Source organism: Polaromonas sp. P3_A5, assembly GCF_056403055.1.
In genome coordinates this window covers 283616-335000 of record NZ_JBFUGF010000002.1, presented here as the reverse complement: position 1 = coordinate 335000, position 51385 = coordinate 283616, and the positions used below count along the sequence as shown (strand labels likewise).

Annotated in this window: 43 protein-coding genes and 2 rRNA genes (2 of these 45 cut by a window edge); 33 read left to right on the top strand and 12 right to left on the bottom strand. The window is 60.6% G+C overall.

Annotated elements, in window-relative coordinates; genetic code table 11:
* A 23S ribosomal RNA gene (locus AC1DU8_RS19035) occupies positions 1-2855 on the top strand; it begins 25 nt to the left of the window's first position.
* A gap of 143 nt (positions 2856-2998) precedes the next feature.
* Positions 2999-3111: ribosomal RNA gene (gene rrf / locus AC1DU8_RS19030) — 5S ribosomal RNA — on the top strand.
* A 226-nt stretch (positions 3112-3337) separates the two neighbouring features.
* Here the strand turns inward: rrf and AC1DU8_RS19025 are convergent.
* The 3 genes from AC1DU8_RS19025 to AC1DU8_RS19015 form a co-directional block, all read right to left on the bottom strand.
* Entirely contained in the window at positions 3338-4258 is a 921-nt protein-coding gene (locus AC1DU8_RS19025) for an MBL fold metallo-hydrolase (protein ID WP_477707221.1), read from the bottom strand.
* Between the two features lie 26 nt (positions 4259-4284).
* Complete coding sequence (locus tag AC1DU8_RS19020; RefSeq protein WP_457282797.1) at positions 4285-5970, bottom strand: AMP-binding protein; 1686 nt, start codon at positions 5968-5970, stop codon at positions 4285-4287.
* Between the two features lie 75 nt (positions 5971-6045).
* On the bottom strand, positions 6046-6786 hold the full coding sequence (locus AC1DU8_RS19015) for a DUF8198 family protein (protein WP_457282798.1): 741 nt from the start codon (positions 6784-6786) through the stop codon (positions 6046-6048).
* Positions 6787-6853: 67 nt separating this feature from the next.
* Between AC1DU8_RS19015 and AC1DU8_RS19010 the strand changes: the two genes are divergently transcribed.
* From AC1DU8_RS19010 to AC1DU8_RS18990, 5 genes are all read left to right on the top strand, one after another.
* The gene (locus AC1DU8_RS19010) at positions 6854-7360 is read left to right on the top strand and encodes a hypothetical protein (protein WP_457282799.1); all 507 of its coding nucleotides are present in this window, start codon (positions 6854-6856) and stop codon (positions 7358-7360) included.
* A gap of 16 nt (positions 7361-7376) precedes the next feature.
* Entirely contained in the window at positions 7377-9002 is a 1626-nt protein-coding gene (locus AC1DU8_RS19005) for a GMC family oxidoreductase (RefSeq protein WP_477727154.1), read from the top strand.
* Between the two features lie 34 nt (positions 9003-9036).
* The gene (locus AC1DU8_RS19000; RefSeq protein WP_457282801.1) at positions 9037-9945 is read left to right on the top strand and encodes an esterase/lipase family protein; all 909 of its coding nucleotides are present in this window, start codon (positions 9037-9039) and stop codon (positions 9943-9945) included.
* Between the two features lie 108 nt (positions 9946-10053).
* A complete protein-coding gene (locus AC1DU8_RS18995) occupies positions 10054-10773 on the top strand; it encodes a helix-turn-helix transcriptional regulator (protein ID WP_457282802.1) in 720 nt (239 codons plus the stop codon).
* A gap of 45 nt (positions 10774-10818) precedes the next feature.
* Positions 10819-11481: a Crp/Fnr family transcriptional regulator gene (locus AC1DU8_RS18990; protein ID WP_457282803.1), complete on the top strand. Its 663-nt coding sequence runs from the start codon at positions 10819-10821 to the stop codon at positions 11479-11481.
* 15 nt (positions 11482-11496) lie between these two features.
* Here AC1DU8_RS18990 and AC1DU8_RS18985 read toward each other — a convergent pair whose 3' ends face one another.
* The 6 genes from AC1DU8_RS18985 to hppD form a co-directional block, all read right to left on the bottom strand.
* The gene (locus AC1DU8_RS18985) at positions 11497-13467 is read right to left on the bottom strand and encodes a S8/S53 family peptidase (protein WP_477702732.1); all 1971 of its coding nucleotides are present in this window, start codon (positions 13465-13467) and stop codon (positions 11497-11499) included.
* Between the two features lie 7 nt (positions 13468-13474).
* Positions 13475-14596: a phosphatase PAP2 family protein gene (locus AC1DU8_RS18980; RefSeq protein WP_457282805.1), complete on the bottom strand. Its 1122-nt coding sequence runs from the start codon at positions 14594-14596 to the stop codon at positions 13475-13477.
* Between the two features lie 24 nt (positions 14597-14620).
* Positions 14621-16372 carry a tetratricopeptide repeat protein gene (locus tag AC1DU8_RS18975; RefSeq protein WP_457306947.1) on the bottom strand — a complete coding sequence of 584 codons (1752 nt, stop codon included), beginning with the start codon at positions 16370-16372 and terminating at the stop codon, positions 14621-14623.
* A 446-nt stretch (positions 16373-16818) separates the two neighbouring features.
* Positions 16819-17733, bottom strand: a complete 915-nt coding sequence (gene phhA, locus AC1DU8_RS18970; RefSeq protein WP_457282807.1) for a phenylalanine 4-monooxygenase — start codon at positions 17731-17733, stop codon at positions 16819-16821.
* Entirely contained in the window at positions 17721-18536 is an 816-nt protein-coding gene (locus tag AC1DU8_RS18965) for a transporter substrate-binding domain-containing protein (RefSeq protein WP_457282808.1), read from the bottom strand. The genes phhA and AC1DU8_RS18965 overlap by 13 nt, the downstream gene beginning before the upstream one ends.
* A 34-nt stretch (positions 18537-18570) precedes the next feature.
* Positions 18571-19722, bottom strand: coding sequence for a 4-hydroxyphenylpyruvate dioxygenase (gene hppD / locus AC1DU8_RS18960; RefSeq protein ID WP_457282809.1), 1152 nt, complete (start codon positions 19720-19722; stop codon positions 18571-18573).
* Between the two features lie 117 nt (positions 19723-19839).
* Here hppD and AC1DU8_RS18955 point away from each other — a divergent pair, with 117 nt between their 5' ends.
* The 4 genes from AC1DU8_RS18955 (at position 19840) to lnt (ending at position 24095) form a co-directional block, all read left to right on the top strand.
* The gene (locus AC1DU8_RS18955; protein WP_457282810.1) at positions 19840-20313 is read left to right on the top strand and encodes an Lrp/AsnC family transcriptional regulator; all 474 of its coding nucleotides are present in this window, start codon (positions 19840-19842) and stop codon (positions 20311-20313) included.
* 262 nt (positions 20314-20575) lie between these two features.
* Positions 20576-21313, top strand: a complete 738-nt coding sequence (locus AC1DU8_RS18950; RefSeq protein WP_457282811.1) for a GNAT family N-acetyltransferase — start codon at positions 20576-20578, stop codon at positions 21311-21313.
* Between the two features lie 333 nt (positions 21314-21646).
* On the top strand, positions 21647-22429 hold the full coding sequence (locus tag AC1DU8_RS18945) for an HlyC/CorC family transporter (RefSeq protein ID WP_254806495.1): 783 nt from the start codon (positions 21647-21649) through the stop codon (positions 22427-22429).
* Between the two features lie 58 nt (positions 22430-22487).
* Positions 22488-24095, top strand: coding sequence for an apolipoprotein N-acyltransferase (gene lnt, locus AC1DU8_RS18940; RefSeq protein ID WP_477727153.1), 1608 nt, complete (start codon positions 22488-22490; stop codon positions 24093-24095).
* A gap of 133 nt (positions 24096-24228) precedes the next feature.
* Here lnt and AC1DU8_RS18935 read toward each other — a convergent pair whose 3' ends face one another.
* Positions 24229-25137 carry a LysR family transcriptional regulator gene (locus tag AC1DU8_RS18935; RefSeq protein WP_457282813.1) on the bottom strand — a complete coding sequence of 303 codons (909 nt, stop codon included), beginning with the start codon at positions 25135-25137 and terminating at the stop codon, positions 24229-24231.
* Positions 25138-25402: 265 nt separating this feature from the next.
* Between AC1DU8_RS18935 and AC1DU8_RS18930 the strand changes: the two genes are divergently transcribed.
* The gene (locus AC1DU8_RS18930) at positions 25403-26458 is read left to right on the top strand and encodes an asparaginase (RefSeq protein ID WP_457282876.1); all 1056 of its coding nucleotides are present in this window, start codon (positions 25403-25405) and stop codon (positions 26456-26458) included.
* 85 nt (positions 26459-26543) lie between these two features.
* Here AC1DU8_RS18930 and AC1DU8_RS18925 read toward each other — a convergent pair whose 3' ends face one another.
* Positions 26544-27317, bottom strand: coding sequence for an SDR family oxidoreductase (locus AC1DU8_RS18925; RefSeq protein ID WP_457282814.1), 774 nt, complete (start codon positions 27315-27317; stop codon positions 26544-26546).
* Between the two features lie 146 nt (positions 27318-27463).
* On the opposite strand from AC1DU8_RS18925, the gene AC1DU8_RS18920 reads away from it, so the two are divergent.
* The 12 genes from AC1DU8_RS18920 to AC1DU8_RS18865 all read left to right on the top strand — a co-directional run bounded on the left by AC1DU8_RS18920 (position 27464) and on the right by AC1DU8_RS18865 (position 41153).
* Positions 27464-28444, top strand: a complete 981-nt coding sequence (locus AC1DU8_RS18920) for a LysR family transcriptional regulator (protein ID WP_477727168.1) — start codon at positions 27464-27466, stop codon at positions 28442-28444.
* Positions 28445-28525: 81 nt separating this feature from the next.
* Complete coding sequence (gene glyQ / locus AC1DU8_RS18915; protein WP_348049382.1) at positions 28526-29446, top strand: glycine--tRNA ligase subunit alpha; 921 nt, start codon at positions 28526-28528, stop codon at positions 29444-29446.
* Positions 29446-29745 (top strand): antibiotic biosynthesis monooxygenase family protein, encoded by a 300-nt coding sequence (locus tag AC1DU8_RS18910; protein WP_477727152.1) that lies wholly within the window; start codon positions 29446-29448, stop codon positions 29743-29745. The genes glyQ and AC1DU8_RS18910 overlap by 1 nt, the downstream gene beginning before the upstream one ends.
* A gap of 11 nt (positions 29746-29756) precedes the next feature.
* Positions 29757-30290, top strand: coding sequence for a metal-dependent hydrolase (locus AC1DU8_RS18905; RefSeq protein WP_477727151.1), 534 nt, complete (start codon positions 29757-29759; stop codon positions 30288-30290).
* Positions 30287-32392, top strand: a complete 2106-nt coding sequence (glyS, locus tag AC1DU8_RS18900) for a glycine--tRNA ligase subunit beta (protein ID WP_477727150.1) — start codon at positions 30287-30289, stop codon at positions 32390-32392. The genes AC1DU8_RS18905 and glyS overlap by 4 nt, the downstream gene beginning before the upstream one ends.
* Before the next feature lie 5 nt (positions 32393-32397).
* Positions 32398-32850 (top strand): hypothetical protein, encoded by a 453-nt coding sequence (locus AC1DU8_RS18895; RefSeq protein ID WP_457282819.1) that lies wholly within the window; start codon positions 32398-32400, stop codon positions 32848-32850.
* 53 nt (positions 32851-32903) lie between these two features.
* Positions 32904-33476, top strand: coding sequence for a D-glycero-beta-D-manno-heptose 1,7-bisphosphate 7-phosphatase (gene gmhB, locus AC1DU8_RS18890; protein ID WP_457282820.1), 573 nt, complete (start codon positions 32904-32906; stop codon positions 33474-33476).
* 118 nt (positions 33477-33594) lie between these two features.
* A complete protein-coding gene (locus AC1DU8_RS18885) occupies positions 33595-34374 on the top strand; it encodes a lysophospholipid acyltransferase family protein (protein ID WP_477666838.1) in 780 nt (259 codons plus the stop codon).
* Positions 34375-34413: 39 nt separating this feature from the next.
* Entirely contained in the window at positions 34414-35439 is a 1026-nt protein-coding gene (locus tag AC1DU8_RS18880) for a M48 family metallopeptidase (protein WP_477702434.1), read from the top strand.
* A 147-nt stretch (positions 35440-35586) separates the two neighbouring features.
* Positions 35587-36027, top strand: coding sequence for a response regulator (locus tag AC1DU8_RS18875; protein WP_348049366.1), 441 nt, complete (start codon positions 35587-35589; stop codon positions 36025-36027).
* Positions 36028-36088: 61 nt separating this feature from the next.
* Entirely contained in the window at positions 36089-40393 is a 4305-nt protein-coding gene (locus AC1DU8_RS18870; RefSeq protein ID WP_477702433.1) for a PAS domain S-box protein, read from the top strand.
* Between the two features lie 115 nt (positions 40394-40508).
* The gene (locus tag AC1DU8_RS18865) at positions 40509-41153 is read left to right on the top strand and encodes a response regulator (RefSeq protein ID WP_457282824.1); all 645 of its coding nucleotides are present in this window, start codon (positions 40509-40511) and stop codon (positions 41151-41153) included.
* Positions 41154-41404: 251 nt separating this feature from the next.
* Here the strand turns inward: AC1DU8_RS18865 and AC1DU8_RS18860 are convergent, their stop codons facing one another.
* Entirely contained in the window at positions 41405-42502 is a 1098-nt protein-coding gene (locus AC1DU8_RS18860) for an MBL fold metallo-hydrolase (protein WP_477727149.1), read from the bottom strand.
* Between the two features lie 126 nt (positions 42503-42628).
* Here AC1DU8_RS18860 and AC1DU8_RS18855 point away from each other — a divergent pair, with 126 nt between their 5' ends.
* From AC1DU8_RS18855 to AC1DU8_RS18815, 9 genes are all read left to right on the top strand, one after another.
* Complete coding sequence (locus AC1DU8_RS18855) at positions 42629-43033, top strand: MerR family transcriptional regulator (RefSeq protein WP_457282826.1); 405 nt, start codon at positions 42629-42631, stop codon at positions 43031-43033.
* A gap of 26 nt (positions 43034-43059) precedes the next feature.
* Positions 43060-44253, top strand: coding sequence for a serine hydrolase domain-containing protein (locus AC1DU8_RS18850; RefSeq protein ID WP_477727148.1), 1194 nt, complete (start codon positions 43060-43062; stop codon positions 44251-44253).
* 59 nt (positions 44254-44312) lie between these two features.
* A complete protein-coding gene (locus tag AC1DU8_RS18845; RefSeq protein WP_457282828.1) occupies positions 44313-44756 on the top strand; it encodes a PaaI family thioesterase in 444 nt (147 codons plus the stop codon).
* Positions 44757-44790: 34 nt separating this feature from the next.
* Positions 44791-45972, top strand: coding sequence for an isovaleryl-CoA dehydrogenase (locus AC1DU8_RS18840; RefSeq protein ID WP_477727147.1), 1182 nt, complete (start codon positions 44791-44793; stop codon positions 45970-45972).
* A gap of 110 nt (positions 45973-46082) precedes the next feature.
* Positions 46083-46796 (top strand): hypothetical protein, encoded by a 714-nt coding sequence (locus AC1DU8_RS18835; RefSeq protein ID WP_477689823.1) that lies wholly within the window; start codon positions 46083-46085, stop codon positions 46794-46796.
* Between the two features lie 51 nt (positions 46797-46847).
* Positions 46848-47540 carry a carbonate dehydratase gene (gene can / locus AC1DU8_RS18830; RefSeq protein ID WP_457282831.1) on the top strand — a complete coding sequence of 231 codons (693 nt, stop codon included), beginning with the start codon at positions 46848-46850 and terminating at the stop codon, positions 47538-47540.
* Between the two features lie 17 nt (positions 47541-47557).
* Positions 47558-49435, top strand: a complete 1878-nt coding sequence (aceK, locus tag AC1DU8_RS18825) for a bifunctional isocitrate dehydrogenase kinase/phosphatase (RefSeq protein WP_457282832.1) — start codon at positions 47558-47560, stop codon at positions 49433-49435.
* Between the two features lie 69 nt (positions 49436-49504).
* Positions 49505-51094: a serine hydrolase gene (locus AC1DU8_RS18820; protein ID WP_477689824.1), complete on the top strand. Its 1590-nt coding sequence runs from the start codon at positions 49505-49507 to the stop codon at positions 51092-51094.
* Between the two features lie 56 nt (positions 51095-51150).
* On the top strand, positions 51151-51385 hold the beginning of the coding sequence (locus AC1DU8_RS18815; RefSeq protein WP_477649773.1) for an acetyl-CoA C-acyltransferase. The gene runs 947 nt beyond the window's last position; 235 of the gene's 1182 nt are visible here — the first part of the coding sequence; it begins with the start codon at positions 51151-51153; its stop codon lies off the right edge, out of view.

Below are 51385 nucleotides of genomic sequence, written 5' to 3'. Positions count from 1 at the left end.
GGATGCCTTGGCAATGATAGGCGACGAAAGACGTGATAGCCTGCGATAAGCTTCGGGGAGCTGGCAAATTAGCTTTGATCCGGAGATTTCTGAATGGGGAAACCCACCCTTCGGGGTATCGCATACTGAATACATAGGTATGCGAAGCGAACCGGGTGAACTGAAACATCTCAGTAGCTCGAGGAAAATACATCAACCGAGATTCCGAAAGTAGTGGCGAGCGAAATCGGAGAAGCCTGTTAGTGATAGCAAGACTCTTAGCAGAACAGCCTGGAAAGGTTGGCCATAGCGGGTGATAGCCCCGTATGTAAAAAGAGACTTGTGATACTGAGCTAACGAAAAGTAGGGCGGGACACGAGAAATCCTGTCTGAATATGGGGGGACCATCCTCCAAGGCTAAATACTCATCATTGACCGATAGTGAACTAGTACCGTGAGGGAAAGGCGAAAAGAACCCCGGGAGGGGAGTGAAATAGATCCTGAAACCGTGTGCTTACAAAAAGTAGGAGCCTCGTAAGGGGTGACTGCGTACCTTTTGTATAATGGGTCAGCGACTTACATTCAGTGGCAAGGTTAACCGAATAGGGTAGCCGTAGAGAAATCGAGTCCGAATAGGGCGATCAGTCGCTGGGTGTAGACCCGAAACCAAGTGAGCTATCCATGGCCAGGATGAAGGTGCGGTAACACGCACTGGAGGTCCGAACCGACTAGTGTTGCAAAACTAGCGGATGAGCTGTGGATAGGGGTGAAAGGCTAAACAAACTTGGAAATAGCTGGTTCTCTCCGAAAACTATTTAGGTAGTGCCTCAAGTATTACCATCGGGGGTAGAGCACTGTTTTGGCTAGGGGGTCATGGCGACTTACCAAACCAATGCAAACTCCGAATACCGATGAGTACAGCTTGGGAGACAGAGCACCGGGTGCTAACGTCCGGACTCAAGAGGGAAACAACCCAGACCGCCAGCTAAGGTCCCTAAAATTGGCTAAGTGGGAAACGAAGTGGGAAGGCTATAACAGTCAGGATGTTGGCTTAGAAGCAGCCATCATTTAAAGAAAGCGTAATAGCTCACTGATCGAGTCGTCCTGCGCGGAAGATGTAACGGGGCTAAGCCAGTTACCGAAGCTGCGGATTTGCAATTTATTGCAAGTGGTAGGAGAGCGTTCTGTAAGCCTGTGAAGGTGGTGGTGTAAACCCTGCTGGAGGTATCAGAAGTGCGAATGCTGACATGAGTAGCGTTAAAGGGGGTGAAAAGCCCCCTCGCCGTAAGCGCAAGGTTTTCTACGCAACGTTCATCGGCGTAGAGTGAGTCGGCCCCTAAGGCGAGGCAGAGATGCGTAGCTGATGGGAAACAGGTCAATATTCCTGTACCGATGTGTAGTGCGATGTGGGGACGGAGAAGGTTAACTCAGCCAACTGTTGGATATGTTGGTTCAAGCCTGTAGTCGTGCCTGGTAGGTAAATCCGCCGGGCTTAGATGAGGGGTGATAACGAGTCTGCTTGCAGACGAAGTGAGTGATACCCTGCTTCCAGGAAAAGCCACTAAGCTTCAGCTACACACGACCGTACCGCAAACCGACACTGGTGCGCGAGATGAGTATTCTAAGGCGCTTGAGAGAACTCAGGAGAAGGAACTCGGCAAATTGACACCGTAACTTCGGAAGAAGGTGTGCCTTTAGTAGGTGAACCATTTACTTGGGGAGCCCAATGAGGCTGCAAAAAATCGGTGGCTGCAACTGTTTATTAAAAACACAGCACTCTGCTAAGACGAAAGTCGACGTATAGGGTGTGACGCCTGCCCGGTGCTGGAAGATTAAATGATGGGGTGCAAGCTCTTGATTGAAGTCCCAGTAAACGGCGGCCGTAACTATAACGGTCCTAAGGTAGCGAAATTCCTTGTCGGGTAAGTTCCGACCTGCACGAATGGCGTAATGATGGCCACACTGTCTCCTCCTGAGACTCAGCGAAGTTGAAATGTTTGTGATGATGCAATCTCCCCGCGGAAAGACGGAAAGACCCCATGAACCTTTACTGTAGCTTTGTATTGGACTTTGAACAGATCTGTGTAGGATAGGTGGGAGGCTTTGAAGTGTGGTCGCTAGATCGCATGGAGCCAACGTTGAAATACCACCCTGGTGTGTTTGAGGTTCTAACCTAGGTCCATTATCTGGATCGGGGACAGTGCATGGTAGGCAGTTTGACTGGGGCGGTCTCCTCCCAAAGTGTAACGGAGGAGTTCGAAGGTACGCTAGTTACGGTCGGACATCGTGATAATAGTGCAATGGCATAAGCGTGCTTAACTGCGAGACTGACAAGTCGAGCAGATGCGAAAGCAGGACATAGTGATCCGGTGGTTCTGTATGGAAGGGCCATCGCTCAACGGATAAAAGGTACTCTGGGGATAACAGGCTGATACCGCCCAAGAGTTCATATCGACGGCGGTGTTTGGCACCTCGATGTCGGCTCATCTCATCCTGGGGCTGTAGCCGGTCCCAAGGGTATGGCTGTTCGCCATTTAAAGAGGTACGTGAGCTGGGTTTAAAACGTCGTGAGACAGTTTGGTCCCTATCTTCCGTGGGCGCTGCAGATTTGAGGAAGCCTGCTCCTAGTACGAGAGGACCGGAGTGGACGAACCTCTGGTGTATCGGTTGTCACGCCAGTGGCATTGCCGAGTAGCTAAGTTCGGAAGAGATAACCGCTGAAAGCATCTAAGCGGGAAACTCGTTTCAAGATTAGATCTGCCGGGGCCTTGAGCCCCCTAAAGAGTCGTTCAAGACCAGGACGTTGATAGGTCAGGTGTGGAAGCGCAGTAATGCGTTAAGCTAACTGATACTAATTGCTCGTGCGGCTTGACCCTATAACTTTGATTAATTCGAAGTTGTTATGCCAAGTTGACGCATTCAAAAAGCACAGCTCAGCAGCTGTGCGAATCTAAATACAAGCTGATTTACTCTATGAATTCGATGGATTGTTCTTTGGACAATCTGTCAACAAGTTATGCCTGATGACCATAGCAAGTTGGTACCACTCCTTCCCATCCCGAACAGGACAGTGAAACGACTTAGCGCCGATGATAGTGCGGATTCCCGTGTGAAAGTAGGACATCGTCAGGCTCTTACAGCAAGGAATGCCCGGTTGATTTTTGATCAACCGGGCGTTTTCTTTTGTGCGCTTGGTATTGACCAGGCCACAGAGTTTAAAAAGCCCGCATGAATTCATGCGGGCTTTTGTTTTTGTATTTGTGCAAAGTGCTTAAAGCAGGCGTCTAGGTGCTCGCCAAGAGGCCATCGACACAGCAGCGATAAAAATGAATGTCAAAACTCGCTGGCCCGCAGTGATTCAGGCATTCACGATATGCATACCGTCTCTGTTGGCCACGCCGGCAGTCACCAGTTCGTTGCTTAATTGCTCAATCCACGCGCGGGCAGGGATGTCCGCGAAAAATTTGGCTTTGATTTGCATGAAATAAGGCGTTTCCAGGGCCCATTTTGCGAAGTCGTTGAAATTCTGGCGTTGAATTTCGAGCAATTTGAACTTCAGCAGAACCTTGGCAGCATGGTGCGCATGTCTGGGCGGATTGTTGACAAATGAATTCAGCCGCTGACGTGCTAGCGCTAGCACCTCTGGTGTGTATGCAAAGACACGGCCGTGCCCGGGAACGACGGTCTTGGGCTTCAACTGCTCAATTACGTCCAAAGTCGCGGCGACATCCGTGAATGCATTGGCACCTTCCAGCTCGGGAAACACCACACCGAAGCCGTTTTCCCACAAAGCATCGGCTGAAATAAGTACACGACTATTGGGGTGGAAAAAAATCAGCGAATGCGGGTCATGCCCAGGCGCCGCATGAATCTGCCACATCTCGGACCCGAACTGCATGGAACCTCCCGGCTTCATCGCATCAGTGAAGGTGAACCGTGGGCACAGCTGACCGGTCGGAAAATAAGTCAGCGCCACGGGATCCCAGTCGGCTACTTGTTGCGCATGGCCAGGAGGAATAAGGGTATGCAGATCGGGATAACGCGCCTGCAAAGCAGCATTGCCGCCACAGTGATCGCTGTGCAGGTGCGTGTTGACGAGAATATCGAGAGGGCGGGACCCAAGGACGGACTCAATCAACGACCGCGTTTGCGGCGCGTGCGTGCAATAACCACTATCAACCAGCAAGGTTTTTTCACCGTCGGTGAAAAGAATATTGTTTGCAGAGAGCCAGCCGCGCTCAAAAACCTGCATTCCCGGGGGTAAATCAGGCTTGGCCATCAGAAGCTACCGAGCCCTGCAGCGCTTCAGGTCGCCGTTCGCAGTTCACGCCTGAGGATTTTTCCAACGTTGGTTTTGGGCAAGTCATCGCGAAATTCAATATATTTGGGTCGTTTGTATCCGGTAAGGTGCTGTTTGCAATAGGCGCTCACATCGTCTTCGGTCAGTGTAGGGTCATTTTTCACCACAAAAACCTTGATAGCTTCGCCCTGTTTTTCGTCGGCAATGCCAATGGCTGCGCACTCAACAACGCCTGGGCACAGGGAAATGACGTTCTCAAGTTCATTGGGGAACACATTGAATCCCGAAACGATGATCATGTCCTTCTTGCGATCGATGATTTTGGTGTAGCCGCGCTCGTCCATGATGCCAATATCACCGGTGCGCATGAAGCCATCGGAGGTGAACGCCTTTTTGTTCTCTTCAGGCTGCTGGTAATAGCCCGTCATGACTTGCGGACCTTTGATACAGATCTCGCCGGATTCGCCAAGTGCGAGCGATAGGCCATCGTCATCCTTGATGGCGATTTCGATGCTGGGCAACGGCAGGCCGATGGTGCCGGTGAACTCCTTGTTCATCACCGGATTGTTGGTGCCGATGGCGCAAGTCTCGCTCATGCCCCAGCCTTCAATCATGGGGCAACCTGTGACCTGCAACCAGTGTTTCGCCGTACCTTCGGACGCGGCCATGCCACCCGCCTGCGAAACACAAAGGGCCGAGAAATCTACCGTCTTGAACTGAGGGTGCTGAAGCAGCGCATTAAAAAGCGTGTTGACGGCCGGCAACATGTGAAACGGACGCTTCTTGAGCACCTCGATGAATTTACCGAAGTCACGCGGATTCGGAATGAGTGTTAGATGAGCTCCCCAACGAATCGAAAGCAGGCATAGCGTCAACGCGAAGATGTGATACAGCGGCAACGCTGCGATATTGTTTGTCTTGCTGACATCGCCTATCCGCTCTAGAGCCGGCGTGAACCATTCTTCGGCCTGCAGAATGGCCGCAACGATATTGCGATGCGTGAGCACGGCGCCTTTTGACAATCCGGTTGTCCCGCCGGTGTATTGCAAAAAGGCGATTGAATCCAGTGTGGTCTGCGCAGGCCTGAGGGGCAGGCGGCTACCTTCTGCGATCGTGCGATTGAAGGCTGTCACGATGCGCCCGTTTGCAAGCGGCAATTTGTAGGCGGGCACCAGCTTGGCCAGGTGGCGGACTGCGAAGGTGATCCATTGGCCATACCAGAAGCCCAGCAAATCACCCATGGACGCCATGACGACGTTCTTCACTGGTGTGCGCTCAATCACTTCGGCCAGTGTCGCAGCGAAGTTCTCCAGAATGACGATGGTAGTGGCCCCGGAGTCGCATAACTGGTGCTCCAGTTCACGGGCGGTGTACAGCGGATTGACGTTGACGCAGGTATAGCCTGCCCGCAGGATGGCCGCCATGGTGACTGCAAACTGCGGAACATTTGGCAGCATAATCGCAACCCGCGCCCCGCTCTCAAGACCCAGGCTTTGCAGCCAGGCGCCTAAAGCCGACGACAGTTCATCGAGCTGTCCGTACGTCATCCAGCGATCCATGCAAACCGAAAAAGGTTTGGCCGCGTTTTTCTTGAACGAGTCTTCCAGCAGATGATTCAACGAGCGGAACTGCTCGGTGTCGATCTCGTGTGAAACGCCTGCGGGATAACTGTTGAGCCAATGCTTGTTCATACACACTCCTTGCGGCCCATTGTGAAAGCCGTGCTGTGGAATCCGTATGGGGCTTGTCCTAATGCCGACGTGACATTACGGCCCCGCGGCCAGCAAATGGCCCAATCTGGTCTCGCAGGTGACAGCTTCGTCAGTGAACAGGGTATGAATCCAGGCCGTCTCGCGGTCCTTGATCAAGCGCAGGAACTCGTCGGCTCCACGCATGTTGGCAAAGGCGTCAAAGCCGGTTTCCAGAAAGTGCTGCAGGGAGTTCAACCCCGCCGCGGCAGCCGGCCCTCTCATCATCTTGAGCAGCGTGCGAAGGCCGAATGTCCGCGTCAGGCGGTTGAGTTCGTCCCCAAGGTGCAGGACAACTTCAAGTTGCCGGGTGCGTGCGGCTACATCCCCGACCCGTCGCCAGCACCGGATGTATCTCCCGCAATCGCTGCTTTCCGGGATGGCTGCAGAGTCCGCCAGCCATTCCCGCGCCATCAGGTCGTCGAGTTTTTCCGTCAACGCGTGCACTTCCGCCAGCGCGGCAGCCGTGCTGACAACAGGTTGCGGGAAGAGTTTGGCGATGGTGCTTGCGATACGCGCAAACTGCTGGTCGCGTTCGGCGTAGTCTTTGTCGCTGTACAGCTCCTGCAGGAAGAAGGTGGCGGCAGTTTTATAGCGCGGGCTGTGCAGCAGGTCCGAGTAAGTGGCCTGAAAACGGCGCGCCTGAAACCGCTTGACCTCCGCGCTCGCCCTGGCCAGCGGTGGGTCTGCCGCGTGCTGCTGCCGAAGCTGCGCAACGGTTTGCAGTGCGTGATGAATTTGTTGTGCGGATGCGTCCATACAAACCCGGAGTTTATCTAGGTACGGCCCCCTATAGAAACCTAAATGCGCATGAGAAACTTCCCGGATGCAAAGAAGAACGCTTCTCAAGCTCGGTGCCGCGTCAGCGGCCGTGCTGGTTGTCGCTGGCGGCGCTGCTGCTTTGCTGCAGCCTGGCCTGACCAGTGGGGTCTTGACTCACTCGGGACGTGAAGTCTTTTCCGCTGTAGGCCGCGCTGTTCTGGATACCACTTTGCCCGCAGACGCCGGCCCGCGCGAGATTGCGCTGCAAGGCTTGCTCAGCCGGGTCGATATCCTGGTGCAATCCCTTCCGCCTCATGCGCAAGGCGAGTTGTCACAACTGCTGGCGTTGCTGGCCAGTGCTGCCGGTCGGCACGCGCTGGCCCGCTTGAGCCGGCCTTGGCCCGAAGCCTCTGTTGCGGAGATCCAGCAGGCGCTTCAGGATATGCGTCTGTCAAGCCTCGCGCTGCGCCAGCAGGCTTATGCCGCCCTACACGACATCACGGCCGGCGCGTATTTTTCCGAACCGTCCAGCTGGGCGATGTTGGGCTATCCCGGCCCCGTCAAAATCTGAAGACACCGAAAGCAGCATGAGTCAATTGAAAGACCCGATCCGCGAAGGCATTGCGCGCGGCTGGAAAGTCATGGGTGGCGCGCTCGGCCCGGTGCCTGAAAAAATCACCTGTGACGTCGCCATCATAGGCAGCGGCGCAGGCGCCGGAGTCACGGCCGAGCTGCTGGCCAAGGCCGGCTTGCAGGTGGTGATCATTGAAGAAGGCCCGCTTAGAAGCAGCTCGGATTTCAACCAGAAAGAGTCAGAGGCCTATCCTTCGCTCTACCAGGAAAGCGCCGCCCGCAAAACAGCAGACAAAGCCATCAACATCCTGCAGGGGCGCTGCGTGGGTGGCTCCACCACGGTGAACTGGACCAGCTCTTTCCGTACACCCGCTTCCACGCTTCAATTCTGGCAGGACAGGTTTGGCCTGGGTGGCTACACCGTGGGAGCGCTTGCACCGTATTTTGCGCAGGCCGAGCAGCGGCTGAACATCACCCCCTGGCTGGTCCCGCCGAACGAGAACAACGACCTGTTGCGCAGAGGCGCCGCCAAACTGGGCATTCCCGCTTCGGCCATCTCCCGCAACGTCAAGGGTTGCTGGAACCTGGGCTCGTGCGGGTTGGGTTGCCCCACCAATGCCAAGCAGTCCATGCTGGTCACCACCATTCCTGCCGCGCTCGAGCGTGGAGCGCAACTGCTCACTGAAACCCGCGCAGAAAGCCTTGAGCTGGCCAATGGCCGGGTCACCGCGCTGATATGCCGGGGTGTAGGGCCAAATGGGGCTTCAGCCCAATCAGAACTTGCGCAATCAGCTATCAAAATAAGAGCAAAACACTATGTGCTGGCTGGCGGTGCCATCAACTCGCCGGCTGTCCTGTTGCGCTCTGGAGCGCCTGATCCGCATAGTGTGATGGGTGCCCGGACATTCCTGCACCCGGTCGTGATGTCGTCCAGTGTGTTTGACCAGAAGGTGGAGGCCTGGAACGGTGCGCCGCAAACCATTTACTCCGATCATTTCCTGGAAACCCAGGCGATTGACGGGCCGATTGGCTACAAGCTGGAAGCGCCGCCCCTGCACCCGATCATCTTTGCGTCGACCGTCCCTGGCTTCGGCCAGGGTCAGCACGACCTGCTCAAGTCTTTTCCCTACAACCACACGCTGCTGGCCTTGCTCCGTGACGGCTTTCATGACGAGTCGCCAGGCGGCCAGGTGAAGCTGCGCAGCGACAACTCCGCCGTGCTGGACTATCCGCTGACGGACTACGTCATGGAGGGCGGGCGCAGGGCTCTGCTGTCGATGATGGAAATCCAGTTTGCAGCGGGTGCCAAACAGGTTTTGCCGCTGCACGAAATGGCCAGGCCTTATACCTCTTGGGCTGAGGCGCGAACTGCGGTCAGTGCCTTGCCCATGAAGCCGATGCTCACGCGGGTTGTGAGCGCCCATGTCATGGGCGGCTGCAGTCTTGCGGGCGCTGAACGACAGGGCGTTACCCGGCCCGACGGTGTGCACTGGCAACTCGAAAATCTTTCGATTCACGATGGGTCGCTTTTCCCCACCAGCATTGGCGCCAACCCGCAACTGTCCATCTACGGCGCCGTGAATCGCCTGGCGCAAGGCCTCGCCAAAAAACTGTCGGGCAAGGATGTCACACTGGCCTGAGATACTGCGGGTTTGATCTCGCGCCGACCCATTCATGCTGGCTCAACTGCAAAGATTCATCACCCTGACCTTGGTCGCCGCGGCTTTCGGCTGGCTGTTCTGGTTCCGCAGCAGCTCTCCCGCGCTGGCCGTCACCGGCTTCCTGCTGATTGCACTGGGGTACACCGGTTTCCTCGCGCTTGAGTTTTTACTCCTTCGGTACATCAACAAGGCAGATCCGGCGCCCCAGCCCACCTGGACAGAACTTCTGCGCGCATGGCTGGGTGAGACATTGACGGCTCCCCGCGTGTTCTGCTGGCGCCAGCCCTTTCGTTCCAATGCGGTCCCGGACAGGGTCCTGCCGGCCGAGACAGCCCGAGGTCGCCGCGGCGTGGTGTTTGTGCATGGGTTCTTCTGCAATCGTGGCCTGTGGACCCCCTGGCTCAAGCGGGTTCGAGGCAGTGGACGCGCCTTTGTCGCTGTCAATCTCGAACCCCTGTTCGGCTCCATAGACGGCTACGCCCCCCAAATTGACGACGCAGTGGTGCGGGTCACCCAAGCCACAGGCCTTGCCCCCTTGCTGGTATGCCACAGCATGGGTGGGTTGGCCGCCAGGGCCTGGCTCAAGCGTATGAAGGCCGAAGCCCGGGTACATCATGTCGTCACCATCGGCACACCGCACCGCGGAACCTGGCTGGCCCGGTTCGGGCATGGCCACAATGGGCGCCAGATGCGCCTCCTGTCCGACTGGCAGGCCCAGCTGGACCATGAGATGCCCGCCCATCGGCATACGCTGTTTACCTGCTGGTACTCCAACTGCGACAACATCGTGTTTCCGACCTCCACGGCCACCTTGCCTGGCGCCGACAATCGCCTGGTTCGCGGCGCGGCCCATGTGCAGATGGCATTTTTGCCGGGCGTCATGAACGCTACCCTGGCCATGCTGGACAGTGATCCGGCTTGAACCGGCGTAATCGACGCTTGCCGTCAGCCCTTAAGCCTTCCCAGTCCGCAACCGGCGTTATCGATGTGAATTTCTCACAAAAAAGACCCGGCATATTCACTATCTACATTGAGCTGGGCTTTTTATGCTCATCTATTTGTAGGATGGAGCAAGCCCTTGACACTCTATGCAATGCCCAATACCAGCCTGTTGGAGGCTGTCCGACCGCTGCCGCCCCTGCTGGAACCCGAGTCTGATTCCACGCCTGCGCTGCTGGCCCTGCTGGTTGATGAGCTGGCGCACGGGGTGTTCGTTGTCAGCGCCCAAGGGCGGATTTTGCACGCGAATCAAATCGCGCGGCGCGAACTTGAGCGCTCTGTTGTTTTGGGGGTGGACAGGGGAGAGTTGAAGGTCCTCATGCAGGCAGATGCCAAGGCCTTCCAGATTGCCATGGGCAAAGCAGTTGCCGGAAAACGCAGCCTGATCAGGCTGGTGGCCGACGGCGTGGACTTTACCCTGGCTGTGGTGCCACTGCATCGCAATGCGGGCAGTCCCTGTGAGCGCATTGCCCTCTTTTTGTCTCGAGTGGGCGTGAGCGAGTCGGGTGTTTTTGGCTCCTTTGCCCGCAGTCACGGTCTCACGCATACGGAGGAGCAGGTGCTGGTTTTCCTGTGCCGCTGCTTGAGCACGCCGGAAATCGCCCTCCAGATGAAAGTTGCGGTTTCCACTGTGCGCAGCCATGTGCGCAGCCTTTGCGCCAAGACCGCATCCAGCGGCGTTCGTGAACTGGTCAATCGCGTGGCGATCTTGCCGCCTATTGCCCCCCTGCCACTCGGACAAATCCACTGATAGATGCCCCGTACGTCCCGGCGACGTGCTAGATTACGGGTGATCATGAGTTCACCACCACCTTCCGATGAGGGGCTGTATGCCCATTTGATTCCCGAATTGCGCACGCTCGCCCTGCGAGGCGTGGTGCGAACTTACCCCAAAAAAGCCGTTGTCATCAACGAAGGGGAAATCGGCGACAACCTGTTTGTTCTGCTCAAGGGCAGTGTCAAGGTGTTCGCCATGGACGAAAGCGGCCGGGAAATCACCTACGGCAGGATTCATTCGGGCGACTATTTTGGGGAAATGTCGCTGGACGGCGGACCCCGTTCGGCTTCAGTTATTACCCTTGAGCCTTGCACCTGTGCGGTGCTCAGTCGTACCGATGTGAGCGAACACTTGGGTGATGAGCCAGGATTTGCCATCAATCTCGTGGTTCAGGTGATTCGCAGGGCGCGTGCTGCTACAGAAGCGGCGCGCAACATGGCGCTGCTCGATGTGTACGGACGGCTGATTGCCGTGCTTGAAGGACATAGCGATGCGGTGGAGCGCGACCCTACCAATGAGGCTGTCACTCTTGAATCAATCACCCATCAGGAGATTGCCAGCCGCGTCGGCGCCTCCCGCGAAATGGTCAGCCGCCTTTTAAAGGACCTGGAAAAAGGCGGTTACATCGAAATGGGCACCAAACGCATCACGCTGCTCAAAAAGCTGCCGAGCCGTTGGTGAGTCCTTGCCGAGAGCCTAGAGTTCGTTAAAAATCCTGCGAGCCTCTTGCGGCGACGCATCGCTCGTACCCTGCAAGCGCACCACGGCACTGCTACGCGTCCCTGCGGCACTGACACCCACCATGGCCGGGTTTTCGTCGCTGGAGGCGGCTGCATCCGGGATTTTGACGACGCCGGGTCGCTGCGGCCGCGCAGCATCGGGGTCTGGTTTTTGCGGGGAATAGTGCGCCCACTTCGACCCCGTGATACGTGTGCCGCCGACCGACACAGTTTTACTGCCCGTGGCAATGCTGTTGAAGCTGCCGCTGCGCCGGATCAGGCTTGGATTGTTGGGGTGATCGACAAAGGATCCGGGGTTGCCGCTGGTGTCGTACCACTCGTCCTCAAAGTACGATTGGCGCGCTCCGGTATGGGTGCCGATGACCACATCGTCTCGCTCCACGTAGGCATCCACCGTGACCGATTTTGTGGCGGTGTTCGTCAGCTTGATTTGCCATACTCCGCTGGGCGCGGTGACGTCTTTCTTCTCGAAGCTGAAGGTGGGTGACACCGCCAGCAGGGCGCAGGTGCCACGCCGGCCAGTGGCCACCGTCTTTGGGTAAATCAGCGCGCAAAGGGGCTGCTTGTCGCTGTTGGCCCACATTCGGGACTGGCCAAACTTCAATGCCGGCAAGGCAGCTTGCCCTGGCGGCGTAATTTCAATCTCCAGGCCTTCGCGGTTCTCTTCAATCCAGAGCTCCACAAAGCTTTGCGTTGTATCGTCGGGCAGTGCGCACCAATGCAGCGTGGCGGACTTGTTTTTCGCCAGCGTTGTATTGGCATGCATGCGCAGTTGGTAGCTATTGCCAGCAGCCAGAACAATCTGCAGGCGGCCATGAAGGAGGGTGATCAGCTGGTCCATGGCTGCCTCAAGCAGCGACGTGCCGTCATGCGGCCCGGCCAGCGTGCCAAAACTCACGTTCACCGTCACCTTGGCCGTGGGGGTGCAGCGAGAGAGGATGTACATAAACCCGTCCAGCACATGCACATTCATTGAGCCGCCCGAGGTGTCTTGCACGGTGTCGTAGTCGAGTTGCACTGCAACCAGCGGCGCGCGGCTGGCATCGTCGTTGGCCAGCGCCCAGCTAGGCGGCGCGTCATACGCAGGCGGCAAGTTGGCCACCTGGGCCAGCAGCTTGCGCGGCCCCACTGCCAGATCCATGACATGTGAGCCGTGACTGATTGACGTGTCCAGCGCGTGAAAAAAGCGCTCGGTCTTGGGCTGTTTCTGGCCCAGGGTAGAAAGCCCCAGTGCGACATACACCGCGCTTTCATCCACCAAGCCGTCATAGACATTGGCCTGCATGGCTGCATTGATGTCGGCGGCGGTTAGTTCGTGCCCATAGCCCAACCCGGTGGGTGTGCGGCCTTTGCCCCGTGCGTCTTGCCGCCAGAAGTAGCGGGTACGGGCCTTGCCCTGATGGAGAAAATTCGCCTGAGCCAATGCCAGGCTATCGTCAATCAGTCCGAACACCTTGCCCGAAAGCAGGCGCTCAGCACTGGCTTCAGCTTGGTACGCCGCGCCGCGCGAATGTGGAGGTGGATTGGTGTGCGAGCTCCCCGCCGAATCGTCAGCGTATTCAGCTGCAGGCAGCCCCAGCTCAAGCCTTAGGACCAGCGGGTGAAGGCTGCCACCCGGCTGAATTGCCTTGAAAAACGCAGGCCTGACCCGCGCGGTGCAAAACCTCAGGCCAGCCGGCGCGACCGTGCCGACATACACAGGTGGCACATGGAGCCACTTGGGGGAGGCAGCGGCAATAAGCTGGGACACCGTGGTACCCCGCGTCAGCTCAATAGCAATGGGCAACCACTTGGGCTGTGTATCGCCATAGCCGGCAAAGCTATCGGTTTCGGCCCAAACCAGGTAAGGGTCAAAACCATTGGTGGCATTGGGCAACGCCCAGTCAATGCCGGTAAATTCGCCCTTGGGCAATTTGCTCCAGTTCATGGCCGACCTATTTGAGAGGCAGCCATTCGGCTGCAGCTTTGGCCCACATAAAAGCAAGTATTGGTGATTTTTGTATCGCTTGCCTGGTGGTCTTGTATCGATAGTAGCCACTGAGGTTGTCTGTCATGGAGACGCGCATGTCAAAGTCGACGGGCTCGCCCTTTTTCCCCTGGAATTTCCGTCCATCGAAGCCCCATACAGCCGAACTTTTGGCGCCTTGGCAACGTGCGATAAAAAATTCTGCGAGAGCAGTTCCGAGCAAACGGCCAGCGGCGCTGTCTACGGGATAGTGAACGCCTGCCACTGTTCGGTTGACCGCTATACGGGCTGCGAGCCGTTCCAATTGTTCTTTGTATTTGTGGCCTGACGGCAGTAGCGTGAGTAACACCGTGATAATTAGGAAGGCTTCAGTCGCATGCCCGCTTGGCCAACTTGCGTGCCCAGGCGTAGGAATCATGGGTTGTATTTGTGGCGAAAGCTCAATAGGGCGTGGACAAGCGAAAGCATGCTTGAGGCGCATTTCTACGTCAATTGCCAAGGCAAGCATTAGCGTCACGAGCTCCATCGTCCATTTGTGCCGGTGATCGGTTAGTCCTACGACTGAGCCCCAGAAGGGAGTTAAGCTGGACATTTGCGCCAGAATTTCCACCCCTCTGTCCTCCCGCAGTTGGGCGTAATTTTCAACCAATTGAAGTTGTTGCCGGAAGACTGCCACGTCGGGCCTGACGAAGGTGGCAAGCTTCATGTTGGATAGCGGCTTTTTCGTCAGGTCTACAAATTCGACGGCGATTTCTTTTGCAGACTGATTGACCTGAAAGTGCAAACCCGACAACAGTTCCAAGCCGCAAACCTGCAATCTGGGCATCACATCCCACTGGACGAGGCGCTCTGGTTTGTCCAGCGGCACTGGAAGGTCAATCGGGAATACGGCACCCTTGAATGGGCCGACCAGTGCTGCCCGACTCCTGATGAGGGCGTCCGAAAGCAGGGGGTTGGAGCCCGTGCCACCCGTACCACCGGTCCCGCCCGTACCTCCGGTCCCGCCAGTACCACCTGTGCCGCCTGTGCCTCCGGTTCCGCCAGTACCACCTGTGCCGCCGGTACCGCCAAGCAAACTAAAAATACTCATAAAAAACTCCCTGAAGTAGTGTTGTTAATATGGCAGGCCAGCTTTTTGAAGGGCTGCGGACCAAGTTTTCCCTATCTCATACTGACTGCTTGGGCTGCGTGCTAAATAGCTGCGCACTGTTAAAGCTGGTTCTAATCTCAGCAGCTCGGCCACGGTCTTTTCTGCTTGGTCAAGCTGCCCTAAGTTCACTTGGGCAACTGCCAAGGTTCGCAGGCTGGACGTATGCGTGCGGTTGGCTCGAAGCGATAGAGTGATTAGCTCTAGAGCCTTGGCGTACTGACCCGCTGAATTGGCGGCGGTGGCCGCCAGGGAGAAGTAAAAATACCGAAGTGGATCAAGCGGTGAAAGCTTTAGGGCTCTTTCGGTCCCCACGACGGCCATATCTCCTTCTCCTTTAAACGCGTGCATCGTCCCTTTGAGCAGCCACGCTAGCGAATCATTAGGATTGATGCCAAGCGCCTGTTCGTAGCGTTGAGAGCCTGCGTCTAGCTGTCGTAGAAGGTTCGTGTATATGAATCCTTCTACGGTGAGGGCGAAAGCACAATCCGGCTCACTATCCATTGCCTGCTTGGTGCAATCCAACGCGAGTTGAGCCTCTTTCGCAGAGTCTGTGGACCACCCCTGTTGCACGCGAAGTACATGCCACTTGGCTAACCACGCGTGCGGCATTGGATGCCGACGGCTACGGTCAATCAGATGCTCCAGCATCTGCCGGGCTCGCTCGAAATCTGAGGGGGAGTTTCTGTGCATGAGTGCGACAGCACCGAGTAACAGCGTATATCCTTCAAGATTGGGTAAAGATTGCCTTCGTGCCTTCTCAAGTTGTTGCGACATGACTGACGAGCTAATGGCAGAAACCAGTCGTGCGATCAGTTCATCGTCTGCCGCAAATAAGCCGTGTACTTGACCCTTCAGACTGTCCGCCCAGAGAATGTGGCCTGTCTTTGCTTCGATCAATTCAACGAACAACGCCAGCTGTGTTCCGGCGCTGCGGCACGTGCCAGACAAGATATACGTAGCGCCCAAGTGGGTCCGTATGTCTTCCATTGCCTCCGGACGTTCCCGGAACACAGTGGTCGAAAGACGCGAGATCACATGAAGTTCGGAGGTGCGGGACAAAGCGGCAATCACTTCGTCGGCCAAGGCCTCGCCAAGAAGTTCATGTCCCGGTTCGCTGCTGCGCATCGCGAAGGGGATTACCGCGATAGTTGGTCGCAAATTCAACTGGACTGCGGTACCAGATGATATTACCGGTGCATTGCCTGGCGGCCCGATCCGGTACGCCCTGATCGGCTCTTTGACGTGTTTGAGGTGGCATTCGCCCAAGTCTTCAACATCTGCGTCCAGCACGGACGAGACTTGATCACGCAGATCGGACGTCACGACTATCTCACCCGGCCCCGCCAACGTACAGACGCGTGCTGTCAAATTCACGTCTGTGCCGTAAATGTCATGCTGGTCGGTCACAAAGCTCGCCAAATGGCCGCCCATGCGCAGATGCATCTGTTGCTCTGGGCGGAAGGCCGCATTGGCCCCTTGGCAGAAGTGCTGAATAGCGAAGGCTGCTTTGACAGACCCTTGGGCGCCGGCAAATTCCAGCATTAAACCGTCCCCCAGGCTTTTGACGATGCGCCCGCCATGCAGCGGCAGAATCTGCTGCTCAATCTGCTGTACCAGTTCTTGCCACCGCCGCACAAAACCATCTTGATCCTGCTCCATGATTCTGACGGACTCCACCACATCCATAACCAGCAGCACCTTCGTGCTTCGGTTCATGTGTGCTGGTAATTCCATCAGGGAGTGCATCGTAAGCGGTGTAACAATTTTTTACCTCCTCATTTTGTAGGAGGAAGTGCGTGTAATAAACACCTGATGTGCTACGGGCACCTCTGTTGCCTCGCAGTGTTGTATCAGTGTTGAATTGTCGCTCATTCAGAGGAGTGAGCATCAATCAATAGTTCACATAAACCTCGCGTTGTGCGATTAAGGGCCGGCAGGACGGATGCCGCAAGGCGGCGCGGCATTGTTGGTCCTTCGCGTGCGAAAACGCCTCGCAGCGACACGACAGGATGCAAGCTGCCGCTGCGCGCTCATGCCGGTCAGGTCTGATTTTCTCGGTAGCCGCACATCATGGAAACCACCAGTGATCATTTTTGATCAGGTGATCAGGGATTGTGTCAGGCGGCTTACTCAGAGAGAGGTGCGGATAGTACCGTGCCAGCTCAAGCAGGGCTAAGGGCCTTTTGCTGTGCTGCATGTTGCGCCAGCGTCTTGTAAAACGGCGTGAAATCCGGCTCCGTCAGCCGTAGCAGCGCATCAAAACTGTCGATCACAAAATACTGCTGCTGGAAGCTGTCGATCTTGTAGGTCGACGACATACAGCGCAGCAGGTCGGCATTGTCCCGCAGTGAAATGCGCCTGGGCTCTGCAGATTCCACGCTCCAGGCCAGTTCGCCGGGGCTGCTCAAAATGCCGGCGCCGTATGCGCGGACTTCATCGTTGCCTTCTTTGTCGCGCATCAGGCCAAACTCGATGGTGTACCAGTACAGGCGCGACAGCATCTCGACCGCGCCGGGAATCGGCTGCGCGCCATGCTCCAGCGTATGTGCTTTCAACGCGCCCTTGCCGTAGGCCTGGATGTGGTCGGCGTAGCTCGGGTCGAACAGCAGCGGCACGTGGCCGAACAAATCATGAAAGATGTCAGGCTCGACGATGTAGTCGAACTCCGCCGGCGTGCGTATCCAGTCCGTCACCGGAAACTTGCGATTGGCCAGCAGCGTGAAAAACGGCACCTCGGGGATCAGCCCCGGCACGCCCACCAGCTGCCAGCCGGTGGCCTTGAAGAGCCGCTCGTTCACGTCTTCAAAACGCGGGATGGCATCACTTGCGCCCAGGCTGGGCAGGGCCTTGATAAAGGCGCTGCAGGCCCGGCCAGGCAGCAATGCCGACTGCCGCGCGTAAAGGCGCCGGTAAGTCTCGTGATCTTCTGCGGTGTAGGCCGCGTAGTTTTGCGGGCAGGTGTAGTCCGCATTGACCTGGCCGCCACGTGCGTAGTCGCCCCGCGGCGGGCGGTCAGACTGGCCGTAGACCGCCGGGGGTGGCGTGTTGCTGTCCGTGTTGCTCTCTACTTCAGCCATTGGCTCTCCACGCGCTGGTAGTCACCGCTGGCTTTGGCCAGGTGCAGCCACTGGTCCACGTAGGCCTTGAACGTCACGTCACCGCGTGGCAGCAGGTAAGCCATTTCGCCGTACTGCAGCGGCTTGTCGGGGTTGATCGCGCACAGGCCCGGCTTCAGCCTCTGCTGGGTGATCGCCTCGGCCGATTCGGTGACGAAGACATCGGCGCGGTTGGCCAGGATTTCGTCAAAGATCGTCAAGTTCTCGGGGTTGAGCCGCATCTGCGCCTGCTTGAAGTTGGCGCGGGCAAAACGCTCATTGCTGCCGCCCGGATTGAAGATCACCCGCGTGGTGGGCTTGTCGATGTCGGCCACGCTTTGGTACCTGGCCACGTCGGCGCAGCGCGCAATTGGCGTCTTGCCGTTGACCATGTAGGGCGTGCTGAAGAAGGCGCGCTTTTGCCGCTCGGTAGTCACCGAGATGCCGCCAACAGCCATGTCGCATTTGCCGCCTACCATGTCGGGCATCAAATTGGACCAGCTGGTCTTGACCCACTCGGGCTTGACGCCCAGGCTGGCCGTGAGCGAAGCCATCAGGTCCACGTCGATACCTTCAAACGTGCCGTCGGGCTTCTGGAAGCTGAAGGGTTTGTAGTCGCCCGGCGTGCAGATGCGCAGCACGCCGGCTTTTTGCACGCTGTCCAGGCTGGAGGCCGGAACCACGCTGACCGCCGTCTGGGCAGATGCCCCCGTCACCGCAAACAATGCGGCGGTGGCGACACCCAATGCGGCCAGGCGATGGGGCAGTTGCGGGCAAAGTGACATGGCAATCTCCGTGAGGTTGGGGGATGGAAAAACTTTATTGTGCGCTTGCCTTGGCGCCCGACAAAACCCCGCGGCGCATCTGGTCCAGCTCGATGCTTTCAAACAGCGCCTTGAAATTGCCTTCGCCGAAACCGTCGTCGCCCTTGCGCTGGATGAACTCGAAGAAGATCGGGCCGAGCTGGTTTTCGCTGAAGATCTGCAGCAGCAGCGCGCCTTTCTTGCCGTCCACCAGGATCTTGCGCTTCTTCAAATCCGCCACGTTTTCACCGTGGCCGGGAATGCGCTTGTCGACCAGTTCGTAGTAGGTGTCGATGGTGTCCAGCAGCTTCACGCCGCTGGTGCGCAGCGCATCCACGGTTGCGAACAGGTCGTTGCTGCCCATGGCGATGTGCTGGATGCCTTCGCCCTGATAGCGGTCCAGGTACTCCTGGATCTGGCCGGCCTTTTCGTTGCCCTCTTCGTTGATCGGGATGCGGATCTTGCCGCAGGGACTGGTCATGGCCTTGCTCTTCACGCCGGTGACCTGGCCTTCGATGTCGAAGTAGCGGATTTCGCGGAAATTGAAGAGCCGCTCGTAAAAGCCGGCCCATTCGTCCATGCGGCCGCGGTGCACGTTGTGCGTCAGGTGGTCGATATACGTCAGGCCGTGGCCGGCGGGGTTCAGCGCGTCACCCTGCACGCCGGGCAAGGCTTCAAAGTCCACGTCGTAAAAGCCGATGTTGCCGATGTCGCCGGGTTGCGCGCCGTTCTTGCCGCGCCATTTGTCGATGAAGTAGATGATCGAATCGCCAATACCCTTGATGGCCGGAATGTTCAGCTCACCAGGCGCCGATGTGTGGGCATACCCCCAAGCGCCCAGTGAGATTGCGCGTTCATAGGCGGCCTTGGCGTCCTGCACGCGAAAAGCGATGGCGCAGACGCTGGGGCCGTGCTGGCGCGCAAAGCGCTGGGCAAACGAGTCGGGCTCAGCATTCAGGATGAAGTTGATGCCGCCCTGGCGGTACAGCGTGACATTCTTGTGGCGGTGTTTGGCAATCGGCGTGAAGCCCATGCGCTCGAACAATGCCCCCATGGCGACAGGGTCGGGTGCCGCATATTCAATGAACTCAAAACCGTCGGTGCCCATGGGGTTGTCCCAAGCCGCGCCCTGTTCAAAGTTCAGGGCGGTGTCGTCGCGTGCATTCATGCGTGTCTCCAGATAGGTGTGCGTATAAAGTAACTTTAGCGGCGCTGGCGGTCAGTTTTACTGCGAAATGGGGCGTTTGCATTGCTATTGGCGCAGTAAAGCTGCAAAATAATCCGAATGGAAGCACTTGACAAGCTTGATCGGCAAATTTTGCGCAGCCTGCAGGCCGATGGTCGCGCTACCTTCGACCTGCTCGCCGAGCAGGTGGGGCTTTCACCCAGTGCGGTTTTGCGGCGCGTGAAGCGGCTTGAAGAAAGCGGCGTGATCGACCGCTATGTGGCGCTCGTCAAACCTGAAGCTGTCGGGCTGGGGCTCACGGCTTACATCAACGTACGGCTGGAAAAGCACACCGAAAGCCACAAACGCAACCCCATGGACCTGTTCCGGGCCAGCGTGCAGACCTGGCCTGAAGTGGCCGAGTGCGCAGCGCTGACTGGTGAGATGGACTACCTGCTGCGCGTGCTGGTGCAGGACATGGCGCATTACAGCCGCTTCATCATGGACACCCTGCTCAAACATCCCAGCGTGCAGGATTGCAAAACGAGTTTTGTGCTGGACCGGGTCAAGGCGACGACGGCCGTTCCTTTGTGAGCTGAACCGGGGCGAAGCCGGGGAACCGGCATTTCCATGTGCGTGACTTGCCCGGATGCGCGTATAAAGTGTTGTTGTATCGCAACAATCCACGCGCCGGAGCGACTGGAAGTGTCAGTTTGCTATATTTTTAATAGCTGCCTGCGCCCGTATTTATTGGGAAAAATCCACATAAAGGTGTTTTTTTGAAGCGGCCCTCTATTGACGCTGGTTCAGAAGCCCCTAGACTGTTGATTCTAGGGAAAACCCTTATATTGAGATCATGGTTACACCCAGCACCCTTTTAAGAGCATCCTATAACGCAGGCAAGGAATTCTTCCGGCCTCCCGTGGAAGAGCGCGCCTCCGCGGCACCTCCAGCGCGTCACGTCCAGCCCGTCATGGTTCCCATCCGCTCGATCGGCCCCAGCCACGGGGAACGCATCGCCACCCATTTGCTGGCACTGAGCCCCCACGACCGTTACCTGCGCTTTGGCTATTCGGCCAACGATGAGCAGATTCACCGCTATGTAGACGGGCTCAACTTCGAGCGCGACGAGATTTTCGGCATCTACAACCGCAAGCTGGAACTGATCGCCATGGCCCACCTGGCGCATACCACCGACCCCAACCTCAAGAGCTGCGCCGAGTTCGGCGTGTCTGTATTGGCCCAGGCGCGTGGCCGCGGCTACGGCTCGCGCCTGTTTGACCGCGCGGTCATGCACGCCCGCAACAACGGTGTCGACATGATGTTCATCCACGCGCTGAGCGAAAACACCGCCATGCTCAACATCGCACGCAAGGCCGGCGCCACGATCGAACGCGACGGCTCTGAAAGCGAGGCCTACCTGAAGCTGCCGCCGGCCGACCTGGACTCGCGCATGACCGAAATGGTCGAAGAACAGATCGCCCAGACCGACTACCGCCTCAAGGTTCAGGCCAAGCAGTTCTGGGACCTGCTGGCGATGGTCCAGGAAGTGCGGCAGGGCGTGCGGGATGGTCGGGACCGCATGCCGATGTGATGGCTTCGGTTTGGGGGGGGCTCGTGAGGCCGGTGCAACAACCGGCTTCTTGCTATTAATTCGATAGCTGCTTGCGCTCATTCCCATTGGTTGTGCGCCAAAAATCATCCACGCCGCTGCCGCGTGGCCCTGAATGGACACAAACCCAAACAAGAAATACAAAAAGCCAACCGCTTCGGCACGCGACGGCAAATTACGCCTGCGCACCGTCAAGGATTTCAGCTATCCTTAGCCCCTTCACAACTACCGACCGCCCATCACGTGTCCGACGTTCCCCCCAGTCGGTCTTCCAGGCCAGAAGACAAACGCGGCTTTTTGCAGAAGCTCGCTGAAATGCTCCACCCAGGCCCCGACTCGAAGGACGAGTTGATCGAGACCCTGGTGGAAGCCCAGGACAATGACGTCATCGGAGCCCAGAGCCGCGAGATGCTCGAGGGGGTCATCCGCATGGCCGACATGACGGCGGGCGATGTCATGGTGGCAGCCCCGCGCATGGACGTGATCAACATCGACGCGCCGTTCGACGAACTGCTGCACCTGGTGATCGACACCGCCCACTCGCGCTTTCCCGTCTACGAAGGCGAAAAGGAAAACATCCTCGGCATCCTGATGGCCAAGGATCTGCTCAAGCTGCAGCGCGCGCCCGAACTCAACATCAAGGCCCTGCTCCGGCCCGCCGTCTTTGTGCCGGAAAGCAAGGGGCTGAACGACCTGCTGCGTGAATTCCGCGGCAACCGCAACCACCTGGCCATCGTCATTGACGAATTCGGCCGTGTGGCAGGTCTCATCACCATTGAAGACGTGCTCGAGCAGATCGTCGGCGAGATCGAGGACGAATTCGACATCGCCGAAGACGAGGGCGACATCTTCGGCCTCAGCGACCACACCTACCGCGTTAGCGGCGACACCTCCATCGAGCGTGTCAACGAAGCTTTTGGTGTGACGCTGCCCGAAACCGACTTCGATACGATCGGGGGGCTGGTGGCGCATGAGATGGGCCATGTTCCCAAGCGCGGCGAGCATTACGCGCTGGCAGGCCTGCAGTTCACCGTACTGCACACCAAAGGTGGGGCCGTGCGCTGGTTCAAGGTGTCGCCGGTCAGCGCCGGCGTCTGACAACGAATTCAAGAAAAAGGGCGGGCTGACTATGGGACGGGATTCGATTCAAAGCATGATGTCCCATCTCCCGACCTTGCCTGCGCTGCTTGAGCACGCACGCAACCCGCCGCCGCGCAAAGGCATTTCCCCGTTCCAGGTTGCTATTATTTTGATAGCTGGTTGCACCCATGCAGCAAGCATGGCCTGGCCTTTTGATTTTGGTTTTGCACAGGGCCAGCCGCTGTGGTGGCTGCAACTGCTGGCGCTTTTCCTGTTTGCCGCGCAACTTGACAGCTGCCGCTCCTGGAAACGTGCCGCGTGGATGGGCGGCCTTTTCGGCACGGCGATGTTGTGCAGCACCTTCTGGTGGCTGTTCATTTCCATGCACTACTACGGCGGGCTGGCCGCGTCACTGACCGTGCTGGCCATTGTGCTGCTTGCCGCCTTCCTGTCGCTTTACTACGCAGCGGCCAGCGCATTTTTCGTGAAGCTGGCGCCCAGACGCAGGCTGCCACGCGCCGCAGTGTTTGCAGCTCTCTGGCTGCTGGCGGAGCTGGCCCGGGTCGAGTTCTTTACCGGCTTTCCCTGGGGCGAGGGCGGCTATGCCCACGTCGACGGCTGGGCCAGGCCACTGGCCGCGTGGGTGGGCGTGCATGGGCTGACTTTCCTGGCCGCGCTGGTTGCAGCATGGCTGGCCATGACCCTGCGCTCATCCCATGTGCAATGGCTCAACGTGACCGGCATCCTGGTTGTCTGCATAGTGGCGGGTTACCTGCCGGTGCAAAGCGCCTGGCCCGGCGATGCCCCGGTCCAGCCCGCCGAGGCGCTGGGCGTTACGCTGCTGCAGGGGAACATTCCCCAGAACGAAAAATTCCAGCCCGGCACAGGCGTGGCCACAGCGCTGCGCTGGTACGGCCAGCAGCTGCGCGATGCGAAAGCGCCGCTGGTGGTGGCGCCTGAAACCGCCATCCCCGTGCTGCCCCAGCAATTGCCGGAAGGCTATTGGCAAGCGCTGCAGGCAAGGTTTGCCGCCGGCAACCAGGCGGCATTGATCGGCCTGCCGATTGGCAGCTCCCAGGCCGGGTACGCCAACTCTGTGCTGGGCTTCAAGCCCGGGCAAGCAGAGCCATACCGTTTCGACAAGCATCACCTGGTGCCGTTCGGCGAGTTCATACCGACGGGTTTCAGGTGGTTTATCGACATGATGCACATCCCGCTGGGCGACTTCAACCGGGGTGCGGTCGGGCAGGCTTCCTTCGAATGGAAAGGCCAGCGGCTGGCGCCCAACATCTGCTACGAAGACCTTTTTGGCGAAGAGCTGGGCGCACGCTTCATCGATCCTGCGCTCGCCCCGACGATTTTTGTCAATGTCAGCAACATCGCCTGGTTCGGCAACACCGTGGCGATTGACCAGCACCTGCAAATTTCGCGCATGCGCGCGCTGGAATTCAGCCGACCGATGATTCGTGCCACCAACACCGGCGCCACAGTCATCATCGACCACCAGGGCAAAGTCACGCATTCGCTGGAACGCCACACGCGCGGCGTGCTGAACGGCGACGTCCAGGGCCGCAACGGCATCACACCGTATGCCCAGTGGGTGTCCCGCTACGGCCTCTGGCCGCTGTGGGGCTTCGGGCTGGGCGTGGCCGGCCTGGCGCTCGCGTTCCGACGCCGTCGGTAGGACAGGGCACACCCCTATCGGGGCTCACTGCGTGTAGCCCCTTTTCCCCTTGCAGGGGACGGTGCCAGCGGCCCGGCAAAGCCGGTTCCGCGGCTCCTGCTGGCTTGGAGGAGCCGCGGTGAGTCGGCTGTGTTCAGTGCGTTGCAGCCATCACGCCGTGCAGTAGCTCCGGCAGCATTTCTAACATCCGAATCGCATCCTGACCCGGCGGTGTGCTGCTCGCAAAATACATCTGGAGCGGCGCCTGGGCAAAATCATGCAGCGGCACCGCTGTCAATGATTGCGGGTCCAGGTTGCTGGCCGTCAGGAAGTCCACCACCGTCCAGCCCATGCCGCGCTTGACCAGCTCCAGCGCCAGCCGCGAGGTGTGCACCTGCAACCCTTCAGGGGCGGTCAGGCCCAGGTGGCGCGCCAGGTCGTCGATCGACTGGCACATCGGATCCTCACCCACCAGGCGGATCAGCGGCATGCTGGCCAGGAAAGACATCGGGTTCTGGCGCCTTGCCTTCACGGCCCGCTGCCAGATGTCGCGCGTGACGGCCAGGTAGAGCGGGCCGCTCACCAGCGTCGAGCTGGTCAGCAACGGGTGCGGGTGTTCATAAAAACCAAGGGCAAAGTCCACGCTGCGCGTCAGCAGTGCCTGCACCATCTGGTCCTGGTGCAGCGTGCGCACCTCGACGCGAACGCGCGGGTAGCGCGCCATGTGCCTTTCCAGCACCAGCGGCAAAAACTCATGGCTGACGGACGGAATGGCCGCAAGCCGCACCTGGCCGCCGGCCGACTGCCGCAGGTTGACGGCAATGCGCTTGAGCCCGTCCAGCTTCTGGTGGATTTGCGAAGACTCTTCAAACAGCACGCGCGCTTCGGGCGTGGGGGCCAGCGTGCCCTTGCCGCGGGTAAAAAGCTTGTAGCCCAGTTGCAATTCCGTGTGTGCAATCGTCTTGCTGACGGCCGAGGGCGTGATGCAGATCAGCCGCGCCGCGGCGCTCATGTTGCCGGTCTGCATCACCGCCTGGAAGACTTCAAGTTGCCTGAGGTTCATGTCGCTGCGGGTATGTCGCTGCCGGGTCGACGGAGATGCATGGGGCCATGCTGCTGAGGGGTGTGAGTTTTATTCATACCCCTCGTTACATTATGCATCGCTGGGGGCTGCCAGCGTCGCTACGATGAGCCACCTTTGGCCGCAAGGCTGGGGAAATCGCCGCACAGGCTGGTGAAACCGCTTGTTTTGCTCGCTGTGCGCAAAAAATCAGACAAATTCCATTTCCTTGGAGACATACATGCAAATAGCCTCAACATTTCGTCACATGGGCGCCGCGCTTGGCCTGGTGGCATTTACCTCGCTCGGCGCGCCCGCACTGGCGCAAACCACCGCCAAACCCAACGTCGTGATCCTGGCCACCGGCGGCACCATTGCCGGCGCCGGCGCTTCGGCCCTGAACAGCGCGACTTATGCCGCCGCCAAGGTGCCGGTCGACAAGTTGCTGGCTGGCCTGCCCGAGCTGGCCAACGTGGCCAATGTCAAGGGCGAGCAGGTCTCGCAAATTGCTTCCGAAAGTTTCACCAACGACAACCTGATGAAATTGGGCAAGCGCATCTCGGCGCTGGTCAAGCAGTCCGACGTGGACGGCATCGTGGTCACCCACGGTACCGACACCCTGGAAGAAACCGCCTACTTCCTGAACCTCGTGATCCGCACCAGCAAGCCCATCGTGGTGGTCGGTTCCATGCGCCCAGGTACGGCGCTGTCGGCCGACGGTGCGCTCAACCTTTTCAACGCCGTGAGCGTGGCCGCCAGCAAGGACGCCGCCGGCAAAGGCGTGCTGGTCACCATGAATGACGAACTCCAGAGCGGCCGTGATGTCACCAAAACCATCAACATCAAGACTGAGGCCTTCAAGAGCCAGTGGGGCCCGCTGGGCATGGTGGTAGAAGGCCAGAATTACTGGTTCCGTGCCCCTGTGAAGCGCCACACCGCGCAGTCCGAATTCAACATTGATGATTTCGAAGCGCTGGCGCCGGTCGACATTGTCTATGGTTATGGCAACGTGCCGCGCTCCGCGGTGGACTCCGTCGGCAAGACCGGCATCAAGGCCCTGATCCACGGCGGTACCGGCAACGGTTCCGTGGCCGACCGTGTGGTTCCCGCGCTGCAGGAAGTTCGCGCCAAAGGCATCCAGGTGGTGCGCTCCTCGCGTGTGCCCGAAGGCTTTGTGCTGCGCAACGCCGAGCAGCCTGACGACAAGTACGACTGGGTGGTCGCGCATGACCTGAACCCGCAAAAGGCCCGCATCCTGGCCGCCGTGGCCTTGACGAAGAACATTGACAGCAAGGAACTGCAGCGCATCTTCTGGCAGTACTGAGTTCACGCAGTTACAACAGGAAGAAAAGGGCGATGCCGGCAACGGCATCGCCCTTTTTTGTTTGCGCGGCGAGCGCGGGAGGTGCTTACAGCTGGCTCATGCCGCCGTCGACGATCAGCTCGGTGCCGACAATAAAAGCCGCTTCGGGCGATGACAAATACACCACGGCGCTCGCCACTTCATCGGGCGTGCCGAAGCGCTTGATCGGGACTTGCGCCTGGATGCTGGCGGCCAGCGCACCGAGCTGGTCTGCGGGCACGCCAAGCTTGCCGTACAGCGGCGTCGTAACCGGGCCGGGGCTCACCACATTGACGCGGATGCCGCGCGCGACCAGTTCACCTGACAGCGTTTTTGCCAGCGAAATCAGCGCCGCCTTGCTGGCGGCATAGACGCTGGAGTTGGGCATGCCGATATGGGCATTGATCGAGCCGTTCAGGATGATGGCGGCGCCCGTGTTCAGCAGCGGCGACAGCGCCTGGATCGCAAAGAACGCGCCTTTCACGTTGACGTTGAAGGTGTCGTCCCAGAGTGCTTCGTCCACGCTTTCCAGCGGGGCGAATTTGGCCAGGCCGGCATTGATGAACACGGCGTCCAGCGTGATGCCTTCGGCGGCCAATGCGCTGGCCAGTGCCTTGGCCGAGCCGCTGGCGCCTGCGTCGTTGCGCAGGGCGATGGCGCCTGTGCCCAGTTGGGCTTTGGCTTGGTCCAGTGACACCTGGTCCCGGCCGGTGATGACGACCCGCGCGCCTTGCCCGGCGAATTGCAAGGCGGTGGCCAGGCCGATGCCGCTGTTGCCACCCGTGACCAGCACGGTCTTGTTGGCGAAGCGGGGTGTGAATGAAGTGGTTTGCGTGGTCATGTCGATTTCCTTTGTCTTGGGTAGGGGGTTCCTGGTTCGGTGGGCTTCCTGCCTGCCGATGAGTCCAATGTAAGTTTCATCTTCTATTGGAAGAAGGCCGTAAAACTGATTTAATCATTCATCTTTTATGAATGATTGGGATTGAAATGGACCGGCTGCGTGCGTTTGAGGTGTTTGCCGCCGTGGTTGGCCGCGGCAGTTTCACGCGTGCGGCCGATGCGCTGGACACCTCGCCGGCCAACGTCACCCGCTATATCAATGAGCTGGAAGCCCACCTCGGCACGCGCCTGCTCAACCGCAGCTCCCGCAAGCTCTCGCTCACCGAAAGCGGCGAAGCGCTGTATGAGCGCAGCAAGTCGATTCTTGAAGAGGTTGCCGACGCGGAGGCGCTGGCCTCGTCGGCAACCCTGCAGCCGCGCGGGCGCCTGCGCATCAATGCGCCTGTGAGCTTTGGCATCCGTCACCTGGCGCCGCTGTGGCCGCGCTTCATGCAAAGCTATCCCGAGGTGGAACTCGACATTGCCCTCAGCGACCGCGTGGTGGACATCGTGGAAGAAGGCTACGACCTCGCCATACGCATCTCGCGCACGGGGCCGGCCACCCATGCAGCCCGCAAGCTCGCGACTTCCTGCAACATCCTCTGTGCCGCGCCGGACTATCTGAAAAAGCACGGCCGCCCGGCCGTGCCCGCCGACCTCGCGGGCCACAGCTGCCTGGGCTACACCTATGCCGCCACTGCCAACGAATGGCACTTCACCGACGGCGAGGGGCGGCCGCACGCGGTCAAGGTCAACTACATCATGCACGCCAACAATGGCGATACCGCCCGCGAAGCGGCCGTGGCCGGGCTGGGCATCATCTGGCAGCCGGCCTTTCTGGTCGGGGAGGACCTGCGCGAAGGCCGGCTGGTGCCGCTGCTGCCGGGCTACCGCATGCCTGAAATCGACGTGCTGGCGGTCTACCCCAGCCGCCGGCACCTGAGCGCCAAGGTCCGTGTGATGGTGGATTTTCTGGTGGAGGCCTTCAAGACCGGGCCCGGCTGGTATGTGCCGCCCACCCAGATGCCGCCGGTGATGCCGACCGGTAAGGCGCACACAAAGGCGCCCGCGCGCCGCCGCGTAAAATGACCGGCTTGGCGGCCGCCACCTGAGGCGCCGCTCCCCGGGCCTGCAATCCAGGTGCCCCGCGTTTGGCAAAACTCCACTCTTATGCTTACTTTCCAGCAAATTATTTTGAAGCTGCAGTCCTATTGGGCTGACCAGGGTTGCGCGCTGCTGCAGCCCTACGACATGGAAGTCGGCGCAGGTACTTCGCACACCGCGACGTTTCTGCGCGCGCTGGGCCCCGAGCCCTGGAAAGCCGCCTATGTGCAGCCCAGCCGCCGCCCCAAGGACGGCCGCTACGGCGAGAACCCCAACCGCCTGCAGCACTACTACCAGTACCAGGTCGTGCTCAAGCCCGCACCCGCCAACATCCTGGAGCTCTACCTCGGCTCGCTGGAAGCGCTTGGCTTTGACCTGAAGAAAAACGACATCCGCTTTGTCGAAGACGATTGGGAAAACCCGACGCTGGGCGCCTGGGGCCTGGGCTGGGAAGTCTGGCTCAACGGCATGGAAGTCACGCAGTTCACCTACTTCCAGCAGGTCGGCGGCATCGACTGCAAACCCGCCACCGGTGAAATAACCTACGGCCTGGAACGCCTGGCCATGTATTTGCAAGGCGTGGACAACGTCTACAACCTGACCTGGACCGAAGGGCCCGACGGCTCGAAGCTGAGCTACGGCGACGTCTACAAACAAAACGAGGTTGAGCAGTCGACCTACAACTTCGAACACAGCGACGCCGACTTCCTGTTCACCGCTTTCACGGCGCATGAAAAGCAGGCCAAACACCTGATCGACGTGCAGCTGGCCTTGCCTGCCTATGAGCAGGTGCTCAAGGCTGCCCACAGCTTCAATCTGCTGGACGCCCGCGGCGCCATCAGCGTGACCGAGCGCGCCGCCTATATCGGCCGCATCCGCAACCTGGCCCGCGCCGTGGCGCAAAGCTATTACGAAAGCCGCGAGCGCCTGGGCTTTCCGATGGCGCCGCGCGAGTGGGTGGAGCAGATGGCGAAGAAGGCCGCCTGATGATTCTGGAAATCGCCCAGTTGCAGGTCAAGCCCGGCGAAGCGCCCGCTTTCGAGGCGGCTTTTGCCCAGGCGCAGGCCATCATCGCGTCAATGGGCGGCTACCAGGGCCACGAGTTGCAGCGCTGCCTGGAAAACGACCACCACTACATGCTGCTGGTGCGCTGGAACACCCTGGAAGACCACACCGTGGGTTTCCGCCAGTCAGAGCCCTATCAGGCGTGGCGCAAGCTGCTTCACCATTTTTACGATCCGTTTCCCACGGTGTTGCACTACGCCGATGCCACACCAAAACGGTGAGCTGATCTTCGATGCCCACCATCTTTTCCCACATCGCCGTCCCCATTGCAGCCGCAGTGGCGCTGGGCAGCAAGCGCATACCGCCTTCCATGTTGCTGGCGGGCATGGTCGCGGCCATCCTTCCCGACTTTGACGGAGTCGCTTTCAAGCTCGGCATCCATTACGGCGGTATCTGGGGGCATCGCGGCTTTACCCATACCCTGGGCTTTGCGCTCGTGGTGGGCCTCATCGGCTGGTGGCTGGCGCGGCACTGGAAACTGGCGCCATGGCAGGGCTATGCGTGGATAGCGCTTTGCGCGTTCTCGCATCCCCTGCTGGACACGCTGACCAATGGTGGCGTGGCCATTCCCCTCTACTGGCCGTTTTCCGACCAGCGTTTTTTCAGCCCCTGGCGGCCCGTTGAGGTGTCGCCGGTCTCCTTTTCCCGGTTCTTCACGCAACGCGGCGCCGACGTGTTGCTCAATGAAGTCCAAACCATCTGGCTGCCGCTGATGGTTGCAGCCCTGGCCATTTTTGCGCTCCGACATTCCCGAAAAAACCAATGAACGCCTCCCAAAACCTTCTTGTTGAACTGTTTGTCGAAGAGCTGCCGCCCAAGGCACTCAAAAAGCTGGGCGATGCCTTTGCCGGCGTGCTGTTCGAGCAGCTCAAGGCCCAGGGCCTGACGGCGGCAGATTCGGCCCTCACGGCATTTGCCTCTCCACGCCGGCTGGCCGCGCATGTTACGGCGGTGGCCGCACAGGCCGCCGACAAGGCCGTTTCGCAAAAACTCATGCCGGTGACGGTGGGGCTGGATGCTTCGGGCAATGCCACGGCCGCGCTGCTCAAAAAACTGCAGGCGCTGGGCACCGATGCGTCGGCCGTGGCTGGCCTCAAGCGTGCGCCCGACGGCAAGGCAGAGGCGCTGTTTTATGACAGCAACGTCAAGGGCGCGACTTTGACGGAAGGCCTGCAAAAGGCGCTGCTCGAAGCCATTGCCAAATTGCCCATCCCCAAGGTCATGACCTACCAGCTGGCCGATGGCTGGAGCGATGTGAAATTCGTCCGCCCGGCGCACGGCCTGGTCGCGCTGCATGGCAGCTCGGTGGTCGCTATCGAGGCTTTGGGCCTGAAGGCCGGCAACATCACACACGGCCACCGCTTTGAAGCGGCCGTCGACCCGGTGGTGCTCAAGGATGCCGACAGCTACGCCGCTACCCTGCAAAAAGACGGCGCGGTGATCGCCAGTTTTGCCGCGCGCAAAGCCGAAATCGTCAAGCAGCTTGCTGCAGCCGCAGCCAAAGTTGGCGGTGGCGCCAGGGCGATTGAAGACGACGCCCTGCTCGACGAGGTGACCGCACTGGTCGAACGTCCCAACGTGCTGGTCTGCGAATTCGAAAAAGAATTCCTCGGCGTGCCGCAGGAATGCCTGATCCTCACGATGAAGGCCAACCAGAAGTACTTCCCGCTGCTCGATGCTTCGGGCAAGCTCACCAACAAGTTTCTCGTCGTCAGCAACATCAGCCCGGCGGATGCCAGTGCCGTGATTGGCGGTAACGAGCGCGTGGTGCGCCCGCGCCTGGCCGATGCCAAGTTTTTCTTCGACCAGGACCGCAAAAAGACGCTGGCTTCGCGCGTTGAAGGTCTGGGCAAGGTGGTGTATCACAACAAGCTGGGCACGCAGGGTGAGCGTACGCAGCGCGTACGCGCCATTGCCGAGGCCATTGCCAATCGCCTGAATGCCAATGTGGCCGATGTACAGCGCGCCGCCGAGCTGGCCAAGACCGACCTGGTGACTGACATGGTCGGCGAGTTCCCCGAGCTGCAGGGCACCATGGGCCGCTACTACGCGCTCAACGACGGTCTCAGTGCCGATGTGGCCGACGCGATTGAGGACCACTACAAGCCGCGTTTTGCCGGCGACGAACTGCCGCGCAACACCGTCGGCGTCATCGTCGCGCTGGCCGACAAGCTGGAAACGCTGGTCGGCATGTTCGGCATCGGCAATCTGCCGACCGGCGACAAGGACCCGTTCGCGCTGCGCCGCCATGCGCTGGGCGTGATCCGCATGCTGGTCGAGAAAGACCTGCCTTTGGACCTGCTTGAGCTGGTTCAGGGCGCCCAGCCGGTGTTCGGTGACAAGATCCAGGACGCGTCCATCGCGTTGGTCGATTTCATCTACGACCGCCTCGCCGGTTCCCTGCGCGAGCAGGGCTACAGCGCGCAAGAAGTCGATGCCGTGCTGGCCCTCAAACCCCAGCGCCTGGGCGATGTGGCCAAACGCCTGTCGGCTGTGCGCGCCTTTGCCGCGCTGCCCGAAGCACCGGCTCTCGCTGCGGCCAACAAGCGCGTCGGCAATATCCTGAAGAAGGCTGAAGGCACGGTTGAAGCAGCCGTCAAACCCGAGCTGCTGCAGGAAGCTGCCGAGAAATCCCTCGCGGATGCATTGAAAACAGTGGCGCCCAAAGCCGAAGCCGCTTTTGCCGCCGGTGACTACGCAGCATCGCTGCAGGCATTGGCCGCCCTGAAGGCGCCGGTGGATGCCTTCTTCGACGGCGTGATGGTCAATGCCGAAGACCCGGCGCTGCGCGCCAACCGCCTCGGGCTGCTGGCGACGCTGCACCAGGCCATGAATAAAGTGGCCGACCTGTCGCGCCTGGCGGTGTAACAGCGATGACGACGCCAGAATCGCCAAATAACCCTGAGATGGCGCAAGTGCGTCCGGCTCTGCGGTTTGAGCTTGTGCTTGGCACGTTCGCCGGCGTAGTGGTCCTCGCTTATGTGCTGGCGTATCTGGCGCTGATGTTGTTTGGTTTCGATTATGGGAGTGCCATTTTTGACGTTGCGCCCTTGTTTGGCGCATTGATGGCCAGTTGGCAGTGCGCCAAGTCCTATCGTTTCACGCTGACGAACATGGACTATTGGATACTTATTGTTGGCTGTCTGGTCATCGAAACCGGTATTTCGGCTCTGGTGATTTCCCAGTTCAATCCGCGCATACTGGCGATGCACCTTACCTTACTGCCTATGCGCCTGGGCTTTCATTTGCTGGCCCTGATGTACTTGTATTCGGATAAGCGGATGGCCCGGCAAATAACGTCGCTTGCGTCGGGGCAAAAAAAGTGAAGTGATGCATCACAAATGAAGTACTGTTTATCTAGCTACCAGCCTTATTCACCATGAAACTCGTCATCCTCGACCGCGACGGCACCATCAACAGCGACAGCGACGACTTCGTCAAGGCACCGGACGAATGGTTGCCGCTGCCGGGTTCGCTGGAGGCCATTGCGCGCCTGAACCACGCCGGCTGGCACGTCGTGATCGCGTCCAACCAGTCGGGGCTGGGGCGCGGCCTTTTCGACGTGGCGGCGCTCAACGCCATGCACGCCAAGATGCACAAGCTGCTGGCCGCTGTCGGCGGGCGCATCGATGCGGTGTTTTACTGCCCGCATGCCCCTGAGGAAAGCTGCACCTGCCGCAAGCCGTTGCCTGGCCTTTTTGAGCAGATCGGTGCGCGTTTCGGCGTGCCGCTCAAAGGCGTGCCCACCGCAGGGGATTCTTTGCGCGACCTGCAGGCCGGTGCGGCTGCCGGGTGCGAACCGCACCTGGTGCTGACGGGCAAGTCGGCGCGCTACCGCAGCGGCGGGCGGCCCGAGGGCCTGCCCGAAGGCACCCAGCTGCACACCGATTTATCGGCATTTGCCGATTTCATCCTGGAACGCAGCGCCCGGCCCCTGCAAGTGGCCTTGTAGGTGACGCTATAAAAATGCTAGCTGCCCGCGCTGACCAGATAAGGGTTAGAGCCTTAAAACATCGTGAAAACTGCTGTACACCAGCATCCAAAACCTGCCTGATACCGGAAACCTTGACATGCGCCTGATTCGATCAATTCTTCACCTGCTGTGGATGGCCATCACGGTGATCCCCTGGGCTACTTTCGTGGTGATTGCCTCGGTGTTCGTCAGCAGCAACACCATGTACTGGATGTGCGCGGGCTGGCTGCGCGTGGCGGTCAGCGGCGGTACGTTCATCCTGGGCATCAAGAACCGGGTGACCGGCATGGAAAACCTCCCCACGGGCCAGACCAGCGCAGCCGTGCTGCTGCTCAAGCACCAGAGCACCTGGGAGACCCTGTGCATGCCCACGCTGATGCCGCACCCGCTGGCCTATGTGTTCAAGAAAGAGCTGCTCTACGTGCCGTTCTTCGGCTGGGCCATGGCGCGCATGGACATGATCCACATCGACCGGAGCCAGCGGTCGCAGGCTTTCAACAAGGTCGTGGTGCAGGGCAAGCGCCTGATGGCGCAGGGAACCTGGGTCATCATGTTCCCCGAAGGCACGCGCATCCCGCGCGGCCAGAAGGGCACTTACAAATCCGGCGGTACGCGCCTGGCCATTGAAACCGGCGCTCCCGTGATCCCGATTGCCGTGACCTCGGCCAAATGCTGGCCGCGCAAGGCCTTCATCAAAACCCCGGGCATCGTTGACATCTCCATCGGCAAGCCGATCGACAGCACCGGCCGGCAGCCCGACGAGTTGATGCGCGAGGTGGAAACCTGGATCGAAGCCGAAATGCGGCGCCTTGACCCCGAGGCTTATGCCGGTGAAGTGGTCGCCACGCCCGCCACACCCGTCGTACCCAATACCTGAGCGGCCAGCCTGCCCATGCTGTCAAGCTAAACTGCCATGATGCAACGGCTTCTTCAGTTCACGCTCGACCTGTTTGATTCCGCGCCGGCGCCGCTTGCTGGCGTTCCCGGCGGCTCAAAAGCCAGAAAAAACAGGCAAAAAAGGCCTGTAGCCCCCATAAATACTGCGCCGACAGCTATCGAAAACATAGCGAATGGTGAGTTCGTGGGGCCGCAACTACCCGCCCAAACCTTGCAGCAGGCGCTGGCACCCGCCACCTTCCGCCATCCGCGCGCCACCCGTGAGACCGTGCTGGACGGCATTTTGGTGGCTTATGAGTTCCGCCGCAGCAAACGCAAGACCATCGGCTTTTCTGCGGGCGCCGACGGCCTCACGGTGAGCGCGCCCAAATGGGTGCCGTTGTATGAAATCGACAAGGCGGTGCTGGAAAAATCCGGCTGGATCCTGGCCAAGCTGCAGGAAACCCGCGTGCGCCATGAGCGCCTGGAGTCCGCACGCATTGACTGGAAGGACGGCACCACGCTGCCTTTCCTGGGTGACCAGGTCATTGTGGTGATCGATCCGCGGCACGCTTTCGGCGGCGTCGGCGCCGAACTCAAAACCGGCACCGCGGCTGCCGAAGTCTTGTTGCAGGGCAACGACGATGCGTCCAACGGCACCTTGCCCGGTGTGGCGCAGCTGACGCTGCACGTGGGCCTGCCCCACCATGCCACGCCCGAGCAGATCCGCGACGCCGTGCAGGCCTGGCTGATGCGCCAGGCCAAGCGCATCTTTACCGAGCGGCTCAACCATTTCGCGCCGCACCTGGGCGTGCAGTGGCACAAGCTCAGCCTTTCCAGCGCCGGCACCCGCTGGGGCAGCGCCAGCGCGGATGGCTCCATCCGGCTGAACTGGCGCTTGATCCATTTCAAGCAGTCGGTGATCGACTACGTGGTGGTTCATGAATTGAGCCATTTGCGTGTCATGGACCACAGCCCGCGCTTTTGGGACACCGTGCGCGCGGTGGTGCCCGACTACGCCGAGCTGCGCGGCCAGCTCAAGGACGAAGCAATTCCCCGCTGGTAGGCCGGCGCTGCTGCGTTTTGCACGTCCGTTGAGCGACGTCAAAGGGGGTACAAATCACAGTACTGCGGCGTTTCTTTACTTGGTAATATGAGAAAACACCAAAAACCAGAAAACGACAGGGATTGACACTGCGCACCTGAAGTCCACATGAACGACAAACTCATACTCGTAGTTGAAGACAATCCGGACCACCTGGAACTGACCGTGCTGACGCTGGAGGAGCAGGGCGTCACAGCCGAGATTGCCGTCGCCCGGGACGGTGTGCAGGCGCTGGACTTTCTGTTCGGCCAGGGTGCCCATGCGGGGCGCGACACGCAAAGGCAGCCGGCTTTCATCCTGCTCGACATGAAGCTGCCCAAGCTGTCCGGCCTGGACGTACTGCGCAGCGTGCGGGCCAATCCCCTGACCGCGCTGGTGCCGGTCGTCATGCTGACATCTTCCAGCGAGCGGTCCGACATCGTGGCGTGTTACCAGAGCGGGGCCAACGGGTTTGTCCGTAAACCCGTCGATTTTGGGGGGCTGACCGAAAAGCTCAACCGCCTGCAGGCGTACTGGCTGGGCGTCAATGAATCCATCGCGGCCGGCTGACATCCCGTGACGCACCGGTGGCCCAGAAACACCCGGTGCCGGTACCTGCGGCGCTGATGCCATGAAGCTTCAAATCACGCTGCGGACCCGCCTTGTCATGCTCGTGCTGGTGGCGATCGTGCCGATGTTTGGCCTGTCCATTTTCAAGGCCGTCTACAACGCCGACACAGCCGTCGAGCGCGCCCAAACCGACCTGCAATTCGCCGCATCGCTGGCCGCATCCAGCCAGCAGCGCCTGGCGGAATCGGCCCGGCAGATACTGACGGCGATTGTTCATGTGCCCAGCCTGCGGGACGGCAACGCCGACCGCTGCAACCGCTACCTTGTAGAGCTCAACAAGCTGTTTCCGCTTTACGCCAATTTCGGCATTGTGGGAACGGACGGCTATGCGCTGTGCAACGGGCAGGAAGGCGTGCGGCTCGGCTACCTGGGCGACCGTGCCTATTTCCGCAATGCTGTTGAGCAGCGCAGCTTTGTGGTGGGTGAATACATTGTGGGACGTGCCACGGGCCGGCCTTCCATCACATTTGCGTTGCCGCTGCTGGACAAGGACGGGCGCGTTGACATTGTGGCTTTTGCGTCGGTAGACCTGGCCGAGATGGCGAAGTCCACCATCGACGTCCAGCTGCCGCCCGGCGGCGCGCTGGGCATACACGACCGTGGTGGCGTGCTGCTGGCTGGCAAGCCCGACCTCCCCATACGAATCGGGCAGGTGGCCAGAAGCCCCGTGCTGAAGGCGGCCGTGCAGCAGATGCGTACCGGAACCAGCGATGGGCCGGACGGCACCGGGCAGCGCCGCCTGTGGGCTTTCATGCCCAGCAGCCCCGACGTGCACGCCGCTTTTTTTGTGGCGGTCAGCCTGGACCGCGAACTGGTCGTGGGCGCCAGCCGGGAACAGCTGTGGCTGGAACTGGTGGTGTTGTTGCTGGTGGCATTTGTGGGCGGCGGCGTCGCCTGGGTCATTGGCGGGCGTGCCATCGTGGAGCCCACCCGAAACATCCTTGAGGCCATCCGGCAGCTCCAGAACGGCCGGCTGGATGTGCGGATACCGCCAGGCCGGCCTGACGACTTCGGGGAGTTTGCGAGGATATCCACAGGTTTTAACCGCATGGCCGAGTCGCTTGAGCAACATCGGAGTGTCCTGGAGGCTGAACTGGCAAACAGCGAAGCCATCCAGCAGAAACTGCGGGACGCCCAGCGCCTGGGCCGCATCGGCTACTGGCAGCTGGACACCGGCACCGATGAAAGCTGGTGGTCCGATGAGGTGTACGAGGTGCTCGGCGTTGACCGCACGACCTTTGACAGGAGCCACGGCAGATTCATGCAACTGGTCCATCCCGGGGACCGCCAGGCCTTCAAGGAACGGCGCGATCTGTCCGTTCGGACCAACCAGCCGCTGGACATTGAGTTCCGCATCGTCACGTCCGCCGGCGAGATTCGATGGGTCCACCTGTTTGGCCGCGCTGACGAAGCACAGCCCGGGGACACCGGGCAGGAGGGGCAAGGCGCGGGCCGCGGCCCGTCGGGGCGCCGCCGCTCCGGCGTGATCCAGGAAATTACCGACCGCAAGCGCGCGGAACTGGTGGTGGCCCGCAGCACGGAGCTGCTGAACCGCACCGGCGCGCTGGGGAAAGTCGGTGGATGGGAGGTCGCTGTCGACACCATGACGCCTTACTGGTCTGAAGAAATTTACCGCATCCACGAACTCGATCCGGCGGCCGGCCTGGGGGTTGAGGAGGCGCTCGACTTTTACGCACCCGAAGCGCGGCGCACCATCCGCTCGGTCGCCCTGGCTGCCCTGAAGCAGGGTACGCCATGGGACCTGGAGCTGCCCCTCATCACGGCAAAGGGCCGGCGCATCTGGGTGCGCACGCAGGGCCGGGCTTTGCAGCGGGACGGCAAGGTTGTGAGCCTGGTCGGCGTGCTGCAGGACATCACGGAACAGCACGAAGCGCAGGCGCACCTGCGCCTTCTGGAAACCGCCGTATCCCGGCTCAACGACATTGTGCTCATCACCGAGGCCGCACCCATCGATGGCGCCGGCCCGCGCATCATCTTTGTCAACGACGCTTTTGAGCGCCGTACCGGTTACACGCGCGAAGAGGTGCTGGGAAAAACGCCACGCCTGATGCAGGGCCCCAAAACGCAGCGGGACGAGCTCGACCGCATCAAGGCTGCACTGGAAAAATGGCAGCCCGTGCGCGCCGAGCTGATCAATTACACCAAGAGCGGCGAGGAGGTCTGGCTGGAGCTCGACATTGTTCCGATCACCGACACCAAAGGCCACTACACCCACTGGGTCGCGGTGCAGCGCGACATCACCCAGCGCAAGCTGGCAGAGCAGGCGCTGGTAGAAAGTGAACACCGCTACTCGGCTCTCTTTGAAATGGCGCCGATCCCGATGTGGGTTTTTGACGCCGAGACCTATCGCTTCCTCATGGTCAACGAAGCCGCCGTCAAGAGCTATGGCTATACGATGGAAGAGTTTCTGTCGATGACGATCTACGACATTCGCAGCGAAGCAGAAGCTCAAAACCTCCGGACCCAGCACGCCGCCTCGCCTTTGATCGTCAAGGAGCGTTGGGAGCATCGCCGCAAGGACGGGTCGTTTTTCACCGCCCGCCCTTTTTCAACCTCGGTGCGGTATGCCGGCCGCCCGGCGCGTTTTGTCCTGGCACTGGATATCTCGGCCCAGGTCAAGGTTGAAAATGAGGTCCAGGAACACCTGTACACCTTGCAGCGCGCCGCTGACGCGGCCCAGGCCATCACCTGGCACCAGACGCTTGAAAGCACCATGCACGAGGTGGCCGAACAGGCCCGGGGGGTGATAGGCGCGCACCAGGCGATCGTCAGCCTCACCGTGAACAGCGACTGGGGGCAGGCCATCAACGCCCTGTCGCTTTCCGAAAAATATGCGAAATACCGGGACATGATCGAGGCGCCCGACGGCACCGGCATTTACGCCCTGGTCTGCCAGACCAACCGGTCCATGCGCATGACACAGGCAGAGCTGGAGGCGCATCCGCGCTGGCGCGGCTTCGGCAGCTACGCCGACAAGCATCCGGCCATGCGCGGCTGGCTGGCCGTACCGCTGACGGGCCGCGACGGCAAAAACATCGGGCTGCTCCAGCTGTCCGACAAATACCAGGGCGAGTTCACGCAGGAGGACGAATATGTGGCGCTCGAACTGGCCCAGCTCGCGTCCATCGCCATCCAGAACTCCCGCCTGATCGAGGAGGTCAGCCAGCTCAACACCGGGCTGGAGCAGAAAGTGGCGGACCGCACGCTGGCGCTGGAACGCCAGCAGGCCCTCTTCAAGGCGCTGGCCGAACAGGCGCCCCAGGTGGTATGGACCAGCGATCCGGACGGCGCGGCCACCTACTTCAACCGCGCCTGGTTTGACCTGGCGGGCGGCAAGATGGAGGACTGGACCGGCACGCAATGGTTTGCCGCCATTCATCCGGACGACCTCCCCGATATCAGGGCCCGCTGGCAGGTCGCCCGGGAGACGCGGTCGCAATATTCGGGCATACGCCGCGTGCTGGCCCGGGACGGCGTGCACACCATGTCCTACCGCGCATCGCCCGTGCTGGACGAACGCGGTGAAGTGGCCTTTTGGGTGGGCATCGACGCGGACATCACCGAGATCAAGGCCATTGAAGCCGCCCTGCGCCTGTCCAACCAGGAACTCGAAGCGTTTTCATACTCCGTGTCGCACGACCTTCGCTCGCCGCTAAACACCGTTGACGGCTTCAGCCGCCTGCTGGGCAAACACCTGGGGGCCGATGCCGGCGAGAAGGTGACGCACTACCTGGCACGTATCCAGGCCGGCGTGGCGCAGATGGGGCAACTGATTGAAGACCTGCTGTCGCTGGCGCAGGTGTCGCGCACCCCCCTGAATAACAAGGTGGTGGACCTGTCGGAGCTTGCCCGCATCATCCTGGACGAATGGCGGGTGCGCGACCCCGAGCGCAAGGTTGCGGTGAACATCGAAAAAGGCCTGAAGGCGCACGGCGACAGCCGGCTGGTCCGGGTGGTGATGGAAAACCTGATCGGCAATGCCTGGAAGTTCAGCGCCCAGCAACCCCTCAGCGAAATCACGGTAGGCTGCCAGCTTGATGCCGCGGGGCTGCCGGAGTTTTTCGTCAGGGACAACGGTGCCGGCTTCGACATGGCTTATGCCGACAAGCTCTTCAAGCCGTTTCAGCGTCTGCATGCTGTCGCGGAGTTTCCGGGCACGGGCATCGGGCTGGCCACCGTCAGCCGCGTGATCAAGCGGCACGGCGGCAGGTTGTGGGCCGAGGCGGCGCCCGGCAAGGGGGCAACGTTCTTCTTCACCCTGCCCACCGCACCGCTGTCTCCCTGACGCTGGCAGTGCCCGCTGGTGTTAGTTGATGCTTACTATCATTTTCTGTGAAGCGATTGAGTCGAATTGATTAAAATGCCCAAAATGAAACACTCCAATCCCCGTTCGGTCTGCCATGGCGCGTGAACCCAAGTCCTTCGAGGCCGCGATCACGGCTGCGGATTTCTCCAGCGAGGATTACTGCGGCACCAGCTATGCAGCCAAGCTTCTGGGGCTCTCCGTTGCGACGGTGCAGTCCCTGGTTGAAAAAGGGGAAATCGAGGCGTGGAAGACGCTGGGTGGGCACCGCCGCATTGCGCTGCAGTCCATCAACGCCTACCTGGCCAAAAACAGCCCACAGCTGTCCCGCGTCGACACCGACCCCAAAAGCCGCCTGCGGGTGCTGATGGTGGAAGACGACGAAGACACCCGCGAGCTGTACCGCTGCCAGTTTGAAGACTGGGACCTGCCGGTTGACTGCACCTGGATGCCATCTGCCCTGGAGGCCATGATGGATATCGCCAGCATGCGGCCCGACCTGCTGATCACGGACCTGTCCATGCCCGGCGTGGACGGCATTGAGATGCTTAAGGCGCTCAAACGCAACGTGCAGCTGGCCGATATGCAAATCGTGGTGATCAGCGGCCTGCCGCCCGACGCCATTGAGGCCCGCGGGGGCCTGCCGCAGCACGCCCACCTGCTGAAAAAACCTGTCAACTTTGAATGGCTGCACGGTTACCTCACCGCTTTGGTGACGGCTAACCGGAAGTGGCGTAGTTAAGCCCCCACGCTGGATGTGACCCCCACGGTCGCTCACTGCATGTAGCTCCCTGCCCCCCGAGGGGGCCGCTGCGCCTGCGGTCTGGCAGAGCCAGTCCCGCGGCCCCTGCTGGTAAAGAGGGGTTCCCACTGTCGCCCATTGCATTCTTATGTGTTTATGTGCTGAATCGGGCCGTGAGCCAATAGGGACGGGCGCAAGCAGCTATTAAAAACATAGCGAATTGCTTATACGGGCGGCCCCCTCGGCCCTACTTACGGGTTGACACCACTGAAGCGGTAAATGCCGTCTGCATCCAGCCGCCGCGTGAGCTTGCCGCCGAACCACAGCGCATGCAGGTGCGCCACCGCTTCGCCCATGGCGAACGTTGTCTGGTGCAGGTCCAGCTTGCGGGGGAACATGATGGGCAGTATGTCGGCCGCGCTGCAGGGCGCGGCGGTGCAGGCCTGCATGACTTCGGCCAGCCGGTCGCGATGGTGGTCGTGCAGCTGGCCTATGCGTGTGTGCAGGCCGCGAAAGGGTTTGCCGTGTGACGGCAGCACCAGCGTGTCTTCAGGCAGCGGCAGGAATTTGTCGATGGATTCCAGAAACAGCGTGAGCGCGTTCGACTCCGGCTCCATGTCGTACACGCTGACATTGGTCGAAATGCGCGGCAACACCATGTCGCCGCTGATGAGGGTGTTCAACTCTTCGCAGTGCAGCGCGATGTGTTCGGGTGCATGGCCGTAGCCGCTGATGCAGCGCCAGTCGCGCCCACCGATCCGAACCGTCATGCCGTCCATGATGCGGACGTAGCTGGCCGGCACGGCCGGCACCATGCCGGGGTAGTAGCTGGCCCGGCCGCGTATTTTCTCGACGGATTCCGGGTCAACCAGTCCGTGCGCGGCAAAAAAGTGCGCGGCGCTCTCGCCGCCGAAGCCGGTGGTGCTTTGCGAGCCAATGCGGGCTGACAGGTAGTCGGTGGCGCTGATCCACAACATGCAAACGTGTTTGGGCGTGGTCCAGCGCTCACACAGCCAGTGCGCCAGGCCGATGTGGTCTGGGTGCATGTGCGTCACGATGACGCGCAGCACCGGCAGGCCCTCAAGCTGGGTGGCAAAAACCGCTTCCCACTGCGCTTTCGACTCGTCCCGGCTGATGCAGCAGTCCACGATGGTCCAGCCCTGGATCTTCGCGCCCGCCCGGTCCGGGTCGTCCATCTCGTCGCGCAGCAGCCACAGGTTGATGTGGTTCAGCGCGAAGGGCAGGACCATGCGTATCCACTTGACGCCCGGCGCCACCTCCATGGCCATGCCCGACTCGGGCAGGGTGTCTCCAAAGGGGTAATCCAGTTGCTGCTCAAGGAGGTTCATGTCATCATTCGCGGTATATTTGACGTTTACGTAAACGTCATACACAACCATTGTAGGGACCGCGCCTGTTTCGCGCTGCCTCAATAGCCACGAGCCCTTAGCGTTTGCAAAGAAGACTTCACCACCATGGCCACCACCTACACCATCAGCGACCTGGCAAAAGAGTTTGACCTGACGACGCGCGCCATGCGTTTTTACGAAGACATGGGCTTGCTGCAGCCCCAGCGCGAAGGCGCGGGCGGGCGCAACCGCGTGTACACCGCGCGTGACCGCACCCGGCTCAAACTCACCCTGCGCGCCAAGCGCCTGGGCCTGTCGCTGACCGAGGCCAAGGACATCATCGACATGTACGACAGCCCGCGCGACACCGGGCCGCAGCTGCGCAAGTTCCTCGCCATCCTGGCGCAGCACCGCGCGCAGCTGGAGGAGCAGATGACCGAACTGCAGGGCAACCTCGAAGAGGTGAAAACGCACGAGCGCGAGGCCAAGGCGCTGCTGGCGAAACTTGAGAAAGCGAAGCAGGCGGCGTAGCGGTGACCTGCTTTCCGCCGGGCCCCATGACGATCGATTCCCTGCGCCGCGCGGCCCTGGTTCTGCTCGCGGTGGGCCTGCCCGCCCTCGCGGCGGCCCAACAGGGATGCATCGGTTCATTCCTCAACCCCCAGCAGCGATTTCCGTTCAATGAAGCGCGGGCGGCCGGTGCGCCGGCGGTGTTCGGCCATGGCCTGCCATTGGAGAATGTGACGTATCGCGTTGCCGGGGATCCGCAAGCCCATTCGCTCGAGGAGTACCTGGCCCGTTTCTGCACGACGGGACTTCTCGTCCTGCATGAGGACCGGATCGTCTATGAGCGATACCTGCAGGGAACCGGCGCCCAGGACGCGCTGCACTCGGCGTCCATGTCGAAGACGATCCTGTCGCTGCTGGTCGGCGTGGCGGTCGCGGAAGGCAAGCTGGCGCTGGGCACCACCGTCAGGCAGGTCTTGCCCGACTTCGGAGCCAGCGCATTTGCCGACGACACGGTGGAGGATCTGCTGCGAATGGCCACCTCGGCCAGGCTTCATGCCGCCTACGAGGCGGGCGCAATATCGGACAACCGCGCGACCGACCCCACCGTCTCGCCGCGCCAGAGCATGCGGCGCTACCTGCAGGAGAAGACGGATCGATCGCCCGCCGGCAAGACCTTCAGCTACAACGGCGCGGTGACCGCGTTGCTCGGCCTCATGCTGAGCGAACGTACAGGCATGAGCAACACCGCGTATCTGGAAGACAGGATATGGTCGCGCCTCGGGGCCGAGGGCAGCGGCTTCTGGATCAAGAATTTCCACGGTGAGGAGGGCGTTCAAGGCCAGTTCGCCGCGCGCCTGCGCGACTACGGCCGGCTGGGGGCGCTGGTGCTGAACCGGGGGCAGGCGGCAGGCGGGCAGGTCGTGCCCGCCGCATGGATCGACGAGATGGTCATGCTGCGGCCGGACAAGCCGCAGCCCAAGGGGGCCCCGTTCTATGGGTTGCACGTCTGGATTCCGCAGGCGGCCGGCGGCCGGTCCTTTTTCTGGGGTGTCGGCGGCCAGAATATCTTTGTCGATCCCGTCGCCAGCATGGTGATTGTCCATACGGGCAATTCGCGGGAAGCGCAATTTGCCGGCGATGCACATCTCTTTCCCCTTCGTGACGCGATCGCACGGACTCTCAGGTCGCGCGCGAAGCTTTCACCGCCCTTGGACAGTGCTTCCGCCAGCAGGCATAATTGACGTTTACGTAAACGTCAACTAAAACAAGAGCCGCCTTTTATCCGTTCAAAGGGTCTTCCATGGATGCAACCGCCGCACCGTCCACACTGTTTCGCCGCATTGAAGCCAGCTTTTTGCGCCAGGGCCTGATGCAGCACCTGGGCGCGCGCCTGCTGCGCGTGGAGCCCGGTCTGTGCGAGGTGGTCTTGCCCTATTCGGAGCGCGTGACGCAGCAGCAGGGCAGCTTTCACGGCGGCGCGATGGGCGCGCTGGCCGACATCGCCGGTGGCTATGCCGCGCTGACCATGGCTGCGGAAGATTCCGAGGTCACCACGGTTGAATACAAGATCAACTTCATGGCCGGTTTCAGGGACGGCGAGCTGCGCGCCCTGGGCCGCGTCGTCAAGGCCGGCAAGCGCATCATCGTCACGACCGCTGAAGTCACGCACGTCGGCGCAGCGGGCAAGGAAAGCGCCTGCGCGCTGATGCAGCAGACGCTGGTGCCCGTGCCCAAGACCTACTAATCCAATCCCGTCATACGACTTCAGAAAGCCCACCATGACCAACATGCCCGGACTCAACTTCATGCTCGGTGAAGACATCGACGCACTGCGCGACGCCGTGCGCGAATTCGCACAGGCCGAGATCGCCCCGCGCGCCGCCGAGATCGACCGCAACGACCAGTTCCCGATGGACCTGTGGCAAAAAATGGGCTCGCTCGGCGTGCTCGGCATCACCGTGGGTGAGGAATACGGCGGCGCCAACATGGGCTACCTGGCCCACATGATCGCCATGGAAGAAATCAGCCGCGCCAGCGCCTCGGTGGGCTTGTCCTACGGCGCGCACAGCAACCTCTGCGTCAACCAGATCAAGCGCAACGGCACCGATGAGCAGCGCAAAAAATATTTGCCCAAGCTCATCACGGGTGAGCACGTGGGTGCGCTGGCCATGAGCGAACCCGGCGCCGGCAGCGACGTCATCAGCATGAAGCTCAAAGCCGAAGACAAGAGCGGCTACTACCTGCTCAACGGCAGCAAGATGTGGATCACCAACGGCCCCGACGCCGACACCCTGGTGGTCTATGCCAAGACCGAACCCGAACTCGGCGCGCGCGGCGTGACCGCCTTCCTGATTGAAAAAGGCATGAAGGGTTTTTCCGTTGCGCAAAAGCTCGACAAGCTCGGCATGCGCGGCAGCCATACCGGCGAGCTCGTCTTCAACAACGTCGAAGTCCCGGCCAGCCAGATTCTCGGCGGCCTCAACAGCGGCGCGAAAGTGCTGATGAGCGGGCTCGACTACGAACGCGCCGTGCTCACCGGCGGCCCGCTGGGCATCATGCAGTCCGTCATGGACAACGTCGTCCCCTACATCCACGACCGCAAGCAGTTCGGCCAGAGCATCGGCGAGTTCCAGCTCATCCAGGGCAAGGTCGCCGACATGTACACCGTGCTGCAGGCCGGCCGCTCATTTGCCTATACCGTCGCCAAAAACCTCGACATGCTGGGCACCGACCACGTGCGCCAGGTCCGCAAGGACTGCGCCTCCGTCATCCTCTGGTGCGCTGAAAAAGCCACCTGGATGGCCGGCGAAGGCGTGCAGATCTACGGCGGCAACGGTTACATCAACGAATACCCGCTGGGTCGCCTCTGGCGCGACGCCAAACTCTATGAAATCGGCGCCGGCACCAGCGAAATCCGCCGCATGCTGATCGGGCGCGAATTGTTCGCCGAGACCATGTAAGGCCAGTACCCATGCCAGTGACACATCAGACGGCGAGATGGCTCCTTGTGCTCATGCTTGCCGCGCTTCTCGGTGCGTGCGAAAAAGATGAGCCCCCGCCCTACGCAGCAGTGCCGCAAGCCGACGCGACGTTCGAATGCGGCGTCCCCGAATCGCTGCGGGGAAAGGCCGTGAACGTCTTTCTTGATGCCTCAAGGGTGGGGGAGGTCTCCGAGGAAGCCGTGCTCGCCCTGAAGGGCCGCTTCGCGGCGTACGCTGTCGGCCTCACCCTGCGGGACGGCACAACCGTCAGCATCGACCTTGACGAGCCCATGGCTTTCACCGCCAAGGGTCAGGCGCTTCATACAGGATGTGAGCAGTTCAAGTGGGCCAGCATGGGAAACCTCACGCTGTTTGAATACGCCCATGGCGCCGGAAATCCTTATCCCGCTCAGCAGTTGATGTATTCGCACGGCCCAACGCCTGACTTCAAGAACCTGCGCCCACTCCTTGCGGGAGGCAAGGGCGTATTCTATGAACGCGAAGGAGACCGCTGCCTGACCGGACTGGTCCAGGGTGACGGTGAGGTGGACAGGTGGTGCTACCAGAGCGGCAAGCTGCACCAGACCCGGAAGATGCTGACCGCGTCGCTCACTGACGGCAAATACCGTTTTGTCTGTGATTTTTCCGGAGAAGGCCCTTTGCTGGTCGATGCATCCATCGTGAAGTCCGGGCCGAACCCCACACCCTCGGCCCCGTTCAGCGACAAAGAGCTCGCCACCCTGACCGATAAATGCCTGGAAGAAAAAGCGCTGTTGAAGGCGAGGGCGATCGATGAAACATGACTTTCAGCCGCTTGCCGGACGGCATCCCCGCGGGCAGGCGAAAATACGCCCATGACCACTTCGCTCCAAGACCTCTTCGCCCATAACCGCGCCTGGGCCGCGCAGATGGAAGCCGAGCGCCCAGGCTTCTTCACCAGCCTTGTCAAGCAGCAGACGCCCAGGTATATGTGGATAGGCTGCTCTGACAGCCGCGTGCCCGCCAACCAGATCACCGGCCTTGAGCCCGGCGAGGTGTTCGTTCACCGCAACGTCGCCAACATCGTCGTGCACTCCGACCTCAACGCGCTCTCGGCCATCCAGTTCGCCGTCGAGCGCCTCAAGGTCAAGGACATCATGGTGGTCGGTCACTACGGCTGCTCGGGCGTGCAGGCCGCGCTCGAAGGCGCGCGCATCGGCCTGGCCGACAACTGGCTTCGTCACATCCAGGACGTGCGCCACCGCCACCGCCAGCTCCTCGACAGCCTGCCCGAGGAAGTGCGTGCCAAAGCCCTGTGCGATATCAACGTCATCGAGCAGGTGGTCAATGTTTCCGTCAGTACGGTCATGGTTGATGCCTGGGCGCGCGGCCAGGAGGTCACCGTGCACGGCTGGGCCTTCGGCGTACATGACGGCCTGCTGCAGGACCTGCAGATGAGCGTGTCGGCGCCCGAGGAGCTCAACAAGTTCTACGGCAAGGCCATCGACCGTGTGTGGGACACCTGGAACGCCCGCGTCGGCGGCGGTGAACAGCAGCAGCTGGTCTGAACGGCGCAAAGCAAGCCATGTTCCCCCAGCGCCTGGACTCGAGCATTGCCTACGACATCGCCAAGGCGATGATGGACGGCTTCAACCGCCACTACCAACTGTTCCGAACCGAGTCCGCGCGCGCCAAGCACCGCTTTGAAACGGCAGACTGGCACGGCCAGCAGCGTGCCCAGCGCGAACGCATCGAGTTTTACGACTTGCGCGTGCGCGAGGCGTCCATGCGCCTGGAGCGCGAGTTCAAGGCCGGCGAGCAGCCCATGGACGTCTGGCAGCAGGTCAAACTCCATTACATCGGCCTGCTGGTCAACCACCACCAGCCCGAGCTGGCCGAAACGTTTTTCAATTCGGTCACCACCAAGATCCTGCACCGCAGCTACTTCCAGAACGACTTCATCTTCGTGCGGCCCGCCGTCAGCACCGAATACATCGAGAACGACGAGCTGGCTTCGCAGCCGACCTACCGCGCTTACTACCCCACGCGCGACAACATGCGCGAGGTGCTGCTGCAGTTGGTGCGCGACTTCGACCTGCGCCTGCCGTTTGACAACCTCGAGCGCGACGCGGGTTATGTGCTTGAAGCCATCAGCGGGCGGCTCACCGACGTCAAGCTGCGCGCCAACTTCCAGATCCAGGTGCTCACCAGCCTGTTTTTCCGCAACAAGGGCGCGTACGTCGTCGGCAAGATCATCAACGGCTTCAACGAAGTGCCGTTTGCGCTGCCGGTGCTGCACAACAAGGCCGGTAAATTGGTCATCGACGCCGCGCTGTTTGGTGAAGACGACCTGCTCATCCTGTTCAGCTTTGCTCGCGCCTACTTTATGGTCGACATGGGCATCCCATCGGCCTACGTGCAGTTTTTGCGCAGCATGATGCCGCACATGCCGCGCGCTGAAATCTACAACGCGCTGGGCCTGGCCAAGCAGGGCAAGACGCTTTTTTACCGCGACTTTCTGTACCACCTGCGGCATTCCACCGACAAGTTCCGCATCGCGCCCGGCATCAAGGGCATGGTCATGCTGGTGTTCGACTTGCCCTCGTTCCCCTACGTGTTCAAGGTCATCAAGGACTACTACCCGCCGCAAAAAGACACCACGCGCGAACAGATCAAGGGCAAGTACCTGCTGGTCAAGCAGCACGACCGTGTAGGCCGCATGGCCGACACACAGGAATACAGCGAAGTGGCCTTCCCGCGCGAGCGCTTTGATGATGAGCTGATCGCCGAGATCGAGAAATTCGCGCCCAGCCAGCTTGAAATCAGCGACCGCGACGGCGACGGTGCCACCGAAGTCATCATCAAGCACGTCTACATCGAGCGGCGCATGATCCCGCTCAATATCTATTTGCAGGAAGCCTTTGACGCCGGCGTGAAAGAGCCGGCAGCCCAGGACCAGATCGAGCGCGCCGTCGTCGAATACGGCAACGCCATCAAGGACCTGGTAGCCGCCAACATCTTCCCCGGCGACATGCTCTGGAAGAACTTCGGCATCACGCGCCACGGCAAGGTCGTGTTCTACGACTACGACGAGATCGAATACATCACCGACTGCAACTTCCGCAAGGTGCCAGCCGCGCGCAACGAGGAAGAAGAGATGAGCGGCGAGGTCTGGTATACCGTCGGCCCCAAGGACGTGTTTCCTGAAACTTTCGGCCCCTTCCTGCTCGGCAATGACGCGGTGCGCGAAGTCTTCATGAAGCACCATGGCGACCTGCTCGACGCCCATTTCTGGCAAAGCCACCAGGCACGCATCCAGGCCGGCCACGTGCACGACGTATTTCCTTATGAGCGCGAGAAACGTTTTGTCGCGCTGCACAGCCCCGGTGCTCCCCACGATGAAGTCCTCATGCAACTGCCGCCCGAGCCCGTGCTCACTGGCCTCAGCGGCCTGACGCCTTGAGGCGACGGTGCACGGACAAGCGAATGGCGATGGATGCCTTTCAGACCCTGTGACCTGAAGGAGACGTTGATGATGTCCGGCCTCTTTTCCCCGCGCTTGTTGCCTCTGGCATGGCTCATGGCTGTCGTTGCCGGCTCCCTGGTTGCACCCACCTACGCCCAGAGCCCGCCCGCGTCTGAGCAGATTTCCTACGCCATTGGCCAAATTGACGGCATGGCTGAGCAGTTGATGCGGCGCTCGGGGATTCCGGGTATGGCCGTGGCCGTGGTGGAGGGCGATCGCATCGTTTACGCCAAGGGTTTTGGTGTGCGTGCGGCCGGCTCCCCGCAGCCTGTCGATGCCGACACCGTTTTCCAGCTCGCTTCCATGTCCAAGCCGATTGGCGCCACGGTTGTCGCGCAGCAGGTCGGCGCCGAGAAGGTGAAGTGGGAAACACCCATGCGCAAGCACCTGCCCGGCTTTGCCCTGGGCAATGCCTACGTCAGCGAAAACATCACCATCGGCGACCTGTACGCGCACCGCTCCGGCTTGCCCGGCCATGCCGGCGACATGCTCGAAGAGCTCGGTTACCCGCAGCAGGACATCCTGCGCAGCTTCAGCCAGTTGCCGCTGACACCGTTTCGCGCTTCTTACGCCTATACCAACTACGGCATGACCGGCGCCGCGATGGCGGTCGCCGCGGCGGCCGGCACGGACTGGGCCAGCCTTTCGGAACAGGTGCTCTACAAGCCGCTGGGCATGGCATCAACCAGCTCGCGGTTTGCGGATTTCCTGGCCAGGTCGAACCGCGCGCCAGGCCATGTCAAGGAAAACGGCGTGTTTGTCATCGGTCCCGAGCGTGGCTACATCCCCGGCCGCCAGAACTGGTCCACGGGTTTCAACACCGACCGCCAGCAACCCTCCGGCGGCGTCAGTTCTTCGGCCAGGGATGTCGCGCGCTGGATGTCTTTTGTGCTGTCAGGGGGCATCGGCCCTGGCGGGCAACTGGTGCCGGCTGCTGCGTTGATGCCGGCCCTCACACCCAAGAACCTCACCCAGGAAGCCTCCGCGCCGGGCAAGCGTCCCGTGTTTTACGGCTATGGCTTCGCAATAAGCACCACCGAAGCCGGCCGCCCCGTGCTGAGCCACAACGGCGCATTTTCCTGGGGCGCGTCCACCAACTTCGCCGTCATGCCGTCGGCCAATCTGGGCATCGTGGTGCTCACCAATGCCTGGCCCACCGGTGTGGCCGAGGGGCTGGTGGCGCAGTTCTACGACCTGGTAGAGTTCCGCGCCGTGAAGAAGGATTGGTACGCCATTGCCGCCGCACAGATGGCCGAGGTCTTCACGCCGCAGGGCGAACTCGCGGGCAAGCCCCGCCCGGCGCAGCCCGCACCACCGTTGCAGGCCAACACGGGCACCTGGCGCAACGACTACCTCGGCCCGCTGCAGGTCGTGCGCACGGCGCAGGGTGCGCTTGAGCTGCGCATAGGTGCTGCGCCCCAGCTGGTCTTTCCCCTGCAGCATTGGGACGGCGACACCTATACCTTTGTGCCGCTCAACGACAGCGCGCCGCCGGGCTCGCTTTCCAAAGCCACGTTCAGCGGCAACCAGATCACCCTCGAGCACTACAACCAGCAAGGCCTGGGCACTTTCACACGCGTTGCGGCGCAGCCGTAAAGCCCGCCGCATTCCATTCGCTTTTTCACTACCTCAGTTTTTTCAAGGAGAACCTCATGTCTGATTCCATCGTCATCCTCGGCGCAGCCCGCACCCCCATGGGCGGCTTCCAGGGCGACTTCGCCAGCCTGTCGGCCCATGATCTGGGCGGCTACGCCATCAAGGCCGCCATCGAGCGTTCCGGCATCGCGCCTGAAAAGGTCGACGAAGTGCTGTTCGGCAACTGTCTGATGGCCGGCCAGGGCCAGGCGCCTGCACGCCAGGCCGGTTTCAAGGGCGGGCTGCCTGCCA

What these genes read in the sequence shown, in the direction of transcription:
- aceK (WP_457282832.1), top strand. Translation starts at nt 47,558, where the DNA reads ATGTTCCCCCAGCGCCTGGACTCGAGCATTGCCTACGACATCGCCAAG.
- phhA (WP_457282807.1), bottom strand. Translation starts at nt 17,733, where the DNA reads ATGGCTGAAGTAGAGAGCAACACGGACAGCAACACGCCACCCCCGGCG.
- AC1DU8_RS18855 (WP_457282826.1), top strand. Translation starts at nt 42,629, where the DNA reads ATGGCCACCACCTACACCATCAGCGACCTGGCAAAAGAGTTTGACCTG.
- AC1DU8_RS18975 (WP_457306947.1), bottom strand. Translation starts at nt 16,372, where the DNA reads ATGAACCGAAGCACGAAGGTGCTGCTGGTTATGGATGTGGTGGAGTCC.
- AC1DU8_RS19010 (WP_457282799.1), top strand. Translation starts at nt 6,854, where the DNA reads ATGCAAAGAAGAACGCTTCTCAAGCTCGGTGCCGCGTCAGCGGCCGTG.
- AC1DU8_RS18945 (WP_254806495.1), top strand. Translation starts at nt 21,647, where the DNA reads ATGCTCCACCCAGGCCCCGACTCGAAGGACGAGTTGATCGAGACCCTG.
- hppD (WP_457282809.1), bottom strand. Translation starts at nt 19,722, where the DNA reads ATGAATGCACGCGACGACACCGCCCTGAACTTTGAACAGGGCGCGGCT.
- AC1DU8_RS18955 (WP_457282810.1), top strand. Translation starts at nt 19,840, where the DNA reads ATGGAAGCACTTGACAAGCTTGATCGGCAAATTTTGCGCAGCCTGCAG.
- AC1DU8_RS18865 (WP_457282824.1), top strand. Translation starts at nt 40,509, where the DNA reads ATGGCGCGTGAACCCAAGTCCTTCGAGGCCGCGATCACGGCTGCGGAT.
- AC1DU8_RS18935 (WP_457282813.1), bottom strand. Translation starts at nt 25,137, where the DNA reads ATGAACCTCAGGCAACTTGAAGTCTTCCAGGCGGTGATGCAGACCGGC.
- AC1DU8_RS18870 (WP_477702433.1), top strand. Translation starts at nt 36,089, where the DNA reads ATGAAGCTTCAAATCACGCTGCGGACCCGCCTTGTCATGCTCGTGCTG.
- AC1DU8_RS18980 (WP_457282805.1), bottom strand. Translation starts at nt 14,596, where the DNA reads ATGAGTATTTTTAGTTTGCTTGGCGGTACCGGCGGCACAGGTGGTACT.
- AC1DU8_RS19025 (WP_477707221.1), bottom strand. Translation starts at nt 4,258, where the DNA reads ATGGCCAAGCCTGATTTACCCCCGGGAATGCAGGTTTTTGAGCGCGGC.
- AC1DU8_RS19020 (WP_457282797.1), bottom strand. Translation starts at nt 5,970, where the DNA reads ATGAACAAGCATTGGCTCAACAGTTATCCCGCAGGCGTTTCACACGAG.
- AC1DU8_RS18860 (WP_477727149.1), bottom strand. Translation starts at nt 42,502, where the DNA reads ATGAACCTCCTTGAGCAGCAACTGGATTACCCCTTTGGAGACACCCTG.
- glyQ (WP_348049382.1), top strand. Translation starts at nt 28,526, where the DNA reads ATGCTTACTTTCCAGCAAATTATTTTGAAGCTGCAGTCCTATTGGGCT.
- AC1DU8_RS18880 (WP_477702434.1), top strand. Translation starts at nt 34,414, where the DNA reads ATGCAACGGCTTCTTCAGTTCACGCTCGACCTGTTTGATTCCGCGCCG.
- AC1DU8_RS18845 (WP_457282828.1), top strand. Translation starts at nt 44,313, where the DNA reads ATGGATGCAACCGCCGCACCGTCCACACTGTTTCGCCGCATTGAAGCC.
- AC1DU8_RS18840 (WP_477727147.1), top strand. Translation starts at nt 44,791, where the DNA reads ATGACCAACATGCCCGGACTCAACTTCATGCTCGGTGAAGACATCGAC.
- can (WP_457282831.1), top strand. Translation starts at nt 46,848, where the DNA reads ATGACCACTTCGCTCCAAGACCTCTTCGCCCATAACCGCGCCTGGGCC.
- AC1DU8_RS18930 (WP_457282876.1), top strand. Translation starts at nt 25,403, where the DNA reads ATGGGCGCCGCGCTTGGCCTGGTGGCATTTACCTCGCTCGGCGCGCCC.
- AC1DU8_RS18895 (WP_457282819.1), top strand. Translation starts at nt 32,398, where the DNA reads ATGACGACGCCAGAATCGCCAAATAACCCTGAGATGGCGCAAGTGCGT.
- AC1DU8_RS18850 (WP_477727148.1), top strand. Translation starts at nt 43,060, where the DNA reads ATGACGATCGATTCCCTGCGCCGCGCGGCCCTGGTTCTGCTCGCGGTG.
- glyS (WP_477727150.1), top strand. Translation starts at nt 30,287, where the DNA reads ATGAACGCCTCCCAAAACCTTCTTGTTGAACTGTTTGTCGAAGAGCTG.
- AC1DU8_RS19015 (WP_457282798.1), bottom strand. Translation starts at nt 6,786, where the DNA reads ATGGACGCATCCGCACAACAAATTCATCACGCACTGCAAACCGTTGCG.
- AC1DU8_RS18905 (WP_477727151.1), top strand. Translation starts at nt 29,757, where the DNA reads ATGCCCACCATCTTTTCCCACATCGCCGTCCCCATTGCAGCCGCAGTG.
- AC1DU8_RS18875 (WP_348049366.1), top strand. Translation starts at nt 35,587, where the DNA reads ATGAACGACAAACTCATACTCGTAGTTGAAGACAATCCGGACCACCTG.
- AC1DU8_RS18950 (WP_457282811.1), top strand. Translation starts at nt 20,576, where the DNA reads ATGGTTACACCCAGCACCCTTTTAAGAGCATCCTATAACGCAGGCAAG.
- AC1DU8_RS18910 (WP_477727152.1), top strand. Translation starts at nt 29,446, where the DNA reads ATGATTCTGGAAATCGCCCAGTTGCAGGTCAAGCCCGGCGAAGCGCCC.
- AC1DU8_RS18885 (WP_477666838.1), top strand. Translation starts at nt 33,595, where the DNA reads ATGCGCCTGATTCGATCAATTCTTCACCTGCTGTGGATGGCCATCACG.
- AC1DU8_RS19000 (WP_457282801.1), top strand. Translation starts at nt 9,037, where the DNA reads ATGCTGGCTCAACTGCAAAGATTCATCACCCTGACCTTGGTCGCCGCG.
- AC1DU8_RS18925 (WP_457282814.1), bottom strand. Translation starts at nt 27,317, where the DNA reads ATGACCACGCAAACCACTTCATTCACACCCCGCTTCGCCAACAAGACC.
- lnt (WP_477727153.1), top strand. Translation starts at nt 22,488, where the DNA reads ATGTCCCATCTCCCGACCTTGCCTGCGCTGCTTGAGCACGCACGCAAC.
- AC1DU8_RS18965 (WP_457282808.1), bottom strand. Translation starts at nt 18,536, where the DNA reads ATGTCACTTTGCCCGCAACTGCCCCATCGCCTGGCCGCATTGGGTGTC.
- AC1DU8_RS19005 (WP_477727154.1), top strand. Translation starts at nt 7,377, where the DNA reads ATGAGTCAATTGAAAGACCCGATCCGCGAAGGCATTGCGCGCGGCTGG.
- AC1DU8_RS18985 (WP_477702732.1), bottom strand. Translation starts at nt 13,467, where the DNA reads ATGAACTGGAGCAAATTGCCCAAGGGCGAATTTACCGGCATTGACTGG.
- AC1DU8_RS18990 (WP_457282803.1), top strand. Translation starts at nt 10,819, where the DNA reads ATGAGTTCACCACCACCTTCCGATGAGGGGCTGTATGCCCATTTGATT.
- AC1DU8_RS18920 (WP_477727168.1), top strand. Translation starts at nt 27,464, where the DNA reads ATGGACCGGCTGCGTGCGTTTGAGGTGTTTGCCGCCGTGGTTGGCCGC.
- gmhB (WP_457282820.1), top strand. Translation starts at nt 32,904, where the DNA reads ATGAAACTCGTCATCCTCGACCGCGACGGCACCATCAACAGCGACAGC.
- AC1DU8_RS18820 (WP_477689824.1), top strand. Translation starts at nt 49,505, where the DNA reads ATGATGTCCGGCCTCTTTTCCCCGCGCTTGTTGCCTCTGGCATGGCTC.